The organism is Halomonas sp. HG01, from assembly GCF_000968715.2.
Classification (GTDB): domain Bacteria; phylum Pseudomonadota; class Gammaproteobacteria; order Pseudomonadales; family Halomonadaceae; genus Halomonas; species Halomonas halophila.
Window position 1 is genome coordinate 1,623,910 of sequence record NZ_CP022134.1, and the last position, 57,671, is coordinate 1,681,580.

A 57,671-nucleotide genomic window follows, 5' to 3' on the forward strand; every position below is an offset into this window, starting at 1 on the left:
GCCACGGCCAGCGCGATCAGCAGGCCTGCGTTGAGCGACACGGCGCGGCGCGTCCAGTCCTGCTCGCCGTGGCGGCGCGATGCCTGGGCTTGTACCGCCGACGATAGCCCGAAGACCACGGCGGTGATCAGGAAGATGGCGTAGCCGCCGATGCCCACCGCGGCCAACGGCACCTCGCCGAGCGAGCCCACCAGGGCGGCATCGACGAGGTTGAGCAGGCTCTGGGTGAGCATGCCACCGATGATCGGCAGGGCGAGGCGCAGAATGGTCTGGCGTCTGGAGGTCTCAGGCAGCATGCCGGCCTCCATGGATCGACTGGACGAGGGGGAGAATGGTCTGACGACGAGAGGGTTCAGGCAGCATGCCGACTTCCAGGAATGACGAAACCGGGCCCGCTGAGCGGGCCCGGAGCGAGCGAGACGACCATCAGCTGGGGTCGTAGGAAAGCACCGGCGACAGCCAACGCTCCATCTCGGCCTGCGTCATGCCCTTGCGCTCGGCCAGCGCCTCGACCTGCTCGCGGGTGATCTTGCCGGTCGAGAAGTACTTCGACTGCGGGTGGGCGAAGTACCAGCCGGACACCGCGGCGGCGGGCCACATGGCGAAGCTGTCGGTGAGCTCGAGGCCGGCGTTGGCCTCGGCCTCGAGCAGCCGGAACAGGGTCGCCTTCTCGGTGTGGTCGGGGCAGGCCGGATAGCCCGGCGCCGGGCGGATGCCCTGGTACTTCTCGGCGATCAGCGCCTCGTTGTCGAGGGTCTCGTCGGCGGCGTAGCCCCAGAACTCCTTGCGCACCCGCTCGTGCATGCGCTCGGCGAAGGCCTCGGCGAAGCGGTCGGCCAGCGCCTGGACCATGATGGCGTTGTAGTCGTCGCCGGCGGCCTTGTAGCGGTTGGCGAGCTCCTCGACGCCGTGGCCGGTGGTGACGGCGAAGCCGCCGATCCAGTCCGGCTTGCCGGATGCCTTGGGCGCGATGAAGTCGGCCAGGCTGTAGCAGACGCCCTCGCGGTTCTTGGTGGTCTGCTGGCGGATATGGTGCAGACGCTCGATGACCTCGCTGCGTGACTCGTCGGCGTAGACCTCGATGACGTCGTCATCGACGGCGTTGGCCGGCCACTGGCCGATCACGCCGCGGGCATGAACCAGCCCCTCGTCGATCAGCTTGCGAAGCATCGCCTGGGCGTCGGCGAACAGGCTGCGGGCCGCTTCGCCGACCACCTCGTCGTCGAGGATCTTCGGATACTTGCCGGCCAGCTCCCAGCTCATGAAGAACGGCGTCCAGTCGATGCGCTCGACCAGCTCGTTGAGGTCGTAGTCCTCGAACACCTTGAGGCCGGTGAAGCCGGGCGCCGGCGGTGTGTAGCCGTCCCAGTCGAGGACCGGCTTGCGCGCACGGGCCTCGGCGTAGCTGAGGTCGGCCGCCTTGGGGCGACGCTTGGCGTTGCGCTCGCGCACGACCTCGTACTCGGCGCGGATCTCGGCCACGTACTCCGGTTTCAGCGCCGGCGACAGCAGCTTGCCGGCCACGCCCACGGCCCGCGAGGCGTCGGTGACGTAGATCACGGGATGCTCGTAGCCCGGCTCGATCTTGACCGCGGTATGGGCCTTGGAGGTGGTGGCGCCACCGATCAGCAGCGGGAGCTCGAAGCCCTGGCGCTGCATCTCCTTGGCCACGTGGACCATCTCGTCCAGCGACGGGGTGATCAGCCCGGAGAGGCCGATGATGTCGGCGTTCTCTTCCCTGGCGGTCTGCAGGATCTTCTCCGCCGGCACCATCACGCCGAGGTCGATCACCTCGTAGTTGTTGCACTGCAGGACCACGCCGACGATGTTCTTGCCGATGTCGTGGACGTCGCCCTTGACCGTGGCCATGACGATCTTGCCCTTGGTTTGAGTATCCTCGCTCTTTTCCGCCTCGATGTAAGGCAGCAGGTAGGCCACCGCCTGCTTCATGACCCGCGCCGACTTGACCACCTGGGGCAGGAACATCTTGCCGGCACCGAACAGGTCGCCGACCACATTCATGCCGTCCATCAGCGGTCCTTCGATCACCTCGATGGGGCGCGCGGCCCGCTGGCGGGCGAGCTCGGTATCCTCCTCGATATAGGCGGTGATGCCCTTGACCAGGGCGTGCTCGATGCGCTTCTCGACCTCCTCGTTGCGCCACTCGAGGTCTTCCTTCTTGGCGCCGCCGGAACCGTCACCCTTGTATTCGTCGGCGATCTCCAGCAGGCGCTCGGTGCTGTCGCTGCGGTGATTGAGCACCACGTCCTCGACCGCCTCGCGCAGCGCCTCGGGCAGGTCGTCATAGACCGCCAGCTGGCCGGCGTTGACGATGCCCATGGTCAGCCCGGCGCGGATGGCATGGTAGAGGAACACCGAGTGGATCGCCTCGCGCACCGGGTTGTTGCCGCGGAACGAGAACGACACGTTCGACACCCCGCCGGAGACCATCGCGTGGGGCAGGTGCTCGCGGATCCAGCGGGTGGCCTCGATGAAGTCGACGGCGTAGTTGTCGTGCTCCTCGATGCCGGTGGCGATGGCGAAGATGTTGGGGTCGAAGATGATGTCTTCGGCAGGGAAGCCGATCTCGTCGACCAGCAGGCGATAGGCGCGCTGGCAGATCTCGGTCTTGCGCGCGAAGGTGTCGGCCTGGCCTTCCTCGTCGAAGGCCATCACCACGATGGCGGCGCCGTAGCGCATGCAGCGGGTGGCCTGCTCGCGGAAGATGTCCTCGCCTTCCTTCAGCGAGATCGAGTTGACCACCGCCTTGCCCTGAATGCACTTGAGGCCGGCCTCGACGATCTCCCACTTGGAGGAGTCGACCATGATCGGCACCCGGGCGATGTCGGGCTCGCCGGCGATCAGGTTGAGGAATCGCACCATGGCTTCCTGGGACTCCAGCATGCCCTCGTCCATGTTGACGTCGATGACCTGGGCGCCGTTCTCGACCTGCTCCAGGGCCACCTCCAGGGCGGTGGTGTAGTCCTCTTCCTTGATCAGGCGCTTGAAGCGCGCCGAGCCGGTGACGTTGGTGCGCTCGCCGACGTTCACGAACAGCGAGTCGTGGGCGATGTTGAACGGCTCGAGGCCGGACAGCCGGCAGGCCAGCGCGCGCTCGGGCACTTCACGGGGCGCGGTGTCCCGGATCGCCCGATGGATGGCGGCGATGTGCTCGGGGGTGGAGCCGCAGCAGCCGCCGATGATGTTGACCAGGCCGCTGGCGGCGAAGTCGGCGACGATGGCGGCCATCTCCTCCGGCGTCTGGTCGTACTCGCCGAACTCGTTGGGCAGCCCGGCGTTGGGGTGCGCCGAGACGAAGGTGTCGGCCTTGTCGGAGAGCTCCTGCAGGTAGGGGCGCAGCTCCTCGGCGCCCAGCGCGCAGTTCAGGCCCACGGAGATCGGCTTGGCGTGACGCACCGAATTCCAGAACGCCTCGGTGGTCTGGCCCGACAGGGTGCGGCCGGAAGCGTCGGTGATGGTGCCGGAGATCATCACCGGCAGCCGCTCGCCGCGATCCTCGAACAGCTCTTCCAGGGCGTAGATGGCGGCCTTGGCGTTGAGAGTGTCGAAGATGGTCTCGATCAGAATCAGGTCGCTGCCGCCCTCGATCAGCGCCTCGGCGGCCTCGCGATAGTTGTCCCGCAGCTCGTCGAAGGTGACGTTGCGCTTGGCCGGGTCATTGACGTCCGGCGACAGCGAGGCGGTGCGCGAGGTCGGGCCCAGCACGCCGGCCACGTAGCGTGGCACGCCGGTTTCCTCGACCACGGCGTCGCAGACCGCACGGGCCAGGCGGGCCGACTCGCGGTTGAGCTCGGCGACCAGGTCTTCCATGCCGTAGTCTGCCTGGGACAGGCGGGTGCTGTTGAAGGTGTTGGTCTCGACGATGTCGGCGCCGGCTTCCAGATAGTCGCGGTGGATGCGCGTCACCAGGTCCGGGCAGGTCAGTGCCAGCAGGTCGTTGTTGCCCTTTAGATCGGTGGGCCAGTCGGCGAAGCGCTCCCCGCGGAACTCTTCCTCCGACAGCGCGGCATTCTGCAGCATGGTGCCCATGCCGCCGTCGAGCATCAGGATGCGGTGGCGAAGACTGTCGGTCAGCGAAGCGGTCAGGGGAGTCGGAACGGCGGCCATGGGTCGAGTCTATCTCCAGCGATAAGGGCATCGGGGCGCGACAGCGGCGCATATTTATGAGGTGTAGCGCTCGTCACGGATCGGCGCGAGGCCGGACAAACGCCGCATCTTAGCAAAAGCCGACGTCCCGCGGCAGGGTCGCGACGAGAGCGTCCTTCATGTCGTGCGTGACCGGTTTTCATGCAGCCGCTTGGGGTATAACCCAGTGCGGCGGTCGGGATTGTCAGGGTTCGGGCAGTCGCTTACCATAGTGGCAGACCCTCATCCCGGCCCGACCGTGCCGGGCTCGACCAGCGAGAGAGCAATGAGCGACAGCATTCAGATCACCGACAGCGCCCAGGATTACCTTGCCGAACTGCTGGCCAAGCAGAACGTCGAGGGTATCGCCGTGCGCATCTTCATCACCCAGCCGGGCACGCCCTATGCCGAGACCTGCCTGGCGTACTGCCGCCCCGGTGAGGAAGAGCCGACGGACGAGCGTCTGGAACTCGACAAGATCGTCGTCTACCTCGACAAGAACAGCATCGCCTTCCTCGAGGAAGCGGTGGTCGACTTCAACGCCGACCGCATGGGCGGCCAGCTGACCATCAAGGCGCCCAACGCCAAGATGCCCAAGGTCAACGAAGACAGCCCGCTGGCGGATCGCGTCAACTACGTGCTCTACAGCGAGATCAACCCGGGGCTCGCGGCCCACGGCGGCGAGATCAAGCTGGTCGAGCTGACCGACGAGCAGGTGGCCGTGCTGGCCTTCGGCGGCGGCTGCCAGGGCTGCGCCGCGGTCGACCTGACCCTCAAGGAAGGCGTCGAGAAGACCCTGATGGAGCGCATTCCCGAGCTGGCCGGCATCCGCGACGTGACCGACCACTCGGACACCACCAACGCCTACTATCAATAGGGCCAGGTCAGTGGCGATGGCCGGCGCCGACGACGCGCCGACCAAGTCGTGACCTAGTCCTGGCTGTCCTGGTTCTCGGGCCCCGCATCGTCGGGGCCCGAGGCGTTTTCGGCCGCGGCCTCGAGCCGGGCCTGGCTCTCCTGCATCTTCTCCAGCGATGACCACAGTCGCGCCTCGAGCTGCTGCTCCAGGGCTTCCACGCGGGCCTGGCGGCTGGCGAGGGCCGCCTGGGCGTCCTCCAGTCGGGCGCCCAGGCGGGTGCGTTCCTCGTCGAGGCCGGACCGGGCGGTTTCGGCATCGCGCCGCGCCTGCTCCTCGGCGCGACGCTTCTTCTCTTCCTCCTTGAGGGCATCCTGCAGCGCCTGTTGCTCCGCCTTGGCGCCCTCCAGGCGCTTCTCCAGCCGCTCGTGTCGCGTGGCATGGGCCTTCTCGGCGGCCTGGCGTTCCTGACGGGCCTCGTCGAGCAGCCCCATCAGCCTCGCCTCGGCAGCCTCGTGGCGCTGCTCCTCCTGGGTGAGCCGCGCCTGGTGCGCGGCTTCCAGCTCTTCCTGCGCCTGACGTTGAGCCTGGGCCTGACGTTCGAGCTCGTCCTGCAGTTCGTCCAGGCGTGTCTCAAGCCGGCCGCGGACCTCGCGCTGACGGGTGGTCTCGGCCTGCAGGGTGTCGTGCTCTGCCTGCAGGCGGCTGAGCTCGGCGGTCCGCTCGTTGAGGCGCTCCTCACTGTGAGTCAGGTGGGACGACAGGGCGTTCTCGCGCTGTTCGGCGTCCTCGGCGCGGCGCTCGGCGGCGGCCACGGCCTGCTGCGCCTCGGCGACCTTGTCGTCGGCCTCGCGGCGGTAGTGGGCCAGGGCCTCGTTGGCGGCGTCCTGGGCCTGCTGCCACAGCGACTCGGCGAGCTCCTGGAGCGGTGCCGGCATGCCGCGGGGCGGCGGCACGTCGCGGTTCTCCTCGCGACGCTTTCGCCATTCGCGCAGATGCTCGCTGATGGTGGTGAAGCTGCCGGTGCCGAGCGTCTCGCGAATCCGCTGCACGCTGGGCGCCTGCCCGGCGGCCATCAGCTCGTCGATCGCTCGCTGCACGTCTTCAAAGCGTACGCCGCTGCGCGCCATGCCGTTCTCCTCGTCTCGTGAGCCCGCCCGTCGGGACTTTCAGATCGCACTATACCCGTCCCGGGTGTCGGGATAAAGATAATTACATTAAACGTAATGCGTAATTTACATTATCAAAAGAAGCAAACAATCAAGATTACGCGGCTTATCTTGATTATTCTGGTCGTGACGCCGATACTGCGGCCTGGTGGGGCAGACGATTGAATTCAAAGGGCGAAATGCGGATGAAAGCTGGCGGGAAGGGTGGTCAGGCGCCTGGCTAGGTCGCCCGCTGCGACACAATAGTCACGAGGGAGGTGTAAACGGCCGTGGAAAGAGACAGCGAGAAGCCGGGCGCGCTGATCGCCCGGGCGGCGGCGCTGAACGAGGCGATGGGCGATGTAGTGAGTCGGGACGAGCCGTCGACGACATCGACGCTGGCTCCGGCCGCCGGACACGCCCATATCGCCGCGACCAGCGATGCCGAGGCGGTGGCCCAGTGGCTCGGCGAGTATCGCGCCAGCCCCAACACTCAGCGGGCCTATCGGCGCGAAGCGGAGCGGCTGCTGCTGTGGCTGGCCGAACAGGAGCTCGCGCTTTCCGAGGTGCGCCGCGATCATCTGGACGCCTTCGAGGCCTTCCTGGCCGATCCGCAGCCCCGCGAGCGCTGGGCCGGGCCGACCCGGCCGCGCCACGACCCGCGCTGGCGGCCGTTTCGCGGCCCGCTGTCGCCGGCCAGCCGCCGGCAGTGCCTGGTGATCCTGCAGGGGCTGTTCGCCTGGCTGGTGGAGGCGGGTTGGGTCGGGCACAACCCGTTCCGGCTGATGCGCGACAAGCGCCGCCGGCTGGACAATCGCCAGGGCAGGGTGGAGCGCTACCTGGAGAAGCCGCTGTGGGACTGGCTATGGCGGTGGCTGAACGAGGCGCCGGGCGAGGACGCCACGTCGCGGGCACGCTTCGAGCATGAGCGCCGCCGCTTCGCCTTCGGCTTCGCCTACCTGCTGGCCCCGCGGATCGGCGAGATGGCAGCGGCCCGCATGCACGATGTCCACCGCCGCGAAGGCCGCTGGTGGTGGCACACGGTGGGGAAGGGTGGCAAGGCGGCGAGCATCCCGGTGCCGCCGGACATGATGCGCCTGCTCGGGGAATGGCGAACGGCGCTCGGTCTGGCGCCCGAGCCGGGGCCGGACGAGGTCATGCCGCTACTCAGGGGGCTCGACGGCCGGCGCGGGCTCGGCGAGAACCGGCTCTATCGGCTGATGCGCGAGACCTTCGCCCGGGCGGCGGATACCCTGGCGGCGCGACAGGGCGCCGAGAGCACCCGCGAGGTGACGCTATTGCGTCGCGCTACCCCGCACTGGCTGCGCCATACCGCGCTGACTCACCAGGCTCAGGCCGGCGTCGAACTGCGCTATCTCGCCGAGACGGCGCGCCACTCGCGGCTTGACACCACCGCCCGTTACCTGCACGCCGAGGACGCCGAATGGCATCGTCAGCAGTCGCGTCACGGGCTGTCGCCGGGGGCGGACAACGACGGGGGCCAGCCGTTATAATGGCGTTAACCGTTTCAAGGAGTGTTGCATGACCACGACCGCCGAACAGGCCCAGCAGGAACTCTTAGACGAGTTCGAAATGTTCGACAACTGGATGGACCGCTACCAGTACATCATCGACATGGGCAAGCAGCTGCCGGCCTTCCCCGAGGAGTGGAAGCGCGACGAGCTCAAGATCCAGGGCTGCCAGTCCAACGTCTGGATGCACCACGAGCGCGACGGCGAGCGGCTGCGCTTCCAGGCGATCTCCGACGCCGCCATCGTCTCCGGGCTGATCGCCGTGCTGATGCGCATCTACGATGATCGCCGTCCGGAGGACATTCGCGACACCAGCCCGCACTTCCTCAAGGACCTGGGCCTCGACAAGCATCTCTCGCCGACGCGCAGCAACGGCCTGAATGCCATGCTCGAGCGCATCTATCGCGTCGCCGAGCAGGAGGCCGCCTGAGTCCAGGCCCACGAGCCGGCGATACGAGACCGCCCGCGATGGAGACATCGCGGGCGGTCTGTGTTCAGGCATGGATACGCCTCGTGCTGCGGCTACCGCGCGGCCTTGTCGTTTGGCGATGCCTCTTCGCTACCGCGACAGCGGAAATGCTCGTCGAGCTCGGGGTCTTCCCGGCACAGCCGTTCGCTGGGGCCGCCGGGCACCGGGTCGATGCCGCCCTCGGCGCCGGGATGGCAGCGCAGGAGGCGGCGCAGGCCCAGCCAGCCGCCCTGGAGCGGGCCGTGGACCTTCAGCGCTTCGGCCGTGTAGTGGGAGCAGCTTGGCCAGTAGCGACAGCGCGGCCCGAGCAGCGGGCTCAGGATCAGCTGGTAGGCCCTGACCAGGCCCAGCAGGGGCCAGGTCAGGAGGCATCCGGCGAGGCGCCGGACTCGGCGGAGCGGGGCGGTCATGGCCTCAGCGCTTGCCGTAGAGGGCCTCGGGCTCGATCAGCGGCGCCGAAGTGATGCGCGCATCCTCGCCCTCGAGGGAGACGTAGAAGCAGCTGCGACGGCCGCTGTGACAGGCCGGCCCGGTCTGGTCGACCTGCATCAGCAGGGTGTCGCCGTCGCAGTCGAGGGCGGCGCTGCGCAGATGCTGCTGCTGGCCGGAGGATTCGCCCTTGCGCCACAGCTTGCTCTTGGAGCGCGACCAGTAGCAGACGCGACCGGTGGCCAGCGTCTCTTCCAGCGCTTCGCGGTTCATCCACGCCATCATCAGCACCTCGCCGCTGTCGTGCTGCTGGGCGATGGCGGGAATCAGGCCGTCATCATTGAAGCGGATGGCGTCGAGGATCTCGCCGAGCGGATAACGGCTGTCGAGGGAGGCGCCTTCCAGGCGCTTGAAGGTGTCGGTCATGGGGCGTCCGGCTCAGGAGGTGGCAATGGCCGACCGGCAGGCCTCGCACCGGCCGAGCAGCTCGATGGTCTGACGCTGCACGACGAAACCGAGCTCTCGGGCACGTTGGCCGAGGCGCTCGTTGATGTCATCGAGGTGCAGCTCCTCGACCCGCCCGCAGTCGCGACAGATCAGCAGCTGGAAGCCATGGGCGTGTTCCGGGCAGGGGCAGGCCACGTAGGCGTTGAGCGATTCGATGCGATGCACCAGCCCCTGGTCGATCAGAAACTCCAGGGCGCGATACACGGTGGGCGGGCGCGCCGAGGCGTGCTCGGTGGCGAGGCGATCGAGCAGCTCGTAAGCCTTCAGTCCGCCTCGGGTGTCGGCGATGATCTGCAACACCCGCTGGCGGATCGGGGTGAAGCGCACGCCGCGCTGGCGGCACTGTCGCTCGGCCTGTTGTATCAGGGCGCTGGTATCGGTCATGCGAGCCATGCGGTCGAGGATTGAGGGAGCCATTCTACGCGCCCGGCATGGCCCGAGCCAGCCGTGGTGGGTGAGAAGGGCGCGTCGCTTCAGGCCTCGGCCGCCTCGCGAGCTTCCTGCGCCACTCGCTCGAGCTCGCTGCCGCGGGCGAAATGGTGCTGGGCGAAGGCCACTCGAGCTTCCGGCGAGACACCTTCCGGCTGGCGTTCGATGAGGTCGAGCCGCTTGCGCAGTCCCTCCCCATTGGCCATCTGGATCGCCAGACCCGGCCGGGCGTTGAGTTCCAGCAGCATCGGCCCGTGCTGGCGATCGATCACCATGTCGGTGCCGAGATAGCCCAGCGAGGTCATCTCGTAGCAGCCGGCCGCCAGCTCGAGCAGCGTCTTCCAGTCGGGAATGCGCAGGCTGGCCAGCTCGTGTCCGGTATCCGGGTGGTCGTGGCGGGCGCGATCGAACTGCACGCCGCGAATCGCCGTGCCGCTGGCGATGTCGATGCCCACGCCCACCGCGCCCTGGTGCAGGTTCGCCTTGCCGTCGGAGGCGGCGGTCGAGAGGCGCATCATGGCCATCACCGGGTAGCCCTGGAAGACGATCACGCGGATGTCCGGCACGCCTTCGTAGCTGTACTCGGCAAAGGAGGCATCGAAGTCGATCAGCGCCTCGATCACCGCCACGTCCGGCGATCCGCCCAGGGAGTAGAGCCCGGAGAGGATGTTGGAGACGTGGCGCTCGACGTCCTCGAGGCTGAGATGAGCGCCGCTGGGCTTGACGAAGTGCGCCCCGTCACGCTTCTCGATCACCAGGATGCCCTTGCCGCCGCTGCCCTTGGCCGGCTTGATCACGAAGCCGCCGTGGGTGGCCAGCATCTCGTGGATGCGCTTGACGCCAAACTGCGTCGACACCGTACCGATCAGCGCCGGAGTGGTGATGCCGTACTGCTGGGCGAGCAGCTTGGTCTGGAGCTTGTCATCGACCAGCGGATACAGCCGGCGGTCGTTGTAGCGCCCGATGTAGCGGATGTTGCGCTGGTTCATGCCGATGATGCCCTTGGCGCGCAGCTTGCCCGGAGAGGTCCACATGGGCTCAGTCCTCCGTGACGGGCTTGAAGCGACGCAGCTCCAGCAGCCGGTAGCCGGTGTAGTTGCCGAGCATCAGGATCAGCGCCATCAGGATCAGCTGCACACCGAGGAAGTTGAAGGTGATATGGCGAATCCAGGGATTGTTCATCGCCAGGTAGGCCAGCACCGCGGTGAGCATGCTGCCGCCGCCCTGGATCAGTACCTCCTTGGGACCTTCCTCTTCCCACAGGATGGACATGCGCTCGATGGTCCACGACAGGATGATCATCGGGAAGAAGGTGATCTGCAGGCCAGCGTTGAGGCCCATGCGGAAGGACACCACCGAGAACAGCGAGATGATGGCGATGACCGTGATGATCACCGCCGTGACCCTGGCCACCAGCAGCAGGTTCAGGTACGACAGGTAGTTGCGGATCACCAGACCCACGGCCACGACCAGCAGGAAGCCCACGAGCCCGGTCACCAGCGAGGTCTGGATGAAGGCCAGCGCGATCAGTACCGGCATGAAGGTGCCGGATGTCTTGATGCCCACCAGTACCCGCAGCAGCACCACCACCAGTGCGCCGATGGGAATCAGCAGGATGGTCTGGAACAGCGCCTGTTCCTCGAGCGGCAGGCTGTGGATCGAGAAGTTGAGCAGGGTGTCGGCATCCTTGGCCAGCTGGCTGCGCACGGCGGCAGCGGCGGGCTGGTTGCGCGAGATCATCGAGAAGCTGATCCGCGAGTTGGTGCCGCCCTGGACCTCCAGCACCGATTGGCCGGCATTTTCCCACAGCAGCAGGTTGTCCGGGCGGCCACGCTCGCCGTTGGTCGGGTCGAACAGCGCGCTCTCGTCACCGTCGTAGACCTGGATCCAGGTGGTCAGCGTCTGACGGCGACGGCCGTTCTCCAGCTGCAGGCCGCTGACGTTGCGGGCCTGGACGTCGGCCTGGTGGAGCAGCCGAAGCAGCAGCGGTGCGCGGTCGAACTGGGTCAGCAGCAGGCGGACGTTTTCATCGCGACGCTCGTCGCTGAACTCGCTGATCAGCTGCTGGGTGAAGGTGAAGGCATCGGCGCTGCGCGACCAGGCATCGTCGATGACTTCCTGGGCCGCGGTGTCATAGGGAGGCTCCCAGACCACATTGGCCGCCGACCGCGGAGGCGGCACCTCGGCGGGCTTGGCGTTCTCGGCGACGAGCACCTGGGCGCTGTAGTAGAGCTGCTGGTTGCCACGGGCCTCGCGCACCGACCACAGGGCGCGGCGGGCGCCGTCTTCCTCGAGATAGTTGAGGCCGTAGCCGGGAGAAGCGGTGTGCTCGGTAAGGACCCGGAAACCGGGCTGGGTCGAGGGCAGGGCCATCTCGACCTTGGCGGGGCCGCCATCGGCCTGGAAGTTGACCTGGGCCTCGATCTCCCAGACCTTGCGCTGTTCGCCCGGCGTCCAGGGGACCTCGAACTGGACGTGGCGATGAACGCTCATGGCGATACCGGTGACCAGCAGCAGGGCGACGATCAGATAGAAGGGCAGTCGGGACATGTCGGCTTCCTTGGGCGCGGGACGCTCGGCCTATGCAGAAATCAGGGGCTCGGTGCCGCGTCGGGTGTCTCGGTCGTGTCGTCGGCTTCCGTTGCCGACGATGAAGCGTACTCGGGGCGTGCATAGATATGGCGGCGCGCCACGTCCACGATGGTGATGTCCATCAGGAAGCGCCGCCCCAGCAGCACCGGATAGTCGAGGTGGGTGCGATCATTGAGAGTGAATTCCACGCTCTCGCGCAGCGGGCCCAGCGTCACCAGCTGACGAATCACGGGGCGCGAGGCTTCGCCATTGGCCTGGACGATCTTGACCCGGCGCTCCACAGGGGCCTCGATCCACTGGTCGCGCATGCTCTCGACCACGGTGTCCTCGTCGTTGAGCCCCAGCTTGAAGCGGACCCAGTCCTCACCGTCGCGCTCGAACGGCGTGATCTCGGTGGCCGACAGCGACGAGGTCTGGGCGCCGGAATCGATGCGGGCTTCCAGATAGGTGCCGACCTGCGGCAGGCCGATCCATTCGCTGCGACCCACCAGCGTCTTGTTGTCGAGACGCTCGTCGGCCACCGGGCAGTCGCGTGACGCCGGCTCATGGCGGCTCTCGTCGCGTATTGACTCGAGTTCGCCGCGCACGTTTCGGAGCAGGTAGCCGACCTCGCGAACATCGGCCCGCAGGCCGAGCTGTTCCTCGCGATGCGTCGCCAGGGCCTGGAGGTTGGCATCACAGCGTGCGGTCAGCTCGGTTTCGAGTCGATCCATGCGATTCGCGAAGGCCTGTTGCGAGACCGGCTGGGGCGACGCTTCGTGCTGGGGCACCAGACCGCAACCACCGAGCGATAACAAGGCGGCGAGAGGTGCAATCAGCAGGGGGCGAATCGGCATGTCGACGACATCCTTGGCTCAGGCGAGTGGAGAGGCTAACGCCTCGCGAACTGACGGGATGATAAGGAGCAGGGAGCAGGCTGTCCATGTCGCGGCGGGGAGGAAGACGGTGGCAATGCGGGGTTACAGGAGAGCCTCTCCATCATTGCCATTGCCTCGATTTAACATGTATGCACACCAAACGATGTACATTCTTATTTATAACAATCAGTTATGTGAAATTTCGTGTCAACTCAGTCCTCGTGTTCCTTTCTATATAGGTAGTCTCCTACTTGGTAAAAGCAAGACTGCCACGTCCTCGCGAAAAGGCCTCTCTCAATGATCACGTAGCTGACAGTGCTGCAATCGTTTCTAACCCCCGCTCTCATCAATGGCGAGAACCGTTCGCAGTGGCGGCCCTTGAGTGCTCGGGTGACAGACCTGCCTCGCAGGGGTTTGGTATCCTTCAGAAGGAAAAAGTGACACCTACCTAAGTGCTTAGTAGGCTTACAAAAGATAACGATCTATGGGCTTCCTAGGGAGCCCGCACGCAGGGAGCACCCCCCATATGGCCTTCGACCAAACCTATTGCATGGATACTCTCGCCGCCGCCACGCGGCCTGAAGCGGACAGCAGTGAGTTCATCTACGCCTTCCTAGATGCCTACGCCTTCCCCAAGGCCACCATCACCCAGGTTCGTAATAGCGGGCAGCGCAACGTTGCGAGCCGCAAGGACGAGGGGCATGTGGCCCTAAAGAACTGGCTCTACTTTATGCCAGTGCGCCAGGGTGAGAGCATCCATGAGTCTCTTCAGATGCTAGCTGACGAGGAAGAGCCTGCCCGGCACAAATGCCGCTTTTTGGTGGTGACGGACTTCGGTGAGCTGACGGCACTGGACACCAAGACCGATGAACGCCTTGAGGTCGTTTTCAGCGAGCTGGCCACCCAATATCTGTTCTTCGCCCCAATGGCGGGTCTGGAGCGCACCGAGCACTTCGAGGAAGCGTCCGCCGACCTGAAGGCGGCGGCCAAGATGGGTCGACTGTTCGACCGCCTGAAGGAGGTCAACGAGTTCAGCACGCCCGAACAGCTACACGCCCTCAACGTCTTCCTGACTCGCTTGCTATTCTGCTACTTCGCCGAAGACACTGGCATCTTCCCCAAGAACGCCTTCACGAAGGTCATCACTGATGCCAGTGGTGAGAACGGGGAGGAATTGCCTGACCTACTTGCCCAATTATTCCGGGTGATGAACCAAACGGAGAATGAGCGCTCAGCTGACCTGGCCGCTCACATCGCCCAGTTCCCCTACGTCAACGGCGGTCTGTTCCGTGATGACCTGCCCGTACCCGAAATCCGCGGTAAAGGGCGGCGGATGATGATTGAGTGCGGCCAGCTCGCCTGGGAGGCGGTGAATCCGGACATCTTCGGCTCGATGTTCCAGGCAGTGGTGGACGAGGAAAGCCGTGATGCCATGGGCCAGCATTACACCTCCGTGCCCAATATCTTGAAGCTGCTTCGCCCCCTATTTCTCGACAAGCTCTATGCGGAGTTACACAAGGCGAAGGGCAACCGCAAGAAGCTAGAAGCACTGTTGGAGCGGCTGACGCGGATTCGCGTGTTCGATCCTGCGATGGGTTCGGGTAACTTTCTGATCATCTCCTACAAAGAGCTTCGCCGGTTAGAGATGGCGGTATTCCGGGCGTTGCAGGAAGTATCTGGCCAGCAAGAAATGTTTATGAGCGGAATTCGGCTTGATCAATTTTATGGAATTGAAATCGCTGATTTTGCTCATGAAGTGGCTCAGCTATCTCTTTGGTTGGCTGAACACCAAATGAATATCATGTTCGCCAAAGAATTTGGCCGCGCTGAACCAATGCTGCCGCTGAAGGATAGCGGGAATCTTGTTCTAGGAAATAGCCTCTGGATCCATTGGGAAGATGTTTGCCCAATTTGCGATTCAAAAGAGGTTTATGTTTGTGGAAATCCCCCTTATCGCGGTGCCTCTTATCGATCTTCTGAGCAAAACGACGACATGGATGAAGTGTTTAAAGGATTTAAGAAGCATCGATATCTTGACTACGTTTCTAGTTTTTTATGGAAGGGGGCGCAGTATATTAGAAAGGGCGGAGAGCTGGCTTTCGTTTCAACAAACTCAATCTGCCAGGGAGAGCAAGTCGCAATGCTCTGGCCGCCGATTCTTGATCTTGGTGTTGAGATTGGCTTCGCTTACCAGACCTTCTCATGGAAAAATAGCGCACAGATGAATGCCGGTGTCCACGTAGTAATAATCGGGATGTCGTCCGCGCCAGATTCAAAAAAATTGTTTCAAAAAGTTGATGGTAATTGGCGAGCAAAAGAGGTTAGTAACATTAGTCCATATTTGCTCGAAGGCGGGAACACGGTTGTTCAGAGCCGACGCCAGCCTCTCGTGGGCTCCACCATAATGACCAAGGGGAACCAGCCCACAGATGGTGGAAATCTTATATTGAGTCGCGAAGATCGAGTTGCTCTTTTGAAGGCGGAACCTGGTGTCGAAAAGTGGATCAGAAGGCTATTGGGATCCCAAGAGTTTCTTCAGGGAAAGGAGAGGTGGTGTTTATGGCTCGGTGAGGCCAGCGAATCTGATATTCACAGCATGCCCTTGGTGCATGAGAGAGTTATGCGTGTTAGAGATATGCGCCTTTCAAGTAAAAAAGAGATGACAAAGCGGCAAGCATCTACCCCGCATATTTTTGGTGAAATTCGTCAGCCGAGCACTGGAAGTTATATTTTGGTTCCTCGTGTAACTTCAGAAAGAAGAGATTATGCGCCAGTAGGCTTTTTTGATAGTGAGGTTATAACTACAGATCTTGTCCAAATGGTTGTAGGTGGGACCCTATATGACTTTTCGATGCTGTCTACACAGATGCATATGGCATGGCTTCGGCTAGCTACTGGTAGGTTGAAGAGTGACTACCGCTATTCTGCAAAACTTGTCTATAACACTTTTCCTTGGCCCGAAGCTTCCGAGCGGCGGCGCCAGGAAATAGAGAAGCTCGGGCGCGTGGTGATCCTTGCCCGTGCCGCGCACCCCGACAAGACCATGGCGCAGCTCTACGACCCCGATAAGATGCCCGAGGACTTGCTTGAGGCCCATCAGGCGTTGGACGGTGCCGTGGAGAAGCTCTACCGCGACCGACCTTTCCGAGATATCGCTGAGCGTCAGGAGTATCTGCTGGCTCGCTATGAAGAGTTGATTGAGACTGAGAAAGCAGCGAAGACAAAAAATAGGAAATCCCGCAAAGCTACAGCAGTGGAGGGCTAAGGTATGGCAGAGCTGATCAAGGTCGAATACGCCCGCACGGGAAAGAGTTCCAGCAGCAACGCACTGGGGATGCGCGAGATGCAGGCGCGGGCCTACGAGAAGCGTGATAGCCAATATTTGCTGCTCAAGGCTCCTCCGGCCTCCGGTAAGTCCAGGGCGCTGATGTTCTTGGCCCTGCACAAACTCAACCACTTAGGGCTGCGTAAGGCCATCGTGGCGGTGCCGGAGATGTCCATCGGGGCTTCGTTCAAAGACACCGACCTCACCTCATACGGCTTCGGCTGGGACTGGCACGTCGAGGATCGCAACGACCTCTGCCGGGCAGGCAACGACAGCGGCAAGGTGGATGCGTTCAGCCGCTTCATGGCCGATCCCAATGACCGGACCCTGGTCTGCACCCATGCCACGCTGCGTTATGCCTTTGCCAAGTTGAAATCCTCAGACTTCGAGGACTGCTTGGTGGCCATCGACGAGTTCCACCATGTCTCTGCCGATGATGGCAATAGGCTAGGAGGGCTCATCGATGATCTGATGCATGGCTCCAACGCGCACATCGTCGCTATGACCGGCAGCTACTTTCGTGGAGACGCCGCCCCGATCCTACTACCTGACGATGAAGCCCGCTTCGACAAGGTGACTTACACCTACTATGAGCAATTAAATGGCTACCGACATCTGAAGTCTCTGGGCATCGGCTATCACTTCTATCAGGGACGCTACCTCGATGCGATCCGCGAAGTATTAGATCCGGACAAGAAGACCATTGTCCACATCCCCAACGTCAACAGCGGGGAAAGCACCAAGGACAAGTATGGTGAGGTCGATCATATCCTCGATGCATTGGGCGATGTCGAGGTGCAAGACAGCCGCACGGGCATCGTTACCGTGCGTCACCCCAGCGGTAAGCAGCTAAAGGTCGCTGATCTCGTCACCGACACCCCCATCCGCCGCGACGTGCAGGAATACCTTCGCCAAGTCACTAAGCCTGAAGACGTCGACGTCATAATTGCCCTGGGGATGGCCAAGGAGGGCTTCGACTGGCCCTTCTGCGAGCATGTGCTGACCATCGGTTACCGCAACTCGATGACAGAGATCGTCCAGATTATTGGGCGTGCTACCCGCGACAGTGAGAGCAAGACTCATGCACAGTTCACCAATTTGATCGCTCAGCCCGATGCGGACGATGAGGATGTGAAGGTCAGCGTCAATAACCTGCTCAAGGCGATCACTGTTTCGCTGCTGATGGAGCAGGTGTTGGCACCCAGCGTGTCGTTCAAGCCGCGCTCGCGCATGCGGCCAGACGAGAAGCCTGAGCCGGGCACTGTGGTCATCGACGATACACAGGCACCGGTATCAGACAAGGTGATGGGTATCCTGGAGTCTGGTGGTCAGGAAGACATCATCTCAGCACTGCTTCAAAAGCCCGAAGTGGCCGCCGCTGCGGTGACGGAGACCACTGAGCCTGAGGTTATCAATGAAGTGGAACTACCGAAGGTCATCGAGCGGTTACACCCCGACCTAGATGAGAGCGAGCGTGAGGTGCTGCGCGAAACCGTCCTCACCACCATGGGGGCTCGATCTACAGGGGGACTATTAAGCGAGGACGAACTGCCCGAGGGAGCTGAGATCCATGAGCCTGGCCAGGTCTATGAGACTGATGAGAATGGCGTGCCTGTCGATCCCGGTGCTGCCCCGGATGGGCGCAGTCCCGGTGGTGAAGCCGATAACGGTGAGCTGAAGGGCAACCGCCAGTTCATCAAGATCGGTGAGAAGTTCGTCAACATCGAGCACCTTAACGTTGATCTCATCAACCAGATCAATCCCTTCCAGGGCGCCTACGAGATTCTGTCCAAGGCGCTGACCGCCCCGGTGCTAAAGACCATTCAGGACACCGTGATCGGCAACCGCACGCAGATGACCGAGGAGGAGGCAGTAGTGCTGTGGCCCAAAATCGTTTCCTTCACCAAGGAAAGGGGCCACCCGCCCTCAGTGCACAGCGATGACCACATGGAGGTCCGCTACGCCGAGGCGTTGGCTTACATCCAGCAGAAGAAACGGGAGAAGATGAAGGGAGCATCAGCATGATTCGGGCGCGTCGAGAGCCGCCCAAGCGGCGTACGCTGGATGACATCTTTGCCACACCCGATGAATTGGGGCTACTGAACGTGGCACCACCCAAATCGTCGGCACCGACTGCCGATCAGCGGTTGGTGTCGACCCTCCAGGGCATTGAGGCTTTCGTAAGCGCACATGGACGCGAACCACGGGAAGACGCGAAAGACCTCAACGAAGCCACACTAGCCGTCCAATTAGCCGCTCTGAGAAGCGATCCAGCCAAGGTAGAGGGGTTAGCTGCCTGGGACACCCTCAGCCTACTGAGGAGCTCTGCGAGAGATTCTGAGGATACCAGTCAAGACCAGCCTGCTACGAGCTCAAGAGTGGGGCAGAGGGGCGGCAGTGGTGAAGTGGAGGCCATTTCGCCCACGCCAGAGCAAGCGTACGTATCGCCGGATAGCGTTACATCGCTGAATGATATCTGGGATAGCGACACCCTTGGGCTGTTGAGCGGCGGGGACGAGAGTGTCGAGTCGATCTTCGACTTGACCCATGTGCCCGAGAACAGTGAGCGGGATATGCCCGACGAGATCGCTCAACGCACCCACTGCGACGACTTCTATCGATTCGAGGGGCTGTTTGACCTGGTGCGGGAGGAACTGCGTGAAGGAGACGCCGAGGCGGTGCCGTTCCAGATGGAGTCGCAGATCGACGAAGGTAACATGTTCGTGCTTAACGGCATGCTGTGTATCGCCGATCAGGTGGGGGAGGAAAGCGTGGGCGCCGGACGCAAATTCAACCCACGTCTTCGGGTCGTCTTCGACAACGGCACTGAGTCCAACCTACTCCTGCGTTCACTCGCTAGTGCGCTCTACAAGGATGAGACAGGCCGGCGAATTCTCCGGCGTGACAGCACCTTCGATGCCATGCAGGGCATCACGCATCATGACAAGCGCACCGGGTTGATCTACATCCTGCGCTCACTGAGCAAGGACCCGGCACTGCGCGGCATTCGCAACCTCTACAAGATCGGTTACACCGAGAAAGAGCTGGACCGACGCATCGCCGGAGCTGAGCGTCAGCAGACCTACCTGGAAGCGCCCGTGCAGATCGTGACGTCGTTTGAGTGCTACAACCTCGACCCACGTCGATTCGAGCGTCTGGTCCACGCCATGCTCCATCTCCAGCGAGTCAACGTCCAACTGCACAGCCGGGATGGCAGCACCTACCGGCCCCGCGAGTGGTTTGACGTCGAGCTGGACACGGCTAGGGAGATCGTGAGACGGATCGTGGATGGCACAATTTCTCAGTATCGTATGGATAATACGGTAGGGCGGCTGGTGAAGAAGTAGTCTGACAAGCTTTAAAGAAGGCGGGAAAAAGATGATAAATAAAAAGAAATCACCACTAAATCGGCTGCGGGGAAGTGTAGTAGATTTTAAGGGGCCGTTTGAGCCAATCGAAGAGGATTCTTGGGAAGCTTTGAAGACCCCAAGCAGTAGTGACAAAGTTGTTTTAAACGGCCCTAAAGATAAGAAGCGCCCTCGAGAAGGGCGCGCTAATAACCCTAAATGAAAGTTGATGAGGGGGTGTTTCCTCACCGCTGACAAGCCATTTATAAATTATTGGGCAACGGATGGATCAAGCCACGCTTACGCCACCTATTGTTATTAACCAGTGATTCAAAATCTACTCCGTTTGAAAGAGCAAGGTCGTCAGCGTGATCAGTGACGATCAATTGAGGGGAAAAACCAAATTCATCCATGTTGGAATTGCAATATATAGACAGTTGGCTAAACAAATTCTCGACTGACTTTATGTCCTCATCGGCACTGTCATCACTTTCTATGCGGGCCTCCATGCGCTCTATTGATTTTCTATCAAACTCTTCGCCAGTATCTCGTTTGAAACTTGGGAAATAGACTTGGGTTGGCTGGTCAATGAATAGTATCGATGGAATAGAGCACTTCTTCCCAAGGGAAGCAAAATATTTATGGAGAGCTAAAAATAAAGTCAAATGACTATACAGCCAATTTGCACCACTCCCCATAGACCTCAAGAAGATCTTATCGCCATCTGGTGCCTCGTGATACAAGTCAAATGTTTCGAATGAAAACTTAAGGTTGATAGGCTGATAGCTATCCTCAAAATCAAAGTTTCTTCCAATTTCACGCATGTGCTTATTTACGGCGCGATTAGCCTTTCTCATACCTTGATTGTAGTCATATTTTGCTAACTTTCTATCAATATCTGCTAGGCTTCCTCGTAGCTCCGTTATCTTTTCTTCGAGAGAGCTATCATCTGTTGTCCCGAGAGTTTCAAGCGTGACAAAAAGACGGTATTTTGTTTTTAGGAAATTTTCCTGAAGGCTTTTCCTATCGGCAAGCTCTTCTTCAGAGTCTTCGAGAGATTGAATCTGCTCCTGTAATTTTGAAATCTCCACCATCAAGTCACTAATACTTTGTTTGACCTCGGAGAGAGAAGACTGAAGCTTTGCACGGAGAGGAGACGCATGTTGTGCATTGTTCGAGATTTTATCTATAGCTTTTTTTAGGTTTATTGCACTTTCCTTGAGCTGTTCATGAGAAGTATGGCAAAATGGGCACACTGAATAAGCAATGTCAACACTATCTTGCGGACTTATTTCACTCATCCTTTCAGAAAGTTCTTTCTCATCGCTTATGCTTTTTTTAATAGAGTTGGCTTTCCTTTGCAAAGATCTTAGCTGAGATGTCTTAGAGGCTAGATCCATATTAAGTTCATTGAACTTGTTTGCAATAGCGTTAGATTGAAGATTTATATCTTCAAAAGATATGGATTGTTCGATTCTATCCATTGCTGAATTAGGGTGACGAAGAACTTCGTCCAAGGTTATAGAGAAGTTATTTTCTACACCCATAGCCAAATAAAGTTGCGTCAGCATAGGCTCGACTTTTCTTTTTTGGGCCTCTTTGACTCTTTCGCTGACATCATTCTCTCTAAGTGCTCTTCTAAGCTCTGTTGATACTTGTTCTTTCTCCTGAGAGAGAAGGAAGTAATCCTGATCAACTAGACCCAAAAAAACCTTAGAATGTTCGATGACTTGGTCACGTTTTTCTTTTTCATCAAATCTATAAAAAAGAGCATGTTTGTTTGCAACTAAGTTTTGATGCTGAAGCATAAAGGAGACAAAGCTACGGATAGAAGGTGTAGAGGCTTTTTTTCCCCTCATCTGCTTTGCGTTGATAGATTCATCAACATCATCAAGGTCAAGAAATAGACCCGTGACATGTTTTTTAAAAGCGGCGATAGGGATATAGTGCCCGCTATCAAAAAAGTCATGGGAAACAAGGTTTTTTGAATAGCTTTCAAGCTCTTTAAAAAAACCTTTTGCTGGGCTTCTCGTTGACCTAGCAAGCACTACGGTTCTTTTTTCAATGCTCAGGCAGACATAGTAGATTAAAGCGACTTCTGTAATCACTCCTTTAGGAACTGTGTATTCGGAGCTGGCGAAGCAGTAGTCGAATATTTCAATTAGAGCGCTCTTTCCAGTTGACGACTTCCCTGTTATAACATTGAGTCCAGGCTTCAGGAAAACTGGGTGTTTTTTGCCTGATACATCAATAACTCCCATTTCATTGATATATGATTTCATTTCGGCGTAGCTCCAAAAAAAGAGTATATTTCAGAAGGTGAGAATTGGCTAAAAAGTCTTCCAAGGTTGTAGGATGGCTTGCATGCTTTTGTTGACTTAAAACTTTCTGAACTAATTACCGAAAGGGTTTCAGGATCAATTTCTACCCAGTCATTGATTAGGCAATACTGAATGCTTTTGTCAGTCAAGTCGCTGAGAGAATCGATTCTTTCTTGCAAATCATATAGTAAAGCCCTGTCGTTAAAGATGCTCCATAAATTACTTCTTTTGGTGTCGCCAAACTTGGCTCTTGCCAATGAATGCTTGTAAATAGGATGGGTGGAAAGAGGGATGACGAGCTTGGATAATAACAGGTTCTCCTCCACGCCATTTAGACTCGAATAAAACGCAGAAATATATTGGCCGCACAGAAATGGGTTGTATTTAAGTGTATATAAAGCATCAGTGATCTTCATTTTTTCTAACTTCCCATTTCAAGTTTAATTCTTCATCATCCATGGCATCATGGATTAGTCCGTTCTTGAAAGCTAGAGGGGGAGCAGAGCAACCATCCATGGGGTTTGGTGGCTCGCTAATCACATCGTCATACAAGTCCTGCGAGCTAATTTTTGAGTCACGAACATGTCGGCAAGCCCTTGCGTATTTACGTTCATATTGAGTTACCAGTTCATCTTGGTATCTGTTTGTAGCGGTTCTGAATTGAGGCGCACCATCTAGCTCTTCGGCCAAGGAATTTTGCAGCTCAAACCAGTTGCCTATGGCTATAAATATTACATCCTTATAATCTATATCATCTATTTTTTTAACAAAGAGCTTTTCTCTGTGCTGCTCTAGCATATTATCATCTGCTTTGACTCCAATAAACCTGGGCATTGTGAACGTATGTCTGGCATATTGGGATGTTAGCCGAATTATTTCTTCATCGAACTCTTCCTTGGAAATGCACCATTTTTGATAAGTTGAAGATTCATAAACAAAACCTACAAGAGCTCTCAGAAAGCTATCTTTATTGTTCTTGGGAATCCCCGCTGCGCACGACCGAGCTATCTTTTCCCGTATACCATCTAAGTCTTCGGAGTTAGTAAAGATAACAACCCTTGAGAGCACGTCCTTGAGATGGCTGCTCTCTTTCGACATAACTTCAATCTGGATATTGAGGACTTCGCTTTTTTTATCGGAGTTAAGCTCTTCTGATGATCTATCACTATAGATGCTTTCTAGTACGCAAAGCCTCTTTTCACCATCTAAGCAATTCCAGTTGCTAAGACGTGATTTAGCACCAAATGGCTGAGTTGTATGTAGAATTAGCTTTTCATAGAGAGAGTGATCAAATTTTTCAGAAAGCCAGTTTTTGAGTGTTTTCCAAAGGTTTATGTGATGATCTGTTAAGCTTCCACCAAAATCCTTTACTTCAAACTGACTTGATTCTTCTTTATCTCCAATCAAGCTGACATCACCGTCCTTTTCAAACCAAATGCTTGCTCCTTCTTTTAAGTTTAAGCACTGATCTAGACCGATTAATGCCTGGTAATGAAAAGCCAGAGCAGTAGTCAATACGGAATGCTTTGTTTTACCATTACTCATAATTTCCTCTCAGTCCCTTACGGTAGCCTCACTGTATGTTTTATTTTGAAGAATTAATCCAATTTCTTCTGAAATGCTCAGATCGGCCGCGCTCTTTCTCCAGCTCTTGCTTAAGCCGAGCATTTTCCTTTCGAACAGAACTGAGCTCCTGCTTCAAACGATCCACTTTGTTGCGCAACACAGCCTCTATATGACGGTATTCCTCAGGAGTGCGGGAAGGGACCGCCACACCATCTATCTCTGACGAAGATGAACGTGCGTTATCACGCTCAGCTGATATGGATTCCTTGAAGTTATTGTACAGGTACTGCCTGCTAACCCCGGCGAGTGCAGCAATGTCTTTAAATGTAATGGCCTCATTACGTTCCTTCAAAGTCGCAATAGCTTCCTCTACGGCACGGCGCTTCCGCAAACTGCGTTCTTCTCTGGCCTTCGCTAGGCCTTCAGTGGCTTTGCCGCTCATTCGACAAACTCCAGTTTTATCTGTTTGACTTTCTGCTCAGCACCTTTGTAAATGCCGTCTTCTTCTATAGCTGAAACAATTTTTCCTAAAGAGTTGTAGACTTCTTTGTTCTTTCTGAGGCGTCGACCTGTGATTTCTGACATCCTTGTTTTTCCTGACTCTGCAAGCTCTTTGGATTCTTCTTGCTGCTCTTGAATGAGAGCGTCAATGGCAATTTTTTCAGATTTGAAGAACTCTACATCCTTCGCATCAGCCCTAAAATGTTTACATGTATAGCATGCGTTAGCGTGCTCACACCAATCTCCAATTTGAGCGGGCATTGAGCAGGCACCACCGCAGACACGTGTGGCTGCTAGTTGCTCTTTTCTTACAAGAAGCTCACCAATTTTGTCATCAACACTCCCATGGATAGTAAAGAATCTACCGCTACCTTTCTCAAGGAGAGCTTTTTTCTTCAATTCAAGCCTGTTGTTTACATAAACCGTCGCCATATCAGGACTGGTATGGCCAAGCTCCATCATGATATTAAGAATATCATGGCCGTTTTGTGCTAAAGATGTGCCCATCGTATGGCGAAGAGGATGCCAAGAAAAGGTGAGGGGGTTGCCTTCATCATCTCTCACTTGTTGACTTACAACTTTTTTCTTTATCTCACTCGCAGTCCAGTGTTGAGACACAAAACTTTCCCGAGTTCCCGTGACGTAAGGAAAAAGGTACTTTGTTGGGCTGCCATGCTTCTGGACTATAGCCTTCCGCTGATCTTCAATAGATTTTATTAAGGCTGCGTGAGACTTGTCGCTTTTGGAAAGCGGTTTTCTGTTCCACTTTCTGACTTTATTCTGCCAGAAGTGGAGGATCATAAAGTTATTATCATCCGGATCATCTTTAAGGCAATCAAAGAGCACTGAATGGCCATCCTCAGCGCGCATGCCCGTGGCAAGAATTAGTGTAAATATTTGAGGGACAGGGGAGGGGGCATCTTTGACAGCCATCTGAAGCTCGTCAATGATGCGCTGTGAGTAGGAGCGTCCCACACCTTCGTTCGTATATCCTATTCGACCCAACCCTTCTTTATAGTGAGTCTTCTTGATTTTCTTGGCTGCTCTTTTGGATACTGACAAAGAAGGCCATTTATCAGAGAACTCCCTTGATGCCGTTTGCAGCATCGCCACAGTGTCTGTAAACCAGTTTTTCCCAGATAAGCCTTTCCTATTGCCCCATGCTAAATACTCATTTTCAACCAGATCATCTGATATAAGAGCAGGAGAGGGGGTCTCAAATTTCTCGTGCATGAAATCGCGGAAGTTTATAAACCTCCCCATGTAATTAACAAGCGTACTTGGGGCCAGCTCTCCATGCTGAATCTTGTTTATCACATGAAAGCGTACAGCATCACGCAACCATTCAGGGTAACGGTAAAAATTAAGGTACTTATCTGTGGTACGCTGTGTGTCTTTGAATCTATAGTCATCTTCGCTATAAATGTCGTTAAGGTAGACAATCATCCGTCTATGAAGAGGCTTGAACTGCTCCCTCTGTATTATAATATTTTTGTGGATGTCGCCGGCAACTGTAATTCGGCCCGGAAGATATTCTTTTTCCACGATGCTGTTGTCTCTAACATAGCTCTGCTTGCTTTTCTTTCGCTTCGAGTTATGAGAGTACCTCGAAAAAATATCTAGAAACTCGGCATTATGTTTTCTAGAAAATTTTTCTTCGCTGCCCGAGGTATATCGAGTTTTAAACTCAGGGTGAGATATATCTGCCAGGAAAGAAACTCCAAAGCGACTGGATATTTCTTCCCAATCGGTGTTTAGCCATCTCATTGGCAGGCGTCTGCGCTCTACAGAAGAACGGGAATTGTTGCGTTCATCTGAAAGAAATTTTGCCCAATAGCATTTCAGCTCAAGCTGTGGTGTCAGTGGTAGCCCGGTAAATTCAATAGGGCTGTTAATCCCAACATGCTCATTCGTAAAACTCTTAATTGCTTTTACAAATGCTTCATCCCACACGTCACTAGAAATCAGCTTGCTGTCATAGGCTTCAATTTTTGCCGAGAGCTGCTCTCTATACAGGAGCTGGCTGTCGGCACTTCCCTGAATTACCTTTAGATCCATTTTACGCCTCTATCAGTGATATGCGGTAACTTCCTGAATTCTTCGAGGCGCTTTTCCAGTTTTTCTGGGCCCGTCAGATGAAGTTTTCGTATCTCATGGCTGAACAAATGTTTATAAAAATCCATGGTTGTCTGTGGGCTGGCGTGACCCAGGCGCTCCGCCACTTCGAGTAGTCCATAGCCGTCTACAATGGCTTCACTGGCATGCGTGTGCCTGAAATGATGCCAGGTGAAAGTCACAGCCGTTCGCTTCTTTAAGTAGTTCTTTAGATTCTCAGCATAACTTCGGGAAAGGGCTCGTCCAATGCTGCCTCGCTGAATATTACAAAATACATATTCGGTGCCCGCTTCAAAAGCGTCTTGATACTCATCGCTTGTGATGAAGTCTTCATACATATCGAGCAGGTAGTCCATGACCGGAATGGCACGAACACGTTGTCCTTTAGCCCTAGCACCATTCTCATTGTCGTCCCTAGGGATGATCCATATGATCTTATCTTCGAGGTCAATGTCTGTGTGACGGAGCCCCAGAGCCTCGCCAATGCGCATCCCTGTGTTGTAGAGCAATGTCACCAGAAAAGCATCTCTCAGCCTATGGCAAGCTTTGATTAGTAATAGGACGCTTTCTGGAGACAGGCGCTTTTCAGTGACCTGTTTCTGGATCTTCCCGATGTCACCGCGTAGGTAACGATCTTTCTGCTTGGTTGTGCGCCGGCTGTTGATGTGCTCAAGGAAGGGCTTATAGCTGTTGAGGCCCTGATGATGCTGTGACTGCGTTCCTCGGATGTGCTCGAATGGATCTCGGCCCTGGAGATAGCGATAGAAGGATTTGGTCGCCAAATGCAGCTGGTTTTTCAGCGATGGTGAAAGCTTCTGGAGAGAACGTGCATCAAAGGTTACGAGGTTTTCTGGCGGTGGCTCGTCTTTAGCGCTTAAAGCGTAGGGAAGCCACTGAAGGAAATGATCGTAATCGCTTACCGAAATGTCATAGATCGATTTGCCGATGGCGTTGAGGTAGCTACCTAAACGAGCCATGTGGCGTGCGTAGGCGACGATCGTGTTTGGTGAGAGGTTGGTTTCCTCAAGGTGGACGATCCAGTCACGCAGAGGGTCGACGGTGCCACCATCATGATCGAGCACGGTCCACGAGACCGCTGTGTCGCTGTAACGAATTTTGACGAGCCTCATGAGCATCACCATCCATGGAATGCTCCATATTTGACATGGTGAGCATATGAGTCAACCCGAAGGAGCTGATCTAAGCTCTGACACCTTAAGTGGACACAATTGACATAGACACCCTTGGTGTTCGTATTAACATAATATATATTATGCGAAATGTGTGTCGTGGCGGCTTGATGCCCTTGTGTCGTTATCGCGACACCCTGGCAGCCTGTCATGATGCCAAGTGTCGTCCAGCCTTCACGCTTCCGCCATGGGAACGCGCGTCGCGGTGCCGGAGAATGTCATGATCGACACGCCGGTACCCGGAACCCCTGCCGGGATTCCGGGCGCACGGCCCTGCGGTCGATGATGTCAGGCCGTCTCGGCGTCCAGCCGCTGGCTGGGTGCAGTGCGCTCGAGCCGGATCGCGATGAACTTCGAGGTCGGCGTGAAAGTCTGCTCGCCGTAGCTGTCGAGCGGCACCAGCGGGTTGGTTTCCGGATAGTAGGCAGCGGCCTGCCCGTCCGGCATGTCATAGGCCACCAGCTGAAAATCGCTGACCCGACGCTCGCGGCCGTCGTCCCACAGCGACACCAGGTCCACCCGGTCACCGGGTGCGAAGCCGAGTCGCCGGATCTCCGTCTCGCTGGCGAACACCACCTCGCGTAGCCCGAAGACGCCGCGGTAGCGATCGTCCAGTCCGTAGAGCGTGGTGTTGTACTGATCATGTGAGCGCAGCGTCTGCAGGATCAGGTCCGGCGTCTCGCCGCGGGCCAGCACCCCGGCGTTGACCAGCGCCTCGGGCAGCGCGTGGGACCGGAACCGGGCCTTGCCGCTGTCCGTGTGCCACACGCGCTCCGCGGCGGGATTGCCCAGATGGAAACCGCCGGGCTGGTCCAGCCGTGCATTGAAGTCCTCGAAGCCGGGAATGGTGTCCGCGATCAGTTCGCGGATGCGGCCATAGTCGGCGATCAGCGACATCCAGTCCACGGGATGATCGCCCAGTGTCGCCCGGGCGATGCCCGCGATGATCGCGGGCTCCGAGCGCAAATGTGCAGATCGCGGTGTCAGCTGGCCGTGGGAAATGTGCACCATGCTGAAGGTATCCTCGACGGTGACGCCCTGGGGGCCCTCGGCCTGCATGTCGATCTCGGTGCGGCCGAGGCACGGCAGGATCAGGGCGTCCTGGCCGGTCACCAGGTGCGAGCGGTTCAGCTTGGTGGCGATGTGCACGGTCAGCTCGCAGTGTCGCAGTGCGGCGTGGGTGCGCTCGGTATCCGGCGTGGCCTGGGCGAAATTGCCGCCCAGGCCGAGAAAGACCTTCGACCGCCCTTCTTCCATCGCCTGTATCGCCTGCACCGTGTTGTGGCCGTGGTCGCGCGGCACCTCGAACCGGAAACGCTCCTTCAGGGCATCGAGCAGCGCCGCCGGCGGCTTCTCGCCGATGCCCATGGTGCGATCGCCCTGCACGTTGCTGTGGCCGCGCACCGGCGACAGCCCCGCTCCCGGCTTGCCGACATTGCCGCGCAGCAGCTGAAGATTGACGATTTCCTGCACCGTGGCCACCGAATGGCGGTGCTGGGTGATGCCCATTGCCCAGCACATCACCACCCGTTCGGCGCGGCGATACATCCGGGCGGCCCGCTCGATGTCGTCCAGCGAGAGCCCCGACTGCGCGCGGATATGCGTCCAGGGCGTGGCATCCACGGCGGCCAGGTAGTCGTTCAGGCCGTCGGTGTGTTCCTCGAGGAAGGCGTGATCGAACACCGGCGGCTCTCCGGCCGCCAGCGCTTCGCGCTCCCAGCCCAGCAGATACTTCGCGATGCCGCGCATCAGTGCCATGTCGCCACCGAGGGCCGGCCGGAAATAGGCGGTGCTGGTGGGTTCGGCGCCGTTGCCGAGCATTTCCAGCGGTTTCTGGGGATGCTGGAAACGCTCGAGGCCACGCTCCTTGAGCGGATTGATGCAGATGACCTGGGCGCCGCGCTGCACCGCTTCGCGCAGCGGCTCCAGCATGCGCGGATGATTGGTGCCGGGATTCTGGCCGATGACGAAGATCGCATCGGCGTGCTCGAGATCGTCGAACACCACCGTGCCCTTGCCGACGCCGAGGCTGTCGGTCATGCCGATGCCGCTGGCTTCGTGGCACATGTTCGAGCAGTCGGGAAAGTTGTTGGTGCCGAAGGCGCGGACGAACAGCTGATAGAGATAGGCGGCCTCGTTGCTGGCCCGTCCGGAGGTGTAGAACTCGGCCTGATGCGGCGACTCGAGGCGATTGAGATGCTGGGCGATCAGCGCGAACGCTTCCTCCCAGGGGATCTCGACGTAGCGATCGCTGTCGGCGTCATAGCGCATGGGATGCGACAAGCGTCCCTGGTATTCCAGCCAGTAGTCGCTCTGCCTGAGCAGGTCAGAGACGCGGTGTTCGGCAAAGAAGGCCGGGCCGACGGTGCGTCCGGTGGACTCCCAGTTGACCGCCTTGGCGCCGTTCTCGCAGAACTTCACCAAACCGTTCTCGGGCGCCTCGCCCCAGGCGCAGCCCGGGCAATCGAAGCCGTGATCCTGGTTGGTCTTGAGCATGGCACGGATGTTCTTGACCGCATTGTCGCTGCCCAGCCAGCTCCTGGTCACGCTTTTCAATGCGCCCCAGCCACCCGCCGCCCTCGAATACTCCCTGATAGGATCGTCCTGGCTCATCGTCTCTTCTTCCCCAACTAATGAGCTACCTAACATATTCCTCTTGTCGCGCCGCATCCAATCGAAACTCGTGAAGAATTCATATGGTTTGTCTATCGATTGCGTCCTACAAGGTCGGATTGTATAGATGGGTTCAATGAAATGACGCGACGACCCGATGGTGTCGCGCCCTTCCGCCCGCGATGACCGACAGGATCCGACATGGACATCAAGCAGCTGAAGTTTCTCCTCGCCCTGGCCGAGACGCATCATTTCGGCAAGGCCGCCGAGCGTTGCCACGTGACGCAGCCGACGCTGTCCATGCGCCTGCGCGCCCTGGAGGAGGAACTGGATCTGGTGCTGGTCAACCGCGGCCATCGGTTCGAGGGGCTCACCGAGGCCGGCGAGCGTATCCTCGCCTGGGCCCGTTCCCTGCTATCGGCCCACGACGGGTTGCAGTCGGAGGCGGCCAACTGCCGAGGTCAGCTGGTGGGCACGTTGCGCCTGGGCATGGTACCGCTGGCGGCCATCGACCCCATGCAGCTCATCCAGCCGCTGAATCGCGCCTTTCCGGAGCTGCGCTTCGCCCTGCAGTCGCAGAGCTCGGAGCGCATCATCGACGACCTCAATCGCAACCAGCTGGATATCGGGCTGTGCTATCTCGAGCCGCTGGACGCGACCGATTTCGACGTCATTCGCCTCGGTGCCACCGACATGGGGCTGCTGCACGATACCCGCTACTTCACCTTCGAGGAGACGACGACGCTCGACTGGTCACGTCTCGACGGTCTGCCCCTGGGACTGCTGACCAAGGGAATGCACTATCGTCACTCCATCGGCGTCAGTTTCCGCCGCCACGGCCTGGATCCGTCCCCGGTGCTGGAGAGCGACTCCACCTTCCAGCTCGTACAGGCCGTCGGCGCCGGACTCTGCTGCGCGATCATGCCCTTGAACAGCGGCATCGAGGCGCTCAGCGAGCACCTGCGCATGATCCCCATCGCCGAGGCCAGCACCCAGGCGCCGATGGGGCTGCTGATGCGTCGCACCGAGCCCCGCTCCGCCCTCGCCGAGCAGTGCTTCGCCGAGATTCGCACGCTGTTTCCGGAATCTGATGATATGCCGACAGCCTGATGCCAGATCTGACCGGCTCGGATGGCACCCACGCCACCGCTCCGCTATATTATTGTACAAATTCGATTCAAGGATTCTGCAATGTATAGAAAGCTGTTGGGCCGGGGCCCGGTCGTCTGGCTGGCGATGGCGCTGATGCTCGTCGGCTGTGCCGGTGCCGATGTGGCGCGCTATGCGGGGACCACGCCGCGGCTCGATATCGCCGACTACTTCGAGGGGCAGACACGAGCCTGGGGCATGGTGCAGGACTACAGCGGCGAGGTGCAGCGCCGCTTCACCGTGGACATCGACGGCAGCGTCGAGGGCGATACCCTGACCCTGGATGAGCGTTTCGCCTATGCCGACGGCGAGACCGATCGCCGCGTCTGGACCTTCGAGCGTCGCGACGGTGGCCGCTGGGAGGGGCGCGCCAATGATGTCGAGGGCGTTGTGGTCGCCCGCCAGGTCGGCCATGTCTTTCATATGAGCTATCCGCTCGAGGTGACGGTCGACGGACGCGATCTCACCTTCCAGATGGACGACTGGATGTACCTGCAGCCCGACGGTCGGCTGATTAATCGTACGTCCATGAAGAAGTTCGGCTTCACGCTGGCGGAGATCACCATCGTCTTCGATCGCGACGCCCCGCGCTAGCCGATGTCGAGTGGCGTCCGCTCACCGGTACTCGCCTCTTGCCGAAACGACACGGCCCCGACTCCTGGTGGAGTCGGGGCCGTTGTCGTCATGGCCTGGGCGGCTGATGATCAGTCGTCGGCCGGGGCGTAGGAGCCATCCTCGCGGTGCACCTCGTTGCCGGTCAGGCCCGGGGTGAACACGCAGGCCAGGTGCATGGTCTTGGTGGCCCGCAGCAGGTGCTCGTCGTGCTGATCGAGGATATAGATGTCGCCCGGCTTGATCGGCCAGATCTTGCCGTCGGCCAGGGTCTCGACCTCGCCCTCGCCCTCGATGCAGTACACCGCCTCGAAGTGGTGCTTGTAGTGGATATGGGTCTCGGTGCCCTCGAAGATCCGGGTGATATGGAAGGAGCAGTTGCCGCCGTCATCGGCCAGCGACAGACGGGTGCTGTCCCAGTTGCCGTTCTCGGCGGTGACCAGGCGGTCGGTCTGGCGGGCTTCCTCGAGATTGCGAACGATCATTGGCGCTCTCCATGGGGTGTCTGGTGTGACGGGCGGTCGGGCCTGATCCCGTTCGATCGAGGCCGCCGCCGATGACCGCCCGCCTCGTCGTCAACGAGGCGGGCCAGGGGAATCGATCAGCTCAGGGCCTGGCGGGCGCTGGCCTCGAGAATGTCCAGGGCCTCGATCAGGTCCTCGTCGGGAATGGTCAGCGGGCACAGGCACTTGACCACTTCGCCGTCCTGGCCGCTGGTCTCGATGATCAGGCCGTTCTCGAAGGCCTGGCCGGTGATCTTGTCGGCGATCGCACCGCTGCCCACGTCGATGCCACGCATCAGGCCGCGGCCACGTTCGCTGGCCTCGATGCCGCGCTCGTCGGTGAGCCAGGCGGCGATCTTCTGGAAGCGCTCCTCGACGATGCGGCCCTTGCGCTGCACGTCACGCTCGAAGACGTCATCGCTCCAGTACTGGCGCAGCGTCGCGGCGGCGGTGGTGAAGGCCAGGTTGAAGCCGCGGAAGGTGCCGTTGTACTGGCCCGGCTTCCACTTGTCGAGCTCGGGGCGCATCAGCACGTGGGCGAACGGCAGGCCGAAGCCGGACAGCGACTTGGAGTTGGTGACGATGTCCGGCACCACGTCGGCATGTTCGAAGCTGAAGAACTTGCCGGTGCGACCGCAGCCGGCCTGGATGTCGTCGACGATCAGCAGGATGTCGTGGGCGCGGCAGATGCCTTCGAGACGCTTGAGCCAGTCGAGGCCGGCCACGTTGATGCCGCCCTCGCCCTGCACGGTCTCGACGATCACGCCGGCCGGCACGTCCAGGCCGCCGGACTTGTCGCCGAGCAGCTTCTCGAAATAGTCCAGGGTGTCGGTGGCTTCGCCCATGTAGCCGTCGTACGGCAGGAAGGATGCCCCCTGGGTCGGGACGCCGCCGGTGGCCTCGCGGAACTTGCGGTTACCGGTGGTGGCCAGCGCCCCCATAGTCACGCCGTGGAAGCCATTGGTGAAGGTTACGATGTTGTGACGGCCCTTGGCCACGCGGGCCAGACGGATGGCCGCCTCGACGGCGTTGGTGCCGGTCGGCCCCGGAAAGTGGACCTTGTAGTCCAGGCCCCGCGGTTTGAAGATCACTTCCTCGAGGGTCTCGAGGTAGTCGCGCTTGGCGGCGGTCCAGAAGTCCAGGCCGTGAACGATGCCGTCGCTGGCCAGGTAGTCGACCAGGGCCTGCTTGATCTTGGGGTTGTTGTGACCGTAGTTCAGGGTGCCGGCGCCGGCCAGGAAGTCGATGTACTCGCGGCCCGTCTCGTCGGTCAGGCGCGCGTTCTGCGCCTTGGTGAAGACGACCGGGAAGGAGCGTGAATAGGTCCGGACGTCGGATTCCATGCGTTCGAGGGTCTGGGTCTGCATTGCGACCTCCTGTCGGGAAACGGAAAAAGGATGAAGGAAACGATCGGGTGTCGCGGCGCCGGCGGGATGTGCCGGCGCCGCGACGGGAGACATCAGATGTCGGCAGTCTGGAAGGGGCCGATGCGCACGAGGTTCTCGGGGTCGTGCTCACCGCCAAGCTGATCGGTGGAGAAGTATTCGCGGCTGTTGAGCGGCGCCTGCCAGCGGTCGGCCAGTCGGCGGAACAGCCCCCAGGACGCCTGATTGTCCGGGGTGATGGTGGTCTCGAGGTGATGTACCTCGGAAAGCTCCGGGCGGGTCATCACGGCTTCCACCAGACGGCGGGCCAGGCCGGTGCCACGGGCCTTCTCGCCCACGGCGACCTGCCACAGGAAATAGGTGTCAGGGCAGTTGCTCTTCACGTAGCCCGAGACGAAGCCGACGATCTCGCCTTCCTCGTTGGTGGCCACGGCACAGCTGTCGCGGAACTGGGTGGCCAGGAGCAGGTAGGCGTAGGCGGAGTTGACGTCCAGCGGCGGGCAGGACTTGACCAGTTCATAGATCCCCCAGCCGTCGTCCGGGTTCGGCTTGCGGATGAACAACGGGGCGGTCTGATGACCGACGACGGTGTCGGCGATACTGGGCCGGGCAAGCTCGGCGGAGGGAATGAAAGGCTCTGTGGTCGCGTTCATTATCATGTTCGCTTAGCGAATTCGGGAATTATCATAACAGCCACTTATTACTATTTCAAAAGCCATGTTATCCAGGCGGCAGAAAACCATAAACATACATTATGGATTTCGCGGAAACACTGCCATGGCGGGCTTTTCACAGCATAGTCCCGCTTCGTCTCCAGGGCCTTCCGGGCTACCAACGCAAGCGGGCCACCCGGTCAGGGTGGCCCGCTCATGTGGCGATGACGTGACGGCGAGATGTCGCCGTCGGTGGCGTCAGTTCCGGGTCGGCGTGCGCATGGTCACGAATTCCTCGGCGCCGGTGGGATGGATGCCCACGGTCTGGTCGAACTGGGCCTTGGTCAGTCCGGCGCGCACCGCGATGGCGATGCCCTGGATCACCTCGCCGGCCTCGTCGCCCACCATGTGGGCGCCGACTACCACGTCGCTCGCGTCATCGACGATCAGCTTCATCAGGCAGCGCTCGCTGCTGCCGGACAGCGTGTGCTTCATGGGGCGAAAATCGGCGCTGTAGACGCGAATGGCATCGAAACGCTCGCGGGCGGCCTCTTCGGAGAGGCCCACGGTGCCGATGTTGGGATGACAGAACACCGCGGTGGCGATGCGCTCGTAATCCAGCGGTGCCGGCGTGGTGTCGCCGAAGTGGTGCTCGACCAGCTTCATCGCCTCTTCCAGCGCCACCGGGGTCAGCTCGGGGCCGTCGGTCACGTCGCCCAGCGCCAGAATCGACGGTACCGAGGTCTCGAAGCGCTCGTTGATCTTGAGCTTGCCGTCGTCGCTGGTGGCCACGTCGAGCTTGTCCAGCCCCAGGCCCTCGAGGTGCGGGCGACGGCCGGTGGCGGCCAGCACGGCGTCGACTTCCAGGGTCTCGCCGCTGGTCAGGGTGACCTTGAGCCCGCCCTCGACCTTCTCGATGGTCTCGATGTTGGTGCCGAAGTGCAGGTTGACGCCCTTCTTGGCCATCTCGTCGCGGGTGAACTCGCGTACTTCCTGGTCGAAGCCGCGCAGGAACAGGTCGCCACGGTAGATCAGGTGGGTGTCGCTACCCAGGCCGTTGAAGATGCTGGCGAACTCCACGGCGATATAGCCGCCGCCGAGCACCAGAAAGCGTTCCGGAAAACTGTCGAGGTCGAAGACGCGGTTGGAGTCCAGCGTCAGCTCCTTGCCCGGGAAGTCCGGCACCCAGGGCCAGCCGCCCACGGCGACCAGGATCTTCTCGGCGCTGATGGTCTCGCCGCCGACGCTGACGTGATGGGCGTCGACCACGCTGGCGCGGCCGTTGATCAGCCGCACGCCAGCGTTGTCGAGCAGCCGGCCGTAGATGCCGTTGAGGCGCTTGATCTCGCCGATCTTGTTGTCGCGCAGGGTCGCCCAGTCGAAGGTCGGTGCCTCGGGCAGGTTCCAGCCGAAGCCGCCGGCGTCCTCGAAGCTGTCATGGAAATGGGCGGCGTAGGAATACAGCTTCTTGGGCACGCAGCCGACGTTGACGCAGGTGCCGCCCAGGTAGCGATCCTCGGCCACGGCGACGCGGGCTCCGGTGGCGGCGGCGGTGCGTGCGGCGCGCACGCCGCCGGATCCCGCCCCGATGACGAAGAGGTCGTAGTCGAACTCGGACACAGGCATCTCCTGATAGATGAATGAGAATAAGGGGATGGGCGTGAAGTGGCAGCGATCATACCAGCCGTCGGCAGCCCCCGGGAGGCCCGTCGCCATTGACCGGCGCTATGTCGGTAATAAAAAATGCGAGTGGTCCGCAGCCCCGATCATAAGAGACCCCTTCTCAATGAAAACCGAAATGCAGCAGCTGCTCGAGCGCAACCGCGCCTGGGCGGAGAGCGTCAGCCGGGAAGATCCCGATTTCTTCGCCCGCCTCTCCCAGCAGCAGAATCCCGATTACCTGTGGATCGGCTGCTCGGACTCCCGCGTCCCGGCGAACCAGATCATCGATCTGCCGCCGGGCGAAGTCTTCGTCCATCGCAATGTCGCCAACCTGCTCCATCACAACGACATGAACGCCCTGTCGGTGGTGCAATACGCCGTGGACGTGCTCAAGGTCAAGCACATCATGATCGTCGGCCACTACGGCTGTGGCGGGGTGAAGGCGGCGGTGACCGGCGGCGAGTGCGGCATCGTCGACTACTGGCTGCATTCGGTACGCGAGCTCTACAGCCTGCATCGCCCGGACCTCGAGCGCCTGCCGCTGGGCGAGCAGGTCGATCGCATGTGCGAGCTCAACGTCCGGGCACAGGTCAACAACCTGTGCCGCACCAAGATCCTCCAGCGGGCCTGGCAGCGTGGCCAGCCGCTGGCCGTGCACGGCTGGGTCTACGGCCTGAACGATGGACTCGCCACCGACCTGGACTGCAGCGTGACCGGCCTCGATCAGGTCTCGACCCTGTACCGGATCGACCGCGTGGCGCCCTCCGGCGACGACTGATCCTCTGCCGCCCAGGGCGCCTATTCGCCGGGCGCATGACGCCTCTCGTTATTTCGATTGTCCTGACGCCGCGGAACTCTCTATGTTGAATGCCGGACCGGAACAAACGGTCGTTCGCCTCATTCCGGGGCGCTACGCATAACAATCCATCCGGCATGGAATCCAACATGACAATCAAGAAGACTCTTCTGGCCAGCGCCGTCGGCGCGGCCATGACCGCGGCTGCCATCGCCCCGGCCGCCCAGGCCGAGACCACCCTCAGCATGGCCTACGATGCCGATCCGGTGTCGCTCGACATCCACGAGCAGCTCTCCGGCGGCATCCTGCAGCTCTCGCACATGACCTTCGATCCGCTGGTGCGCTGGAACCAGGACCTCGAGTTCGCGCCGCGCCTGGCCACCGACTGGGAGCAGGTCGACGACACCACCCTGCGCATGACCCTGCGTGAGGGCGTCGAATTCCACAGCGGCAATGCCTTCACCGCCGATGACGTGGTGTGGACCGTGGAGCGTCTCAAGCGCAGCCCCGACTTCAAGGCGATCTTCGCGCCCATCGACTCGGTGACCGCGGTCGACGAGCACACCGTGGAGTTCACCACCGAAAAGCCCTACCCGCTGCTGCTCAACCTGGCGACCTATATCTTCCCGATGGACAGCCAGTTCTACAGCGGTGAAGACGCCGACGGCGATCCCAAGGACGAGATCGTCAAGAACGGCAATTCCTACGCCTCGCGGCATCTCTCCGGCACCGGCCCCTTCGAGGTCACCGAACGCCAGCAGGGCGTGCGCGTGGTGTTCGAGCGCAACGACGACTACTGGGACGAGGAGTCCCCGGGCAACGTCGACGAGATCGTGATGACGCCGATCAGCGAGAACGCCACCCGCGTGGCCGCCCTGCTCTCCGGCGACGTCGATTTCATCGCCCCGGTGCCACCCAACGATCTGGAACGCATCCGCAACGACGACGATACCCAGCTGGTCACCATGTCCGGCACCCGGATCATCCTGTTCCACATGAACCAGGAGCGGGTCGAGGCCTTCCAGGACCCGCGGGTGCGTCAGGCCTTCGCCTACGCCATCAACCAGGAAGGCATCGCCGACCGGCTGATGAAGGGCTTCGCCACCCCGGCGGCCCAGATGTCGCCGCAGGGCTATGCCGGTCACGTGGACGGCCTCGAGCCGCGCTACGACGTCGAACGGGCCAAGGAGCTGATGGCCGAGGCCGGCTATGAAGACGGCTTCGAGATCACCATGATGGCGCCCAACAACCGCTACGTGAACGATGCCAAGATCGCTCAGGCGGTGGCCGCCATGCTGGCGCGCATCAACGTTACGGTGGATCTCAAGACCCTGCCCAAGGCCCAGTACTGGGGCGAGTATGACGATCGCGTGGCCGACATGATGATGATCGGCTGGCACGCCGACACCGAGGACTCGGCCAACCTGCACGAGTACCTCACCGCCTGCCCGGATGCCGACAGCGGGGCCGGTCAGTACAACGCCGGCAACTACTGCAACCCGGAGCTCGACGCCCTGGTCGCCGAGGCCAACCTGGAGGTCGACCTCGAGGCGCGTGCCGAGATGCTGCAGCAGGTCGAGCAGACCCTCCATGACGAGGCCGCCTTCATCCCGCTGCACTGGCAGGATCTGGCGTGGGCGTCCGCCGCCAACGTCAACATCGAGCCGATCGTCAACGTGATGAACTTCCCCTACCTCGGGGACCTGGTCGTCGAGGAGGAGTGATTCCTCCCCTCGCCGGCGGACCGTCGGCGAGGCCTTCCCCATCCTGACCCGGTGGTGCGCTCGGGACGAGCGTGCCACCCCGTATTGCCTACGGGACGCCACTCATGATCGCCTTTCTGATCAAGCGCCTTTTCCATGCGCTGCTGGTGATGTTCGTCATCAGCGTGATCGCCTTCGCCATCCAGGACAATCTGGGCGACCCCATCCAGCAGATGGTCGGCCAGTCGGTCCCGGAGAGCGAGCGCGCGGCACTGCGCGAGGAGCTGGGCCTGAACGACCCCTTCGCGGTCCAGTACCTGCGCTTCGCCGTCAACGCGGTGCAGTTCGACTTCGGCTATTCCTACGTCTTCAACGAGCCGACCACCGACGTCATCCTGCGCCATCTGCCCGCCACTCTGGAGCTGGTGGCCGCGTCCACCTTCCTGATCATCGCCCTGTCGATCCCCATCGGGGTCTACAGCGCCATTCGGCCGCGCGCCTGGCTGTCGCGGTTCTTCATGGGCGTGTCGATCATCGGCATCTCGATCCCGGTGTTCCTGACCGCCATCGTGCTGATCCAGCTGTTCGCCATCGGCGTGTCCTGGTCGCCCTTCCCCGCCGATACCGGCTGGGGCGCCTGGCTCAATGATCTCGTCAGCACCGACGGCGGCATGCCGGCCTACGGGCGCGGGGACCCGGTGCCGGTGTTCGGCACCTGGGAGACCAACTTCGCCTCCCTCGAGGGGCTGACCTACCTGGTGCTGCCCGCCATCTCGCTGGCCTCGATCATGCTGCCGCTGTTCATCCGCCTGATCCGCGCCGAGATGCTCGAGGTGATGCAGTCGGAGTACGTGAAGTTCGCCCGCGCCAAGGGCATCTCGCTGCGCCGCATCTATTTCCTGCACGCGCTGAAGAACACCATGCTGCCGGTGATCACCGTCGGCGGGGTGCAGATCGGCACCCTGGTCGCCTACACCATCCTCACCGAGACGGTGTTCCAGTGGCCCGGCATGGGCCTGATGTTCCTCGACGCCATCGAGCGTTCCGACATTCCGCTGATCGTCACCTACCTGATGATCGTGGGGCTGATCTTCGTGATCACCAATACCCTGGTCGACCTGATCTACGGCCTGGTCAACCCCACCGTCAAGCTGACAGGAAAGCCCGCATGACCACCTCGACTTCATCCGCTGCGAGCTCGTCCACGGCGAGCCGCTGGGAGCGCTTCCGCGACTCCTATCTGCTCTACAGCTTCCTGCGCGATCCGATCGCCCAGGTCAGCCTGGCGGTGTTCATCCTGATGGTAGCCTGCGCCGCTCTGGCGCCCTGGCTGGCGCCGATGAACCCCTACGACCTGGCGCAGATCGACATCCTGGCCTCGGAGCTGCCGCCGTTCTGGGTCGACGGCAGCGATCCGGCCTATACCATGGGCACCGATGCCCAGGGCCGCGACCTGCTCTCGACCATCCTCTATGGCCTCAGGGTCTCGCTGATCATCGGCTTCGGCGCGGTGGCGCTGCAGGCCACCCTCGGCGTGTGCTTCGGCCTGCTGGCCGGCTATCTGGGCGGGCGCGTCGATGCCTTCCTGATGCGCATGGCGGATATCCAGCTATCGTTCTCCACCCTGATGGTGGCGATCGTGGTCGGCGCGCTGTTCAAGGCGATCTTCGGCGGCGCCACCTTCAGCACCTATGCGGTGCCGCTGCTGGTGCTGATCATCGGCCTGGCCGAATGGCCCCAGTACGCGCGCACCGTGCGCGCCTCGGTGCTGGCCGAGAAGGGCAAGGAATATGTCGACGCCGCCCGCGTGATGGGGCTGCCGAGCCGGCGCATCATGTTCCGCCACATCCTGCCCAACACCCTGTCGCCGATCTTCGTCATCTCCACCGTGCAGGTGGCCAATGCCATCATCTCCGAGGCGGCGCTGTCCTTCCTCGGCCTCGGCATGCCCGAGACCCAGCCCTCGCTGGGTTCGCTGATCAAGTCCGGGTTCGACTACATCCAGTCCGGCTCCTGGTGGATCACCCTGATCCCGGGCCTGGTGCTGGTAGTGCTGGTGCTGGTGATCAACCTGCTCGGCGACTGGCTGCGCGACGTCCTCAACCCGCGTCTCTACAAGGGCTGAGGCCATGCTGCATATCGATACGTACTCAATACCCGACGGTCGCCGGCACGACGTGCTCAACCCGCGCCTCTTCATGCTGCACAAGGGCTGAGGCCAAGGAGTTTCCATGTCACTTCTCGAAGTCAACCACCTCGACGTGCGCTTCGCGCTACGCCGCGGCGACGTCCAGGCCCTGCGCGACGTCTGCTTCAGCCTGGATCGCGGCGAGCGCCTGGGGATCGTCGGCGAGTCCGGCGCCGGCAAGTCCGTGGCCGCCTTCAGCCTGCTCAACCTGATCGCCAGGCCCGGCTATATCGCCGGCGGCAGCATCACGTTCGACGGCCAGGAGCTAATCGGCCTGTCCGACCGGGCCCTGCGTCGCATCCGCGGGCATCGCATCTCGATGATCTTCCAGGACCCGATGATGACGCTCAATCCGGTGCTCACCATCGGCGAGCAGATGGTCGAGTGCCTGAAGGCCCACCGGCGCATCTCGACCCGCGATGCCCGGGCGATCTCGCTGCGCAAGCTCGAGCAGGTGCAGATCCCCTCGCCCGAGGCGCGCCTCGACCAGTATCCCCATGAGCTGTCCGGCGGCATGCGTCAGCGCGTGATCATCGCCATCGCGCTGCTGCTCGACCCGGACATCATCATCGCCGACGAGCCGACCACGGCGCTGGACGTGACCATCCAGGCCGAGATCATGGCGCTGCTGCTGGAGCTGTGCGAGGAGCACAACGTCGGCCTGGTGCTGATCACCCACGACCTGGGCGTGGTCAGTCAGGTCACCCAGCGCATGCTGGTGATGTACGCCGGCCGCGTGATCGAGCAGGGCCCGACCCGCGAGATCATTAACGACCCGCAGCACCCCTACACCCAGGGCCTGCTCAACGCCCTGCCGCAGATGGCCACGCCTGGCGAGCGGCTCAACCAGATCCCCGGCAGCATGCCGTCGCTCAGCCACCTGCCGAGCGGCTGTGCCTTTCATCCGCGCTGCGGTTTCGTCAATCGGCCCGACGGCTCGCGTCGCCAGGCCTGCGTCGACGAGGTGCCCGGCTTCGTCGCCTCGGGCAACTGCCAGGCGGCCTGCCACATGGTGGCCGAGATGATCGAACGCGAACGCATTCCGGCCGAGGAGCAAGACTGATGACCACCGCCTCTCTTTCTTCATCCACCGGCTCCACCCCGGGCGCTTCCACGGCGCCGGAAGCGGCCCAGCCGCTGCTGTCGATCCGCGGCCTGGAGAAGCGCTTCTCGCTCTCCGGCGACTTTCTCGAGCAGCTCAAGTTCAAGGGCGGCAAGCTGGTGCGCGAGCAGAAGCATGTGCACGCCATCAACGGCGTCGACCTGGACATCCGGCGCGGCGAGGCGCTGTGCGTGGTCGGCGAGTCCGGCTGCGGCAAGTCCACGGTGGCCCGCACCGTGATGGGTCTGATCACCCCCAGCGCCGGCGAGATCCGCTACGACGGTGAACGCATCGACGACCGCTCCACCAAGGAGCTGCTGCCCTACCGCCGGCGCATGCAGATGATCTTCCAGAATCCCTATGCGTCGCTGAACCCGCGCATGACCATCCAGCAGACGCTGGAGGAGCCGATCCGCCTGCACCACCCCGACTGGTCGCCGGCGAAGGTCCAGGACAAGGTCGCCGAGGTGATGAACGCGGTGGGCATCGCGCCGGACTGGGGCGCCCGCTACGGCCACGAGTTCTCCGGCGGCCAGCGTCAGCGCATCGCCATCGCCCGGGCGCTGGCGGTGGACCCGGAGTTCATCGTCGCCGACGAGCCGATCTCGGCGCTCGACGTCTCGATCCAGGCCCAAGTGCTCAACCTGCTGATGGAGGCCCAGCAAGAGCGCAACCTGACCTACCTGTTCATCACCCACGACCTGGCCGTGGTCGAGCACTTCGGCACCCGGGTGGCGGTGATGTATCTGGGCCGGGTGTGCGAGGTGGCGCCCACGGCGACGCTGTTCGCCACCCCGCGCCATCCCTACACCCAGGCGCTGATGTCGGCGATTCCCCGGCTCGAGGACGACCGCCCGCAGCACATTCGCCTGCAGGGCGAGGTGCCCACGCCGGTGAACCTGCCGTCGGGCTGCGTGTTCCACGGCCGCTGCCCGCATGCCAATGCGCGCTGCCGCGACGAGGTGCCGGCGCTGATCGCCACCGACCAGGGCGGGCAGGTGGCCTGTCATGGGGTCGAGGAAGGCCGGATTTAGAGTGGCTGAACGGGGATGATGCCGGGAGCCAGGCGTAGCGAGGGTCCTACGCCACGGGTGAGGAGCACTGCTCCGAACGGGCTGGCCATGGATGGCCAGCACTGGCCCTGCGAGCGGCGCAGGATGCGAAAGCGCCGCAGGGCGTCGGTAGCGCCCAGGGAAGGGTTCACAGCGCCCTCGCGGTGGTCCGACACTTCGGGGCTGGCTTCCGGCTGTTCCAGCCCAGCCCGCTTGTTTCGGCCACACCTGACCATCTGGTCGAATAACGCTAACCTGAGTAGACTCCCCGTCCCGGTGATCCGGCAACAAGGAATACGATGGAATTACGCTGGCTGGAAGACTTCATCGCCCTGGCGCGCACGCGCCACTTCTCACGGGCGGCGGAGACCCAGAACGTGACCCAGCCGACCTTCTCGCGACGCATCAAGCTGCTCGAGGAGGAGATGGGGGCCACCCTGATCAATCGCCAGACCCTGCCGCTGTCGCTGACGCCGGCCGGCGAGGAGTTCCTGGCGCTGTGCGAGGACGTGACCCGGCGAGTCGACACCGCCAGGGAGCGTCTCGGTCAGCTGGCCGAGGCCGACGCCAGCCGCCTGCGGCTGGCCGCGCCCCAGAGCCTGCTGGCCAACTTCCTGCCGGACTGGCTGGCCGGCTTCGACCCCGCCCCGCCGGTCACGCCTTACCTGCGCGCCACCGGCTGGCTGGCCGACGACTACTTTCGGGCCCTGGAGCGCCAGGAATGCGACCTGGTGCTCTGCTACTGGCCCGCCACGCCAGGCACGCTGCCCCTGGAAACCGAAGGCCTGGAGGCCCGGGTGCTCGGCCGCGAGCGGCTGGTGCCGGTGTCGCTGCCCGACGCCGAGGGCCGCCCGCGCTTCTCGCTTGAGGACACCGGGCGTCGCCCGCTGCCGCTGATCGCCTATCACCCCCGCGGGGTGATCGACCAATGCATCCGTGCGCACCTGCAGTCGCTCGGCCAGATGCCGACCTTCAGCGTGCTCAACGAGAGCATCCAGAGCGGCAATATCCGCGAACTGGTGGGCCTCGGCTACGGGCTCGGCTGGCTGCCGGCCCGCTCGATCCAGGCCGCGCTGTCGTCGGGAACCCTGGTTCCTGCCGGCGGCACGCGCTGGCAGGTGCCGCTGGAGATCCGCCTCTTCCGATATCGCGAGAACCCCCATCCGGCGGTGGACGCCCTGTGGCAGCGCATCCCCGATGCCAGGGCCGACGCCACATGACCCCGGAGCGCCATGACGCGGACTTCCAGGCCCCGCCGGGCCTGGCCAATCGCCATCTCCAGACCCTGCTGCCGAGGCTGCTGCCGGCGCCCTCCCCCGTGCTCAGCTGGGAGACGCTGGCGCTGCCCGACGGGGATGTGGTCGAGCTCTGCTGGATCGCGCCGGGGCCCGCCGACGAAGACGCGCCGCTGTTCGTGCTGTTCCATGGGCTGGAAGGTTCCGTGGATTCGCCCTACTCCCGGCAACTGCTCACGGCCGCCGGCGAGCGGGGCTATCGTGCTCTGCTGATGCATTTCCGCGGCTGCGGGCGGCACCCGAACCGTCGACCGCGGGCCTATCACAGCGGTGATACCGCCGATGCCCACTGGCTGTTGACCCGGTTAGCCCGGCGCTATCCCCGGGCACCGCGCATCGCCTGCGGCGTCTCGCTGGGGGCCAATATGCTGCTCAAGCTGGTGGCCGAAGACGCCCAGCGCGAGTTTCCGGCGCTGCATGGCGCGATTGCCATCGCCCCGCCGGTGGACCTTGCGGCGAGTGCCGACTGCCTGGAGCGGGGTTTCGCCCGGGTCTACCAGCGCCACCTGCTCGGCGCGCTGAAGGCCAAGGTGGCGCCGAGGCTCGACGCCGGCGAGCTGCCGTTGGCGCTGTCGTCCCGGGACCTGAACGGTCTTGGCACCCTGCGGCAATATGACGACGCGGTGACCGCGCCGCTGCACGGCTTCGCCGGTGCTGCCGACTACTATCGCCGCGCCTCGGCCGGTCCGAGGCTGGCCGGCATTCGTCTGCCGACCCTGATCCTTCATGCCGAGGATGACCCTTTCATGCCGTCGCGCCTGTACCAGGATGTCACGCTGGGCCCGGGCATTCGTCTGGAAACATCCCGCCACGGCGGGCATGTGGGCTTCATCGAACGCCGAGGCGGAAGGCTGGCGAGCTGGCTGGCGCGCCGCGTCGGCGCTCAGCTGGATGGCTGGGCCGGCGCGACGCCTTCCATGCGCGAGGCGTTCAGCCGATCGGACAGCTGACGCCGGTGCCCTTGAGGCCGCAGTAGCCGTCGGGCTTCTTGTCGAGGTACTGCTGGTGGTAGTCCTCGGCGTAGTAGAAGGTCTCGAGGGGCTCGATGACGGTGGTGACGGGGCCACGCCCGACCTGAGCCAGTGCCTGTTCGTAGGCGTCACGGCTGTGCTCGGCGACCTCGCGCTGGACCTCGTCGGTGACCAGGATGATCGAGCGGTATTGGGGACCGATATCGTTGCCCTGGCGGTTGCCCTGGGTCGGGTCGTGGGCCTCCCAGAAGTGGCGCAGCAGGGTCGCGAGATCGATCGTCGCGGGGTCGAACACGACGCGTACCACCTCGGCGTGGCCGGTGCGTCCGGTGCAGGTCTCCTCGTAGGTGGGGTTGGGCGTCACGCCGCCGGCATAGCCCACGGCGGTGACGTGCACGCCGGGCAGCTGCCAGAACAGCCGCTCGGCGCCCCAGAAGCAGCCCAGACCAAGCACGATCTCCTGCATGCCCGCCGGCCAGGGCGGTGTCATGGCGTGGCCGCTGACCGTATGGCGGCCCTGTATCTGCAGTGGCGTGTCGCGGCCCTCGGGGGCGTACAGCGGCGAAGTGGTCATCGTGTGGCTCCTTGGTTCGTCTTGCTCGTGTCGCTCATCGCGTCAGCGTCGGGGGATCGCCCGGCAGGCTGAAGGTGTAGATCAGGTCGACCGCCTGATTGGCGCCGGAGACCGCTTCCAGGTAGAGATCGCGCCACAGCTTGTAGCGCAGGCTCAGCTCGGCGATCGGCGAGAAGATCCCGACACCATAGCCGACGCTCAACCGGTCGGTCAGGTTCCCGGTCACGACGACCTGGCTGTCTTCGCCGCTGCCGGACGTGTCCAGGCTCAAGTCATCGATGCCGAAGGCCTCGCCGATCGCACCCACGGCGCCGCCGGCCTGGCCCAGGGTGACGCCGATCAGCGCCGAGGTCAGCGCCCCGTCGGCGCCGCCGCTGTCATCCGGCGCCCGGCCACGCAGCGCGTAGGACAGCGCCCGGGCCTCGTTCATGGCCGGCTCGGAGAAGATCTCCAGGCTCGGGTTGGCCGCAGGCCCGGTGACCCGAAGGCCGGCTACCACGCCATCCTGGGTGTTGTCCGGGTTGCGTACCGCCTCGAAGTCGAGCAGCGGCTGTCCCGGCGGGCCGCTGAAATAGAGGATGCCCTGACGGATGATCAGGTCCTGGCCGAAGGCCCGGAAGCGGCCGTCTTCCAGGTTGACGTTGCCGAACAGCTGCACCGGGCCGTCGGACTGGCGCACCTGCAGGTCGCCGAGCAGCTCGGTTTCCAGCCCGTAGGCCTCGAGGCGCATGTCCGGGCCCAGTACCAGGTCCACCTGAACGTCCAGTGCCATGCCGGCCTGCTGCATGGCCTCGGCGGTGCCGGCGCCCGGCTCACCGCTGGCGGCCTGGCGGTCGGCCGCTTCCGCCTCCTCGCGGGTGAGGATGACCTCGTCGGGGCTCGGCGAGACCGCCGAGGCCGGGACCCGACCAATTTCCAGCCGGGCCCAGGGCACGGCCACCTCGCCGCGGACCTGAAGCCGCTCGGGCGTGGCGCGGATCGCCAGGTCGGGGGCCAGGCGCAGGCGCCCGAAGCCCGGTAGCGCGGCCAGCAGCGGAGCCTCGCGCCCTTCCAGGTCGAGGGCTGCCTGCCAGGCGCCGGCCGAGGGCCAGCTCGCGTCGCCGACGATGTTCAGTCGGCCCTCCTCGCTTTGCAGGTAGCCGTCGATGTCGGCGCTGTCGCCGGCCAGGTCGACGGCCAGCTGGCCGTCGACCACCGACAGCGGCAGGCCGAGGCCTTCGGCACGCAGGCCGTCGAGAGCCAGACGGCCGTCCAGGCGCGGCTGCTCGCGATTCCCGGTGATGTCGATACCGGCGGCGAGCGCGCCTTCCAGGGTCTCCAGGTCGGCGATCAGCGGCCGGTAGGGCGCCAGTCGGACATCGTCGATCTCGAAGCGGCCTTCGAGCCGGCCGGTGCCCAGGGGATCGACGATGCCCAGGTCGAGTTGCATCGCCCCCTGATCGCCGAAGGTCAGCCCCAGGTCCAGGTCAGCGCGGCCCTGGTCGGCATCGAGGGCGAGCGAGAGTCCGGTGCCGGGCACCGACCAGGGCTGGCCATAGGCGTCCTCGCCGTTGATTTCGACGCGGCTGTCGAGGTTGGCGGTGGCCTGCCAGGCGCCGCCGTTCGACCATTCGGCCACCAGATCGCCCTCGGTGGCGCCCTCCACGCCCCACCCCACCGGCATGGCGTCGTTGATCAGGTCCATCGGCAGCTCGCGGATGGCCAGCTCGGCGCGGCCGCTGTCCGGCGAGGCCGACAGCGGTGCCGTCAGGCACAGCCCGCCGCCCTCGGCTCGAATCAGGCAGAACGGCTGGACGTCCACGGCGCTGGCCGTCAGATCGGCGTCGAAGGCCAGCGCCTCGTCGAGGCCGAGGCTGCCGTAGGCGGTGTCGGCGTCCAGCGGCATCAGTCGCCCGCGGTAGCGCTCGCGGGCCTCGTCCAGCGCCCCTTCCAGGGCCAGGTCCAGCGCCGCCAGCGGCCCGTCCGGGTCGCCGTCCACGTCGAGGGTCAGGCGATGCGCCGAGAGCCGGCCATCGAGGGCCAGCGCGATGGTCGGGAAGGCCTGGCCGCCGGCGGCGACGTCGTCGGCGGTCAGGCTCAGGTCGAGGCTGGGGTCGTCCAGGCCGGCCACCTCACCCGCCAGGCGTAGCCGGGCGAGGCGATTGTCGCCGAAGGCCAGCCGGTCGCCGTTCAGGGTCAAGGAGAGCTGAGGTTGCTCGAAGCTGCCGCGGGCCGCGATGTCGCCATCCAGCGCCCCGTCGAGGTCGGGATAGAGGGTGTCCAGGCGCGGCATGTCGATGCGGGCGTCCAGATCCAGGCGACTCGGCGCGACCCGGCCCGAGGCGTCCAGCCGATTCTCGCCCTGGCGCAGACTCAGCGAGGCGATGTCCCAGTTCATGTCGTGATCGCCGGACAGCTGACCCGACAGTGAAAACGGCTGCTGGGCGAGCTCGCCGTCCACGGCAAGCGTCGGCACGCCGAGCCGCCAGCCGTCGGCACTCTGGGAGAAGGCCACCTGTAGCCCACCGTTCAGCCGTCCACTCAGCCCTTCGACGAAGGGCTCGGGGTCGAAGCCGTCGACGTCGAGGCGTGCCGACATCGACAGTGCCTCGGACCAGTCGATCCGCCCTTCGCTGGTCAGCGTGCCTTCCGGCGGCGTCAGGCGCAGCGGCGTCCAGTCGAAGCGCTGCAGGTTGCCCTGACCGTTCAGCGCGAGTTCGGTGCGCGGCAGCGACGGCCCCCGGGCGGCCAGCCCCAGGCTGACCCGATAGTCGTCGAGGGTGCCTTCAGCGTCGAGATCGAGGTGCTCGACCCGCCACGGCTCGGGGGGGCCAGACGCGTCATCGCTCTCGTCATCCTCGTCGCCGGTGGTCGGCATGGCGCCAGGCAGCGGCCACTGCAGCCCGGGGCTGGTCAGCCGGGCGGTGAACGGCCGTGCCGGGTCCAGGGCGTCGAGGTGGGCCGACAGATCGGCTGCCACGGGGCCGGTGGCCGACAGTGCCACGTCCAGGTCGCCGAGATCGCCGGTCAGGGCCAGCTCGAGCCGCTGCCCGGCCAGGGCCGGCAGGCGTTCGGGCAAATAGAAGTCGGCGCCGAGGCTCACGTCGAGGGGGTAATCGTCGCGCAGGGTGACCTCGGCCTCGAGGGTGGCGTCGGCCTCCCGGGAGGTCACCGCCAGCGGGTGCACGGTCACCTGCTGATCGCGGGCCGTGACGCTGAGGTCGAGCCGGTCGATGACGTAGGCCTGGGGCCCCTCGAAGGCGGTGTCTTCCAGGGTCAGACTTGGCACCTCCACTGCCAGTGGCAGGGTGATGTCCGGCAGCCGGAGACGCTCGTCGGCGGGAGCGTCAGTCGACGGCTGCGAATCCCTCACGCCTGCGGCAGCCGGGGCGACGCTGGACGGCAGCGGCGATCGGACCGCTACCGCCGCGTCGATCGCGATGGCCGTGAGCACGTCATCGCGGCTTTCCGCCTCGCTCAGGGCGAGCCGGTTGCCCGGCGAGATCGACGGTGTGAGTCGCAGCCCGACGAGCCGCGTGGGCGACAGGGTCAGGGCATTGCCCTCGGCCTCGGCGCCGCTCTCGAAGTGCTGCCAGCGCAGGCGGGTGCCATCGGCGAGGCGCACCTCGACGTCGTCCAGCAGCAGCTCGCGCAGCGCCATCGGCAGCGGCAGACGGATCGCTCCGGGCGGGCCGCCGGCGCTCTCCTGCTCTTCCGGGGCGGGTTCGTCGGCGGCGTCGCTGGCACCGAGGCGGATGCGGGCGCCGGTCACGCCCAGGCGGTCGATGCACAGCCGGCCGTGGAGCAGGCAATCGTCGGCCCAGGCGAGCTCGAAGTCCTCGACCGCGACGCTGGCCGGACCGGCCGTCAGGCGCAGGCCTTCGATCGTCAGCGTGTCCAGGGGCGCGCCCTCGACGCGCTCGACCTCGAGCAGCCCGAGTCGCTCGGCCTGGGCGAACAGGGCGCTGGTCCCCCAGGGCGACAGGACCAGGCCCAGCAGCAGCATGACCAGGCCGATCAGCCACAGCGGCAGCAGGATCAACAGCCGGACCAGGGCCCAGCTCAGGCGGCGCATTCTCACGATGATGACTCTCGCAGGCTCAGGTGACGGGCCTCGGCCCGATGCGATGGATGCAGGTTCACGATGACGCTTCAGAATTCCGGGCCGATGGCGAAGTGGATGCGGTAGCTATCGTCGCTGTCGAACGGGTGGGCGACGTCGAAGCGGATCGGCCCTACCGGCGAGATCCAGCGCACGCCGAGGCCGGCACTGGTATTCAGCTCCTCGGGCCACCAGTCGGTGAAGGCATCACCGGTGTCGACGAAGCTGGCCAGCCACCAGGCACCGGTCAGGCGGCGCTGGGCTTCGACGCTGCCCACCAGGCGCTGTTCGCCGCCGACCAGTTCGCCGTCGGCATTCTTCGGGGCCAGACTCTCGTAACCGTAGCCGCGCACGCTGCTGTCGCCGCCGGCGAAGAAGCGTAGCGATGGCGGTACGTTGGTGAAGTCGTCGGTGACGATGCTGCCCGCGCCGATGCGACCCACGAAGCGGTAGTCGTCGCCGAGGCTGCGGATCCACTGGGAGTCGGCGTCCATGCGCAGGAACTCCGCGTCGGATCCCCAGGCCTCGCTGGAATACTGCACCGAGATCTGCTGACGATCGCCCCAGCGCGGAAAGGTCGGATTGCGCGAGCGGGTGCGGGTCCAGCGCACCCCGGGATAGACCAGCAGCACCTGATTGCTCTCGTCGGCCTGGGTGAAGTCCTCGTAGGTGGTGCGCAGGTAGACGATCTGCTCCCAGGCGTTGTCGAACTGCCAGCGACGACCGAATTCCACGCTGGCTTCCAGGGTCTCGGTGTCCTCGTTGTCCTTGTTCAGCAGGCCGTACTGCAGGCGATAGCTGTCGCGTCGCGGGTCGTCCAGCGGCATGTCGTAGACGCCGCTGAACTGCTGTTCCGGCCCCGAGAGGTAGAGATCGTGCTTGAGGCTGTGGCCGTAGCGATTGACCCAGGGCTGGTCCCAGGAGAAACGCAGCCGCGGGCCGACGTCGGTGGCGAAGCCCAGACCGACCTCGAACTGGTGGCGGTCGGCGGGGGTGACGCTGACCTCGATGGGCACCTCGGGCACTGCCGGCGCCTCGAGGGTGGCGACCGCGGCCAGCGCCGTCGCGCTGAGGCGAGGTTCGGGGACGGCCGTGGCCGTCAGGCCCTCCACGTCGAGCTCGTTGAGAAAGCCGATGGGGGCCGGCGGCAGGGCCAGCTGGCCGATGCCCGCATCCAGCAGGGGGCGCACGCTGACCGAGCCGAACCATTCGGTCTGACCGAGGCGCTGATTGAAGGTGGCCACATCGGCGGCGAGATAGGGCTTGCCCTCGTGGAACGGCGCCAGGGCCTGAAGGCGCTCGGTCTCGATGTGCTGGCCCTGGAAGTGAACCGGCCCGAAGCGATAGCGCTCGCCGCTGTCCAGGGCCAGCGACAGCCGGGCGCTGTGGGCCCAGGGGCGGATCTCCATGCGCCGCTCGGTGAAGCGCCAGTCGAAGTAGCCACGTTCCAGGGCCAGGCCGGAGAGCTGGCTGCGCAGCGCATCGAACGGCGCGTGAAGCAGCACCTCCCCTTCCTGCTGGGGATAGGCGTCGATGGCGTCTCGGAAGGGAGCGTCCTCGGCGGCGCCACCGGCCAGGTCGAAGTCGAGGCGTTCGATGCGTACCGGCTCGCCGGGATCGACGCGGATCGTCACCTCTTCCGGCGCATCGGGGTCGTCGAAGCGAACCTCGAAGGTCGGCTCGTAATAGCCGTAGACCCTGAGCGACTCGGCGGCGAGCCGGCGTACCTCGGCCTCGAGGCGCTGGGGCGAATAATCGTCGGCATCCAGCCCGTCGAGATAGGTCTCGAGGTTGTCGGCGGGGTCGCCCTCGATGCCCTCGAGGCTGGCGTCGAGGGCATGGGCAGCCCCGGGGGCCGCGAGTCCGATCGACAGCGAGGCGACCGCGAGACGGTTGGCGAGACGCTTGTCCATGATGTCGTGGGTCCCTGGCTGACGTCCTGTCACTGCCGCAGCGCTTCGAGCTGGGCGTTCATCGCCAGCTGTGACTGGCGCAGTTCCCGCAGTTCGGCCTGCAGGTCCGCGAGCCTCGCCTCTAGGGCCTCGGCTCGTTCGCGCTCATCATCGCGCGCCGTGGCCAGGGCTTCAACGTCGTCGGCGAGGTCGGACAGGGTCGCCTCGGACTCGTCGAGACGCGCGACCAGCGCTTGCTGGCGCTCGGCCTCGCCCTGCTGGGTCGTCTCCAGGGCCGCCAGGCGCTCGGTGAGAGCGGCCAGCCCCTCGCGGTTGGCCGTCTCCAGGGCCTTCATGGAGTCGCGCACCGCGGCCAGGGTCTCGGCACGTACCTCGCCGTTCTCGGCCAGGGTGGCGACCCGCCCCTCGAGGGCGGAACGGGCGTCGGCCAGCGGCGCCAGGTGTTCGTCTTGCCAGTCGGCCAGACGCTGTGCGAGACGGTCGTCCAGCGCGTCTCTTAGCGTGTTGTCCAGCCCCTCGAGTTCATCGAGCCGCGCCTGGATCTCCGACAGCAGTTCGCCGCGCCCCTCGGAGGCGTCGAAGCGGGCATGAAGGTTGGAGATATCGCCGTTGAGTCGGGTCAACCGCTGTTCCAGCCGCTGACGCTCCAACCAGCCGGCGTAGGCCAGCCCGGCCAGGGCCGCGACGAGCAGCAGGATCAGCAGCCACAGCGGCCAGACGGTCGCCTTGGGCGGGGCATGTGGCCGGTGGTGCCCGGCCAGGCTGGCATCCGGGTCCGGCACGATCGGGCGTGGCTGCCGGCGGTCTTCCGGGCGCTCTGCCATGATGGTCTCCTTGCGCGTTGCGTGTCGGCGTCCCGCCGGCGATATCGCCGGCACGCGTCCCATGCCCGAGTCCCCTGATCGGAATTGGCGGACCCTGGGGCGGGTGATATGATGCCGTGACCGGACTGGTACAGCACACTGATAGTGTACGGTTTTTTATCGAGGGAGCGAACGGGGCACGGCCGAATCCGGGCCGACATCGACCTTGCACTCCCCCAGCGCACTGGCACACCATGGGTCGCCGTGACCCATGACTAGCAACGAGGAGAAACGATAATGGCATTCGAACTGCCCGCACTGCCGTACGAAAAGAACGCCCTGGAGCCGCACATCTCCGCCGAGACCCTGGAGTACCACTACGGCAAGCACCACCAGGCCTACGTCACCAAGCTCAACGAGCTGACCGACGGCACCGAGAACGCCAACAAGTCCCTGGAAGAGATCATCCAGTCCGCCTCCGGCGGCCTGTTCAACCAGGCGGCTCAGGTCTGGAACCACACCTTCTACTGGCACTGCCTGTCGCCGAACGGCGGCGGTGAGCCGACCGGCGCCCTGGCCGAGGCCATCAACGCCAAGTTCGGTTCCTTCGAGGAATTCAAGAGCGCCTTCAACGCCAAGGCCGTCGGCAACTTCGGTTCCGGCTGGACCTGGCTGATCAAGACCGCCGACGGCGGCGTCGACATCGTCAACACCGACGACGCCGACACCCCGGTCGCCCACGGCCAGACCCCGCTGCTGACCATCGATGTGTGGGAGCACGCCTACTACATCGACTACCGCAACGCGCGTCCGAAGTACCTCGAGAACGTCTGGAACGTGCTGAACTGGGACTTCGTCGCCCAGAACTTCGCCTGATCCCCAGCGGACTCGCGAACGACAACGGCCCCGCCATCAGGCGGGGCCGTTTTGTTTCTACCGCTTATTTAGGGAGTCGGCCTCGATTTACGTCGCGAGCGAAGGCAGGCTGGTTGCCGCCGGAGCGCAGCTACCGGAGTGTAGCCTGCTACATGAGGATTCGATCGGACCGGCGCCCCGGCACCGCCGGCGGCCAGCCTGTCGAGCGCAGCAGCAAATCGAGCCGACTCAGGGATCGGCGCGGCGCCCGATCCCTCGATAGTACAGCCCCATGTCGGCGACGTGGGCCGGGTCGTAGATATTGCGACCGTCGAGCAGCAGCTTGCCGTTCAGCTGCGACGCCAGGCGCGGCCAGTCCGGGTTCCAGTAGGCCTTCCACTCGGTGACCAGCATCAGGGCATCGGCACCGTCGAGTGCCTCGTCCGGGTCGCCGTCGAACAGTGCCAGCAACGGATGGTCGCCGAGCCGTTCGCGCAGCGCCCCGGTGGCGGCGGGATCGTGCAGCCGCACGCGCACGCCCTGGGCCCAGAGGGCGCGCAGCAGCGTCAGCACCGGCGCATGATCGATGCGCGCCGTGCCGGGCTTGAAGGCCGCGCCCCAGATGGCCACGGTCAGGCCTTCCAGCCGGCCGTGGTAGTGGGCCCACAGCTTGCGGAACAGCGTCTCCTTCTTCTGCTCGTTGATGTCGAGCACCTGGTCGAGCAGCGCCGAATGGCGGCCGCTGGCCGACTGCACGTCGGCCAGACGCATCAGGTCGCGGGAAAAGCTCGGGCCGCCGAAGCCGCAGCCGGGATAGAGGTACTCGTAGCCGATGCGGCTGTCCGCGCCCATGCCCTCGCGCACGTCCTCCACGTCCACCCCCAGGGTGTCGGCGAGGCCGGCGATCTCGTTCATGTAGCTGATGCGGGTGGCCAGCATGCCGTTGATCGCCAGCTTGGTCAGCTCGGCGGCCCGGCGTGGCATGCGCTGGAAGACCTCGCGGCGGCGATTGAACGCTCGCAGCAGCTCGCGTACCTGGCGTTCGGCGTCGCGGTCGTCGCAGCCCAGCAGCCAGCGCGACGGCCGGGTGAAGGTCTCCCAGGCGCGGCCTTCCTCGAGCAGGTCGGCCAGCGCCACGGCCCGACGCCCGTTGCCGAGGCCGGCGGCCAGTCGGTCGGTTTCGCCGACCGGGAAGGTCGAATTGTTGACCAGCACCGCGTCTGCGGTCATTCGCGACGACAGTTCGGCCACGGTGGTGCGGCCTTGCTCGCGCTGTGCCGGCGACAGGGCCAGCCACAGCACCTCGAAGTCGTCGCCCTGGAGAGGTTCGCCGACGTCGAGAACCCTGAGATGGCCCTGGGCGCGCCCTTCCTCCAGGCGCGACATCAGCTGCGGCTCGCTGGCCAGCCAGCCGCTCTCGGCGAGCGTCGGCCAGTCGGCGCTGGCGTGGGGCCACCAGGTCACCCGGTGACCGACCGAGGCCAGCGCCGCCGCCGCGGTGGCGGCGGCCAGCTCGCTGCCGTGGACCAGAACGCGCATGGCTTACTCCTCGCCGCTGTAGCGGGTCAGCAGTTCGCGGAAGCCCTCGCCGTAGCGGGCGTGGCGGCGGCCGTAGGCGAGAATCGCCTCGAGGTAGCCGAGCTGGTGGCCGCAGTCGTAGGTGCGACCGCGCATGCGCCAGGCGTCGACGCCGCTCTGCTGGCGCAGCGTCTCGATGGCGTCGGTCAGCTGGATCTCGTTGCCGGCGCCGGGCGGCGTTTCGGCGAGCAGCGGGAAGATGGCGCCGGGCAGCGCATAGCGGCCGATCACGGCCAGGTCGGAGGGCGCCTCCTCGACCTTGGGCTTCTCGATCAGCCCGGCCAGCGCCCCGGCCTCGCCGGCGGCCGGCGGCTCACCCTCGGGGGCGACGATGCCGTACTTGTAGACCAGCTCGTGGGGCACCTCCTCCACCATCAGCTGGCTGCGGCCGGTGGCGTCGAAGGCCTCGATCATGCCGGCCAGGTCGTTGCGCTCGAGGCCGTCGTCATCGACCAGCACGTCCGGCAGCAGCACGGCGAAGGGTTCGTCGTCGCCGATCACCGGGCGCGCACAGAGCACCGCATGGCCCAGGCCCAGCGGTTCGGACTGGCGCACGCTGATGATGTTGACGTCTTCCGGCACGATCGAGCGCAGCTCCTCAAGCAGCTCCTGCTTGCCCTTGGCCTCGAGGCTGGCCTCGAGCTCGAAGTGCTTGTCGAAGTGGTTCTCGATGGCGCTCTTGCTGCCGTGGGTCACCAGCACGATGTCGCGAATGCCGGCCTCGACGGCCTCCTGGACCACGTACTGGATCACCGGGCGGTCGACGATGGTGATCATCTCCTTGGGAATCGCCTTGGAAGCGGGCAGGCAGCGAGTGCCGAAACCGGCAACGGGAAGAACGGCCTTGCGGATCATGGTGCGGTCCTTGTCATGTCGCATGTAGCCCGACGCGGCCGGGCATGGGCCGGGGCGTCGGGAACGAGTAGAATGGCATCATACCGAATCACGCCGAGCTCGCCACAGTGGCAGGCCGGCGACACCTACGGAGAGGACAGATGACGGCAAGCCAGTCGCAAGCGGACAACGTCGACGCGGCGGAGATCGCCAAGTTCGAGGCCCTGGCCCATCGCTGGTGGGATACCGACGGCGAGTTCAAGCCGCTGCACGAGATCAATCCCCTGCGCCTCGACTTCATCGACGCCCGCGCGGGGCTGGCCGGTCATCGGGTGCTCGACGTCGGCTGCGGCGGCGGCATCCTCGCCGAGGCCATGGCCCATCGCGGCGCCGAGGTCACCGGCATCGACCTGGGCGAGGCGCCGCTGGCGGTGGCCCGGCTGCACGCCGAGGAGACCGGCGCGCGCGTCGACTACCGCCAGATCAGCGTCGAGGCCATGGCCGAGGCCCATGCCGGCGAGTTCGACGTGGTCACCTGCCTGGAGATGCTCGAGCACGTGCCTGACCCCGCCTCGGTGATCCGCGCCTGCGCGCGGCTGGTCAAGCCCGGCGGGCAGGTATTCTTCTCGACCATCAACCGCAATCCCAAGGCCTATGCCCTGGCCGTGGTCGGCGCCGAGTACCTGCTGCGCATGCTGCCGCGGGGCACCCACGACTATGCCAAGTTCATCCGCCCCTCGGAGCTCGCCGGCTGGTGCCGCGAGGCCGGCCTGGCGGTCTGCGAGCAGAGCGGCCTGACCTACCAGCCGCTGACCCGCCGCTATCGGCTGTCGGCCACCGATGTATCGGTGAATTACCTGATGCACTGCCGGCGGGAGGCATCGTGAGTCGCGAATGGCCTACACCCGAGGCGCTGCTGTTCGATCTCGACGGCACCCTGGTGGATACCGCCCCGGATCTGGCCCGGGCCACCAACTCCCTGCGTGACCATCACGGGTTGGCGCCCCTGCCCTACCCGACCATCCGCGCCCAGGTCTCCAACGGCGGCAGCGCCCTGGTCACCCTGGCGCTGGGCCTCGAGCGCGAACACGACGGTCACGATGACGCCCGGGCCTTCCTGCTGGCCGCCTACGGCGAGGCGGTGGCCGTGGAGAGCCGGGTCTTTCCGCCGCTGGATCGGCTGCTGGACGCATGGCGCGACGCCGGTCGTCCCTGGGGCATCGTCACCAACAAGCCGCGCGCCTATGCCGCGCCGCTGGTGGAGGCCCTGGGCCTCGAGCCGGGCGCGCTGCTGTGCGCCGATGACCTGCCGGTCAAGAAGCCCGACCCCGCGCCGCTGCTGGAGGCCGCCCGGCGCCTCGGCGTGTCGCCGGGCGACTGCTGGTATCTCGGCGACCACCATCGCGACATGCAGGCCGCACGGGCGGCGGGCATGCCCGCGGTGGCGGTGGGCTACGGCTATATCACCGAGGACGACGACTATCGCCTGTGGCCGGCGGATCGCTGGTTCGAGACCGCCGAGGCGCTGACCGAGGCGCTGCTGCCAGGTCTTCCCAAGCGTTGATGTCCCGACACGGCGACGCCCGCTGGGGCGGCGATATCATGATGGCCTAAAAAAAGCAGGCCTCCCTGGCGGGAGGCCTGCTGGTCTTATCGCTGACGCCGTTGCGTCGGCGTCAGGTTCGGGGCGGCTGGGCGTCGAACGCCTCGCCGCTGTGGCCGCGGCTGTCGGGCCCCATCAGCCACAGATAGGTGGGCATGATGTCCTCCGGCGTGCGCAGCGTGCCCGGGTCCTCCGCCGGATAGGCGGACTGGCGCATGGCGGTACGCGTGGCGCCGGGGTTCAGGGTGTTGATGCGTAGCGTGCCGAGGTGCTCCACCTCGTCGGCCAGCACTTCCATGAACCCCTCGGTGGCGAACTTCGACACCGCATAGGCTCCCCAGTAGGCGCGGCCGCGACGGCCCACCGAGGACGAGGTGAAGATGACCGAGGCGTCCGCCGACGCTTCCAGCAGCGGC

The 57,671-nt window shown here is 62.9% G+C and carries 46 protein-coding genes (2 of these 46 only partly in view); 19 read left to right on the forward strand and 27 right to left on the reverse strand.

Annotation, left to right across the window (positions count from 1 at the left end):
• Together UN84_RS07710 and metH are read right to left on the reverse strand one after the other, a co-directional pair.
• Nucleotides 1-296, reverse strand: the 5' portion of a protein-coding gene (locus tag UN84_RS07710) for an MATE family efflux transporter (RefSeq protein WP_046078665.1). The gene continues 1,033 nt to the left of window position 1, outside the view; the window shows 296 of its 1,329 coding nt (coding positions 1-296); it begins with the start codon at nucleotides 294-296; the stop codon falls past the left edge of the window.
• A 130-nt stretch (nucleotides 297-426) separates the two neighbouring features.
• Nucleotides 427-4,128: a methionine synthase gene (gene metH / locus UN84_RS07715; RefSeq protein ID WP_046078666.1), complete on the reverse strand. Its 3,702-nt coding sequence runs from the start codon at nucleotides 4,126-4,128 to the stop codon at nucleotides 427-429.
• A 304-nt stretch (nucleotides 4,129-4,432) separates the two neighbouring features.
• Between metH and nfuA the strand changes: the two genes are divergently transcribed.
• Nucleotides 4,433-5,023, forward strand: a complete 591-nt coding sequence (gene nfuA / locus UN84_RS07720) for a Fe-S biogenesis protein NfuA (protein WP_046078667.1) — start codon at nucleotides 4,433-4,435, stop codon at nucleotides 5,021-5,023.
• 53 nt (nucleotides 5,024-5,076) lie between these two features.
• Here the strand turns inward: nfuA and UN84_RS07725 are convergent, their stop codons facing one another.
• Nucleotides 5,077-6,132 (reverse strand): DNA-binding protein, encoded by a 1,056-nt coding sequence (locus tag UN84_RS07725; RefSeq protein ID WP_046078668.1) that lies wholly within the window; start codon nucleotides 6,130-6,132, stop codon nucleotides 5,077-5,079.
• A gap of 371 nt (nucleotides 6,133-6,503) precedes the next feature.
• Here UN84_RS07725 and UN84_RS07730 point away from each other — a divergent pair, with 371 nt between their 5' ends.
• Together UN84_RS07730 and UN84_RS07735 are read left to right on the forward strand one after the other, a co-directional pair.
• Nucleotides 6,504-7,664, forward strand: a complete 1,161-nt coding sequence (locus tag UN84_RS07730; protein ID WP_046078669.1) for a tyrosine-type recombinase/integrase — start codon at nucleotides 6,504-6,506, stop codon at nucleotides 7,662-7,664.
• Between the two features lie 28 nt (nucleotides 7,665-7,692).
• Nucleotides 7,693-8,112: a SufE family protein gene (locus UN84_RS07735; protein WP_107181897.1), complete on the forward strand. Its 420-nt coding sequence runs from the start codon at nucleotides 7,693-7,695 to the stop codon at nucleotides 8,110-8,112.
• 92 nt (nucleotides 8,113-8,204) lie between these two features.
• Here UN84_RS07735 and yidD read toward each other — a convergent pair whose 3' ends face one another.
• From yidD to UN84_RS07765, 6 genes are all read right to left on the reverse strand, one after another.
• Nucleotides 8,205-8,561, reverse strand: a complete 357-nt coding sequence (yidD, locus tag UN84_RS07740; protein ID WP_046078672.1) for a membrane protein insertion efficiency factor YidD — start codon at nucleotides 8,559-8,561, stop codon at nucleotides 8,205-8,207.
• A gap of 4 nt (nucleotides 8,562-8,565) precedes the next feature.
• On the reverse strand, nucleotides 8,566-9,006 hold the full coding sequence (gene hisI / locus UN84_RS07745; RefSeq protein WP_046078673.1) for a phosphoribosyl-AMP cyclohydrolase: 441 nt from the start codon (nucleotides 9,004-9,006) through the stop codon (nucleotides 8,566-8,568).
• 12 nt (nucleotides 9,007-9,018) lie between these two features.
• Nucleotides 9,019-9,471, reverse strand: a complete 453-nt coding sequence (locus tag UN84_RS07750) for a Fur family transcriptional regulator (RefSeq protein ID WP_046078674.1) — start codon at nucleotides 9,469-9,471, stop codon at nucleotides 9,019-9,021.
• An 89-nt stretch (nucleotides 9,472-9,560) separates the two neighbouring features.
• Nucleotides 9,561-10,550 (reverse strand): alpha-L-glutamate ligase-like protein, encoded by a 990-nt coding sequence (locus UN84_RS07755; RefSeq protein ID WP_046078675.1) that lies wholly within the window; start codon nucleotides 10,548-10,550, stop codon nucleotides 9,561-9,563.
• Between the two features lie 4 nt (nucleotides 10,551-10,554).
• On the reverse strand, nucleotides 10,555-12,066 hold the full coding sequence (locus UN84_RS07760) for an inactive transglutaminase family protein (RefSeq protein ID WP_046078676.1): 1,512 nt from the start codon (nucleotides 12,064-12,066) through the stop codon (nucleotides 10,555-10,557).
• Between the two features lie 41 nt (nucleotides 12,067-12,107).
• Complete coding sequence (locus UN84_RS07765) at nucleotides 12,108-12,821, reverse strand: ATP-dependent zinc protease family protein (protein ID WP_237022383.1); 714 nt, start codon at nucleotides 12,819-12,821, stop codon at nucleotides 12,108-12,110.
• Between the two features lie 670 nt (nucleotides 12,822-13,491).
• On the opposite strand from UN84_RS07765, the gene UN84_RS07770 reads away from it, so the two are divergent.
• The 3 genes from UN84_RS07770 to UN84_RS07780 all read left to right on the forward strand — a co-directional run bounded on the left by UN84_RS07770 (nucleotide 13,492) and on the right by UN84_RS07780 (nucleotide 19,637).
• On the forward strand, nucleotides 13,492-16,230 hold the full coding sequence (locus tag UN84_RS07770; protein ID WP_046078677.1) for a DNA methyltransferase: 2,739 nt from the start codon (nucleotides 13,492-13,494) through the stop codon (nucleotides 16,228-16,230).
• Between the two features lie 3 nt (nucleotides 16,231-16,233).
• A complete protein-coding gene (locus UN84_RS07775; protein ID WP_046078678.1) occupies nucleotides 16,234-18,315 on the forward strand; it encodes a DEAD/DEAH box helicase in 2,082 nt (693 codons plus the stop codon).
• A gap of 353 nt (nucleotides 18,316-18,668) precedes the next feature.
• Nucleotides 18,669-19,637 (forward strand): GIY-YIG nuclease family protein, encoded by a 969-nt coding sequence (locus UN84_RS07780; RefSeq protein WP_202020713.1) that lies wholly within the window; start codon nucleotides 18,669-18,671, stop codon nucleotides 19,635-19,637.
• Between the two features lie 263 nt (nucleotides 19,638-19,900).
• Here the strand turns inward: UN84_RS07780 and UN84_RS07785 are convergent, their stop codons facing one another.
• From UN84_RS07785 to UN84_RS07815, 7 genes are all read right to left on the reverse strand, one after another.
• Nucleotides 19,901-21,919, reverse strand: a complete 2,019-nt coding sequence (locus UN84_RS07785; protein WP_046078776.1) for a DUF3732 domain-containing protein — start codon at nucleotides 21,917-21,919, stop codon at nucleotides 19,901-19,903.
• Nucleotides 21,916-22,374 carry a three component ABC system middle component gene (locus UN84_RS07790; protein ID WP_046078680.1) on the reverse strand — a complete coding sequence of 153 codons (459 nt, stop codon included), beginning with the start codon at nucleotides 22,372-22,374 and terminating at the stop codon, nucleotides 21,916-21,918. Before UN84_RS07790 ends, UN84_RS07785 begins: the two co-directional genes overlap by 4 nt.
• Entirely contained in the window at nucleotides 22,361-23,503 is a 1,143-nt protein-coding gene (locus UN84_RS07795; RefSeq protein ID WP_046078681.1) for a hypothetical protein, read from the reverse strand. Before UN84_RS07795 ends, UN84_RS07790 begins: the two co-directional genes overlap by 14 nt.
• Before the next feature lie 40 nt (nucleotides 23,504-23,543).
• Entirely contained in the window at nucleotides 23,544-23,966 is a 423-nt protein-coding gene (locus UN84_RS07800; protein ID WP_046078682.1) for a DUF6262 family protein, read from the reverse strand.
• Nucleotides 23,963-26,083 carry a tyrosine-type recombinase/integrase gene (locus tag UN84_RS07805; RefSeq protein ID WP_046078683.1) on the reverse strand — a complete coding sequence of 707 codons (2,121 nt, stop codon included), beginning with the start codon at nucleotides 26,081-26,083 and terminating at the stop codon, nucleotides 23,963-23,965. The genes UN84_RS07800 and UN84_RS07805 overlap by 4 nt, the downstream gene beginning before the upstream one ends.
• Entirely contained in the window at nucleotides 26,074-27,282 is a 1,209-nt protein-coding gene (locus UN84_RS07810) for a tyrosine-type recombinase/integrase (protein ID WP_237022384.1), read from the reverse strand. The genes UN84_RS07805 and UN84_RS07810 overlap by 10 nt, the downstream gene beginning before the upstream one ends.
• Before the next feature lie 336 nt (nucleotides 27,283-27,618).
• Nucleotides 27,619-29,943, reverse strand: coding sequence for an FdhF/YdeP family oxidoreductase (locus UN84_RS07815; protein WP_046078684.1), 2,325 nt, complete (start codon nucleotides 29,941-29,943; stop codon nucleotides 27,619-27,621).
• Nucleotides 29,944-30,144: 201 nt separating this feature from the next.
• Between UN84_RS07815 and UN84_RS07820 the strand changes: the two genes are divergently transcribed.
• Both UN84_RS07820 and UN84_RS07825 read left to right on the forward strand, forming a co-directional pair.
• Nucleotides 30,145-31,053, forward strand: coding sequence for a LysR family transcriptional regulator (locus tag UN84_RS07820; RefSeq protein WP_046078685.1), 909 nt, complete (start codon nucleotides 30,145-30,147; stop codon nucleotides 31,051-31,053).
• 81 nt (nucleotides 31,054-31,134) lie between these two features.
• Entirely contained in the window at nucleotides 31,135-31,686 is a 552-nt protein-coding gene (locus UN84_RS07825) for a DUF3833 domain-containing protein (protein WP_046078686.1), read from the forward strand.
• Nucleotides 31,687-31,796: 110 nt separating this feature from the next.
• Here UN84_RS07825 and UN84_RS07830 read toward each other — a convergent pair whose 3' ends face one another.
• The 4 genes from UN84_RS07830 to gorA form a co-directional block, all read right to left on the reverse strand.
• The gene (locus tag UN84_RS07830) at nucleotides 31,797-32,189 is read right to left on the reverse strand and encodes an ectoine synthase (RefSeq protein ID WP_035593206.1); all 393 of its coding nucleotides are present in this window, start codon (nucleotides 32,187-32,189) and stop codon (nucleotides 31,797-31,799) included.
• A gap of 116 nt (nucleotides 32,190-32,305) precedes the next feature.
• A complete protein-coding gene (ectB, locus tag UN84_RS07835; RefSeq protein WP_046078687.1) occupies nucleotides 32,306-33,574 on the reverse strand; it encodes a diaminobutyrate--2-oxoglutarate transaminase in 1,269 nt (422 codons plus the stop codon).
• A 92-nt stretch (nucleotides 33,575-33,666) separates the two neighbouring features.
• Nucleotides 33,667-34,245, reverse strand: coding sequence for a diaminobutyrate acetyltransferase (ectA, locus tag UN84_RS07840; protein ID WP_035593201.1), 579 nt, complete (start codon nucleotides 34,243-34,245; stop codon nucleotides 33,667-33,669).
• A 258-nt stretch (nucleotides 34,246-34,503) separates the two neighbouring features.
• Nucleotides 34,504-35,871, reverse strand: a complete 1,368-nt coding sequence (gorA, locus tag UN84_RS07845; RefSeq protein ID WP_046078688.1) for a glutathione-disulfide reductase — start codon at nucleotides 35,869-35,871, stop codon at nucleotides 34,504-34,506.
• A 160-nt stretch (nucleotides 35,872-36,031) separates the two neighbouring features.
• On the opposite strand from gorA, the gene can reads away from it, so the two are divergent.
• From can to UN84_RS07885, 8 genes are all read left to right on the forward strand, one after another.
• Nucleotides 36,032-36,685 (forward strand): carbonate dehydratase, encoded by a 654-nt coding sequence (can, locus tag UN84_RS07850; protein ID WP_035593195.1) that lies wholly within the window; start codon nucleotides 36,032-36,034, stop codon nucleotides 36,683-36,685.
• Between the two features lie 167 nt (nucleotides 36,686-36,852).
• Complete coding sequence (locus tag UN84_RS07855) at nucleotides 36,853-38,427, forward strand: ABC transporter substrate-binding protein (RefSeq protein ID WP_107181902.1); 1,575 nt, start codon at nucleotides 36,853-36,855, stop codon at nucleotides 38,425-38,427.
• A 104-nt stretch (nucleotides 38,428-38,531) separates the two neighbouring features.
• Nucleotides 38,532-39,578: an ABC transporter permease gene (locus tag UN84_RS07860; RefSeq protein WP_046078689.1), complete on the forward strand. Its 1,047-nt coding sequence runs from the start codon at nucleotides 38,532-38,534 to the stop codon at nucleotides 39,576-39,578.
• Nucleotides 39,575-40,531 carry an ABC transporter permease gene (locus tag UN84_RS07865; protein WP_035593190.1) on the forward strand — a complete coding sequence of 319 codons (957 nt, stop codon included), beginning with the start codon at nucleotides 39,575-39,577 and terminating at the stop codon, nucleotides 40,529-40,531. Before UN84_RS07860 ends, UN84_RS07865 begins: the two co-directional genes overlap by 4 nt.
• 106 nt (nucleotides 40,532-40,637) lie before the next feature.
• Entirely contained in the window at nucleotides 40,638-41,657 is a 1,020-nt protein-coding gene (locus UN84_RS07870) for an ABC transporter ATP-binding protein (RefSeq protein WP_046078690.1), read from the forward strand.
• Nucleotides 41,657-42,730: an ABC transporter ATP-binding protein gene (locus UN84_RS07875; RefSeq protein WP_046078691.1), complete on the forward strand. Its 1,074-nt coding sequence runs from the start codon at nucleotides 41,657-41,659 to the stop codon at nucleotides 42,728-42,730. Before UN84_RS07870 ends, UN84_RS07875 begins: the two co-directional genes overlap by 1 nt.
• Before the next feature lie 317 nt (nucleotides 42,731-43,047).
• Nucleotides 43,048-43,968 carry a LysR family transcriptional regulator gene (locus UN84_RS07880; RefSeq protein WP_046078692.1) on the forward strand — a complete coding sequence of 307 codons (921 nt, stop codon included), beginning with the start codon at nucleotides 43,048-43,050 and terminating at the stop codon, nucleotides 43,966-43,968.
• Nucleotides 43,965-44,993: a hydrolase gene (locus UN84_RS07885; protein ID WP_046078693.1), complete on the forward strand. Its 1,029-nt coding sequence runs from the start codon at nucleotides 43,965-43,967 to the stop codon at nucleotides 44,991-44,993. The genes UN84_RS07880 and UN84_RS07885 overlap by 4 nt, the downstream gene beginning before the upstream one ends.
• On the opposite strand, the gene msrA is transcribed toward UN84_RS07885, so the two are convergent.
• From msrA to UN84_RS07905, 4 genes are all read right to left on the reverse strand, one after another.
• A complete protein-coding gene (gene msrA, locus UN84_RS07890) occupies nucleotides 44,974-45,588 on the reverse strand; it encodes a peptide-methionine (S)-S-oxide reductase MsrA (RefSeq protein WP_046078694.1) in 615 nt (204 codons plus the stop codon). The two genes, UN84_RS07885 and msrA, sit on opposite strands and share 20 nt — an antisense overlap.
• A gap of 34 nt (nucleotides 45,589-45,622) precedes the next feature.
• Nucleotides 45,623-49,642, reverse strand: a complete 4,020-nt coding sequence (gene tamB / locus UN84_RS07895) for an autotransporter assembly complex protein TamB (protein ID WP_046078695.1) — start codon at nucleotides 49,640-49,642, stop codon at nucleotides 45,623-45,625.
• A gap of 77 nt (nucleotides 49,643-49,719) precedes the next feature.
• On the reverse strand, nucleotides 49,720-51,582 hold the full coding sequence (gene tamA / locus UN84_RS07900) for an autotransporter assembly complex protein TamA (RefSeq protein WP_052719315.1): 1,863 nt from the start codon (nucleotides 51,580-51,582) through the stop codon (nucleotides 49,720-49,722).
• A gap of 29 nt (nucleotides 51,583-51,611) precedes the next feature.
• Nucleotides 51,612-52,406 carry a hypothetical protein gene (locus UN84_RS07905; protein WP_046078696.1) on the reverse strand — a complete coding sequence of 265 codons (795 nt, stop codon included), beginning with the start codon at nucleotides 52,404-52,406 and terminating at the stop codon, nucleotides 51,612-51,614.
• Between the two features lie 276 nt (nucleotides 52,407-52,682).
• Here UN84_RS07905 and UN84_RS07910 point away from each other — a divergent pair, with 276 nt between their 5' ends.
• Nucleotides 52,683-53,261, forward strand: a complete 579-nt coding sequence (locus tag UN84_RS07910) for a superoxide dismutase (protein ID WP_035593170.1) — start codon at nucleotides 52,683-52,685, stop codon at nucleotides 53,259-53,261.
• Nucleotides 53,262-53,489: 228 nt separating this feature from the next.
• Here UN84_RS07910 and UN84_RS07915 read toward each other — a convergent pair whose 3' ends face one another.
• Nucleotides 53,490-54,779 carry a nucleotide sugar dehydrogenase gene (locus UN84_RS07915; protein ID WP_046078697.1) on the reverse strand — a complete coding sequence of 430 codons (1,290 nt, stop codon included), beginning with the start codon at nucleotides 54,777-54,779 and terminating at the stop codon, nucleotides 53,490-53,492.
• Nucleotides 54,780-54,782: 3 nt separating this feature from the next.
• Nucleotides 54,783-55,673 carry a UTP--glucose-1-phosphate uridylyltransferase GalU gene (gene galU / locus UN84_RS07920; protein ID WP_046078698.1) on the reverse strand — a complete coding sequence of 297 codons (891 nt, stop codon included), beginning with the start codon at nucleotides 55,671-55,673 and terminating at the stop codon, nucleotides 54,783-54,785.
• Between the two features lie 140 nt (nucleotides 55,674-55,813).
• Here galU and ubiG point away from each other — a divergent pair, with 140 nt between their 5' ends.
• Both ubiG and UN84_RS07930 read left to right on the forward strand, forming a co-directional pair.
• The gene (gene ubiG / locus UN84_RS07925) at nucleotides 55,814-56,539 is read left to right on the forward strand and encodes a bifunctional 2-polyprenyl-6-hydroxyphenol methylase/3-demethylubiquinol 3-O-methyltransferase UbiG (protein ID WP_035593162.1); all 726 of its coding nucleotides are present in this window, start codon (nucleotides 55,814-55,816) and stop codon (nucleotides 56,537-56,539) included.
• A complete protein-coding gene (locus UN84_RS07930; protein WP_046078699.1) occupies nucleotides 56,536-57,216 on the forward strand; it encodes an HAD-IA family hydrolase in 681 nt (226 codons plus the stop codon). Before ubiG ends, UN84_RS07930 begins: the two co-directional genes overlap by 4 nt.
• Before the next feature lie 112 nt (nucleotides 57,217-57,328).
• Here the strand turns inward: UN84_RS07930 and UN84_RS07935 are convergent, their stop codons facing one another.
• Nucleotides 57,329-57,671: the final stretch of a YciK family oxidoreductase gene (locus UN84_RS07935; protein WP_035593158.1), read on the reverse strand. It continues 422 nt past the right edge of the window; the window shows 343 of its 765 coding nt (coding positions 423-765); its start codon lies beyond the right edge, outside the window; the stop codon is at nucleotides 57,329-57,331.

Coding starts and splice junctions, on each gene's coding strand:
- metH (WP_046078666.1), bottom strand. CDS start 4,128: ATGGCCGCCGTTCCGACTCCCCTGACCGCTTCGCTGACCGACAGTCTT.
- nfuA (WP_046078667.1), top strand. CDS start 4,433: ATGAGCGACAGCATTCAGATCACCGACAGCGCCCAGGATTACCTTGCC.
- UN84_RS07725 (WP_046078668.1), bottom strand. CDS start 6,132: ATGGCGCGCAGCGGCGTACGCTTTGAAGACGTGCAGCGAGCGATCGAC.
- UN84_RS07730 (WP_046078669.1), top strand. CDS start 6,504: ATGGGCGATGTAGTGAGTCGGGACGAGCCGTCGACGACATCGACGCTG.
- UN84_RS07735 (WP_107181897.1), top strand. CDS start 7,693: ATGACCACGACCGCCGAACAGGCCCAGCAGGAACTCTTAGACGAGTTC.
- yidD (WP_046078672.1), bottom strand. CDS start 8,561: ATGACCGCCCCGCTCCGCCGAGTCCGGCGCCTCGCCGGATGCCTCCTG.
- hisI (WP_046078673.1), bottom strand. CDS start 9,006: ATGACCGACACCTTCAAGCGCCTGGAAGGCGCCTCCCTCGACAGCCGT.
- UN84_RS07750 (WP_046078674.1), bottom strand. CDS start 9,471: ATGACCGATACCAGCGCCCTGATACAACAGGCCGAGCGACAGTGCCGC.
- UN84_RS07755 (WP_046078675.1), bottom strand. CDS start 10,550: ATGTGGACCTCTCCGGGCAAGCTGCGCGCCAAGGGCATCATCGGCATG.
- UN84_RS07760 (WP_046078676.1), bottom strand. CDS start 12,066: ATGTCCCGACTGCCCTTCTATCTGATCGTCGCCCTGCTGCTGGTCACC.
- UN84_RS07765 (WP_237022383.1), bottom strand. CDS start 12,821: ATGGATCGACTCGAAACCGAGCTGACCGCACGCTGTGATGCCAACCTC.
- UN84_RS07770 (WP_046078677.1), top strand. CDS start 13,492: ATGGCCTTCGACCAAACCTATTGCATGGATACTCTCGCCGCCGCCACG.
- UN84_RS07775 (WP_046078678.1), top strand. CDS start 16,234: ATGGCAGAGCTGATCAAGGTCGAATACGCCCGCACGGGAAAGAGTTCC.
- UN84_RS07785 (WP_046078776.1), bottom strand. CDS start 21,919: ATGAAATCATATATCAATGAAATGGGAGTTATTGATGTATCAGGCAAA.
- UN84_RS07790 (WP_046078680.1), bottom strand. CDS start 22,374: ATGAAGATCACTGATGCTTTATATACACTTAAATACAACCCATTTCTG.
- UN84_RS07795 (WP_046078681.1), bottom strand. CDS start 23,503: ATGAGTAATGGTAAAACAAAGCATTCCGTATTGACTACTGCTCTGGCT.
- UN84_RS07800 (WP_046078682.1), bottom strand. CDS start 23,966: ATGAGCGGCAAAGCCACTGAAGGCCTAGCGAAGGCCAGAGAAGAACGC.
- UN84_RS07805 (WP_046078683.1), bottom strand. CDS start 26,083: ATGGATCTAAAGGTAATTCAGGGAAGTGCCGACAGCCAGCTCCTGTAT.
- UN84_RS07810 (WP_237022384.1), bottom strand. CDS start 27,282: ATGGTGATGCTCATGAGGCTCGTCAAAATTCGTTACAGCGACACAGCG.
- UN84_RS07815 (WP_046078684.1), bottom strand. CDS start 29,943: ATGAGCCAGGACGATCCTATCAGGGAGTATTCGAGGGCGGCGGGTGGC.
- UN84_RS07820 (WP_046078685.1), top strand. CDS start 30,145: ATGGACATCAAGCAGCTGAAGTTTCTCCTCGCCCTGGCCGAGACGCAT.
- UN84_RS07825 (WP_046078686.1), top strand. CDS start 31,135: ATGTATAGAAAGCTGTTGGGCCGGGGCCCGGTCGTCTGGCTGGCGATG.
- UN84_RS07830 (WP_035593206.1), bottom strand. CDS start 32,189: ATGATCGTTCGCAATCTCGAGGAAGCCCGCCAGACCGACCGCCTGGTC.
- ectB (WP_046078687.1), bottom strand. CDS start 33,574: ATGCAGACCCAGACCCTCGAACGCATGGAATCCGACGTCCGGACCTAT.
- ectA (WP_035593201.1), bottom strand. CDS start 34,245: ATGAACGCGACCACAGAGCCTTTCATTCCCTCCGCCGAGCTTGCCCGG.
- gorA (WP_046078688.1), bottom strand. CDS start 35,871: ATGCCTGTGTCCGAGTTCGACTACGACCTCTTCGTCATCGGGGCGGGA.
- can (WP_035593195.1), top strand. CDS start 36,032: ATGAAAACCGAAATGCAGCAGCTGCTCGAGCGCAACCGCGCCTGGGCG.
- UN84_RS07855 (WP_107181902.1), top strand. CDS start 36,853: ATGACAATCAAGAAGACTCTTCTGGCCAGCGCCGTCGGCGCGGCCATG.
- UN84_RS07860 (WP_046078689.1), top strand. CDS start 38,532: ATGATCGCCTTTCTGATCAAGCGCCTTTTCCATGCGCTGCTGGTGATG.
- UN84_RS07865 (WP_035593190.1), top strand. CDS start 39,575: ATGACCACCTCGACTTCATCCGCTGCGAGCTCGTCCACGGCGAGCCGC.
- UN84_RS07870 (WP_046078690.1), top strand. CDS start 40,638: ATGTCACTTCTCGAAGTCAACCACCTCGACGTGCGCTTCGCGCTACGC.
- UN84_RS07875 (WP_046078691.1), top strand. CDS start 41,657: ATGACCACCGCCTCTCTTTCTTCATCCACCGGCTCCACCCCGGGCGCT.
- UN84_RS07880 (WP_046078692.1), top strand. CDS start 43,048: ATGGAATTACGCTGGCTGGAAGACTTCATCGCCCTGGCGCGCACGCGC.
- UN84_RS07885 (WP_046078693.1), top strand. CDS start 43,965: ATGACCCCGGAGCGCCATGACGCGGACTTCCAGGCCCCGCCGGGCCTG.
- msrA (WP_046078694.1), bottom strand. CDS start 45,588: ATGACCACTTCGCCGCTGTACGCCCCCGAGGGCCGCGACACGCCACTG.
- tamB (WP_046078695.1), bottom strand. CDS start 49,642: ATGCGCCGCCTGAGCTGGGCCCTGGTCCGGCTGTTGATCCTGCTGCCG.
- tamA (WP_052719315.1), bottom strand. CDS start 51,582: ATGGACAAGCGTCTCGCCAACCGTCTCGCGGTCGCCTCGCTGTCGATC.
- UN84_RS07905 (WP_046078696.1), bottom strand. CDS start 52,406: ATGGCAGAGCGCCCGGAAGACCGCCGGCAGCCACGCCCGATCGTGCCG.
- UN84_RS07910 (WP_035593170.1), top strand. CDS start 52,683: ATGGCATTCGAACTGCCCGCACTGCCGTACGAAAAGAACGCCCTGGAG.
- UN84_RS07915 (WP_046078697.1), bottom strand. CDS start 54,779: ATGCGCGTTCTGGTCCACGGCAGCGAGCTGGCCGCCGCCACCGCGGCG.
- galU (WP_046078698.1), bottom strand. CDS start 55,673: ATGATCCGCAAGGCCGTTCTTCCCGTTGCCGGTTTCGGCACTCGCTGC.
- ubiG (WP_035593162.1), top strand. CDS start 55,814: ATGACGGCAAGCCAGTCGCAAGCGGACAACGTCGACGCGGCGGAGATC.